The organism is Pseudomonas sp. HMSC066A08 (assembly GCF_001813025.1).
GTDB classification, from domain to species: Bacteria; Pseudomonadota; Gammaproteobacteria; order Pseudomonadales; family Pseudomonadaceae; genus Pseudomonas; species Pseudomonas aeruginosa.
In genome coordinates this window covers 57,869-107,133 of record NZ_KV811341.1, presented here as the reverse complement: position 1 = coordinate 107,133, position 49,265 = coordinate 57,869, and the positions used below count along the sequence as shown (strand labels likewise).

43 protein-coding genes, 1 other RNA gene and 1 pseudogene (1 of these 45 cut by a window edge) are annotated in these 49,265 nt (G+C 65.7%); 29 read left to right on the top strand and 16 right to left on the bottom strand.

Translation table 11 applies throughout. The annotated features are described in order from the left end of the window. The 7 genes from ccoP to hemN form a co-directional block, all read left to right on the top strand. Nucleotides 1-807: cytochrome-c oxidase, cbb3-type subunit III (gene ccoP / locus HMPREF2886_RS23705; RefSeq protein ID WP_049262964.1), on the top strand; the 807-nt coding region annotated here is incomplete at its 5' end. 218 nt (nucleotides 808-1,025) lie between these two features. Further along, nucleotides 1,026-2,441: a cytochrome c oxidase accessory protein CcoG gene (ccoG, locus tag HMPREF2886_RS23700; protein WP_003087288.1), complete on the top strand. Its 1,416-nt coding sequence runs from the start codon at nucleotides 1,026-1,028 to the stop codon at nucleotides 2,439-2,441. A gap of 11 nt (nucleotides 2,442-2,452) precedes the next feature. After that, nucleotides 2,453-2,992 carry a FixH family protein gene (locus HMPREF2886_RS23695; RefSeq protein ID WP_003103941.1) on the top strand — a complete coding sequence of 180 codons (540 nt, stop codon included), beginning with the start codon at nucleotides 2,453-2,455 and terminating at the stop codon, nucleotides 2,990-2,992. Next, complete coding sequence (locus HMPREF2886_RS23690; protein ID WP_070748494.1) at nucleotides 2,989-5,424, top strand: heavy metal translocating P-type ATPase; 2,436 nt, start codon at nucleotides 2,989-2,991, stop codon at nucleotides 5,422-5,424. The genes HMPREF2886_RS23695 and HMPREF2886_RS23690 overlap by 4 nt, the downstream gene beginning before the upstream one ends. Continuing rightward, complete coding sequence (gene ccoS / locus HMPREF2886_RS23685; RefSeq protein ID WP_003087273.1) at nucleotides 5,403-5,612, top strand: cbb3-type cytochrome oxidase assembly protein CcoS; 210 nt, start codon at nucleotides 5,403-5,405, stop codon at nucleotides 5,610-5,612. Before HMPREF2886_RS23690 ends, ccoS begins: the two co-directional genes overlap by 22 nt. Continuing rightward, a complete protein-coding gene (locus tag HMPREF2886_RS23680; RefSeq protein WP_003087270.1) occupies nucleotides 5,605-6,288 on the top strand; it encodes a sulfite exporter TauE/SafE family protein in 684 nt (227 codons plus the stop codon). The genes ccoS and HMPREF2886_RS23680 overlap by 8 nt, the downstream gene beginning before the upstream one ends. Nucleotides 6,289-6,415: 127 nt before the next feature. Next, complete coding sequence (gene hemN / locus HMPREF2886_RS23675) at nucleotides 6,416-7,798, top strand: oxygen-independent coproporphyrinogen III oxidase (RefSeq protein WP_023116535.1); 1,383 nt, start codon at nucleotides 6,416-6,418, stop codon at nucleotides 7,796-7,798. 48 nt (nucleotides 7,799-7,846) lie between these two features. Here hemN and HMPREF2886_RS23670 read toward each other — a convergent pair whose 3' ends face one another. Next, nucleotides 7,847-8,311 carry a hypothetical protein gene (locus HMPREF2886_RS23670; protein ID WP_177344463.1) on the bottom strand — a complete coding sequence of 155 codons (465 nt, stop codon included), beginning with the start codon at nucleotides 8,309-8,311 and terminating at the stop codon, nucleotides 7,847-7,849. 247 nt (nucleotides 8,312-8,558) lie between these two features. On the opposite strand from HMPREF2886_RS23670, the gene anr reads away from it, so the two are divergent. The 5 genes from anr to mdtI all read left to right on the top strand — a co-directional run bounded on the left by anr (nucleotide 8,559) and on the right by mdtI (nucleotide 12,104). Continuing rightward, the gene (gene anr, locus HMPREF2886_RS23665) at nucleotides 8,559-9,293 is read left to right on the top strand and encodes a transcriptional regulator Anr (RefSeq protein WP_003087262.1); all 735 of its coding nucleotides are present in this window, start codon (nucleotides 8,559-8,561) and stop codon (nucleotides 9,291-9,293) included. A gap of 85 nt (nucleotides 9,294-9,378) precedes the next feature. Next, nucleotides 9,379-9,927 (top strand): adenine phosphoribosyltransferase, encoded by a 549-nt coding sequence (locus tag HMPREF2886_RS23660; protein ID WP_070748490.1) that lies wholly within the window; start codon nucleotides 9,379-9,381, stop codon nucleotides 9,925-9,927. Between the two features lie 239 nt (nucleotides 9,928-10,166). After that, the gene (locus tag HMPREF2886_RS23655; RefSeq protein ID WP_003087258.1) at nucleotides 10,167-11,003 is read left to right on the top strand and encodes a metal-dependent hydrolase; all 837 of its coding nucleotides are present in this window, start codon (nucleotides 10,167-10,169) and stop codon (nucleotides 11,001-11,003) included. A gap of 409 nt (nucleotides 11,004-11,412) precedes the next feature. Then, the gene (locus HMPREF2886_RS23650; RefSeq protein WP_033976278.1) at nucleotides 11,413-11,781 is read left to right on the top strand and encodes a multidrug/spermidine efflux SMR transporter subunit MdtJ; all 369 of its coding nucleotides are present in this window, start codon (nucleotides 11,413-11,415) and stop codon (nucleotides 11,779-11,781) included. Further along, nucleotides 11,775-12,104, top strand: a complete 330-nt coding sequence (mdtI, locus tag HMPREF2886_RS33755) for a multidrug/spermidine efflux SMR transporter subunit MdtI (protein ID WP_003103934.1) — start codon at nucleotides 11,775-11,777, stop codon at nucleotides 12,102-12,104. The genes HMPREF2886_RS23650 and mdtI overlap by 7 nt, the downstream gene beginning before the upstream one ends. A gap of 525 nt (nucleotides 12,105-12,629) precedes the next feature. Here mdtI and HMPREF2886_RS35090 read toward each other — a convergent pair. Beyond that, nucleotides 12,630-12,797: pseudogene (locus HMPREF2886_RS35090) on the bottom strand (TetR family transcriptional regulator); the annotation flags it as partial. A 122-nt stretch (nucleotides 12,798-12,919) separates the two neighbouring features. Between HMPREF2886_RS35090 and HMPREF2886_RS23635 the strand changes: the two are divergent. The 3 genes from HMPREF2886_RS23635 (at nucleotide 12,920) to HMPREF2886_RS23625 (ending at nucleotide 16,000) form a co-directional block, all read left to right on the top strand. Then, the gene (locus HMPREF2886_RS23635) at nucleotides 12,920-14,503 is read left to right on the top strand and encodes a flavin-containing monooxygenase (RefSeq protein WP_073649339.1); all 1,584 of its coding nucleotides are present in this window, start codon (nucleotides 12,920-12,922) and stop codon (nucleotides 14,501-14,503) included. Then, nucleotides 14,500-15,387, top strand: coding sequence for an SDR family NAD(P)-dependent oxidoreductase (locus HMPREF2886_RS23630; protein WP_033972714.1), 888 nt, complete (start codon nucleotides 14,500-14,502; stop codon nucleotides 15,385-15,387). Before HMPREF2886_RS23635 ends, HMPREF2886_RS23630 begins: the two co-directional genes overlap by 4 nt. A 73-nt stretch (nucleotides 15,388-15,460) precedes the next feature. Beyond that, complete coding sequence (locus HMPREF2886_RS23625) at nucleotides 15,461-16,000, top strand: CbrC family protein (RefSeq protein WP_033972716.1); 540 nt, start codon at nucleotides 15,461-15,463, stop codon at nucleotides 15,998-16,000. 12 nt (nucleotides 16,001-16,012) lie between these two features. Here the strand turns inward: HMPREF2886_RS23625 and HMPREF2886_RS23620 are convergent, their stop codons facing one another. The 4 genes from HMPREF2886_RS23620 to dnaX form a co-directional block, all read right to left on the bottom strand. Beyond that, nucleotides 16,013-17,161: an acyl-CoA dehydrogenase family protein gene (locus HMPREF2886_RS23620; protein WP_033972718.1), complete on the bottom strand. Its 1,149-nt coding sequence runs from the start codon at nucleotides 17,159-17,161 to the stop codon at nucleotides 16,013-16,015. A 122-nt stretch (nucleotides 17,162-17,283) separates the two neighbouring features. Continuing rightward, complete coding sequence (gene recR / locus HMPREF2886_RS23615) at nucleotides 17,284-17,880, bottom strand: recombination mediator RecR (protein ID WP_033972719.1); 597 nt, start codon at nucleotides 17,878-17,880, stop codon at nucleotides 17,284-17,286. Between the two features lie 78 nt (nucleotides 17,881-17,958). Then, the gene (locus tag HMPREF2886_RS23610; RefSeq protein ID WP_070748498.1) at nucleotides 17,959-18,285 is read right to left on the bottom strand and encodes a YbaB/EbfC family nucleoid-associated protein; all 327 of its coding nucleotides are present in this window, start codon (nucleotides 18,283-18,285) and stop codon (nucleotides 17,959-17,961) included. 45 nt (nucleotides 18,286-18,330) lie between these two features. Further along, nucleotides 18,331-20,391 (bottom strand): DNA polymerase III subunit gamma/tau, encoded by a 2,061-nt coding sequence (dnaX, locus tag HMPREF2886_RS23605; protein ID WP_070748488.1) that lies wholly within the window; start codon nucleotides 20,389-20,391, stop codon nucleotides 18,331-18,333. 36 nt (nucleotides 20,392-20,427) lie between these two features. On the opposite strand from dnaX, the gene HMPREF2886_RS23600 reads away from it, so the two are divergent. Further along, the gene (locus tag HMPREF2886_RS23600) at nucleotides 20,428-21,294 is read left to right on the top strand and encodes a substrate-binding periplasmic protein (RefSeq protein WP_083318609.1); all 867 of its coding nucleotides are present in this window, start codon (nucleotides 20,428-20,430) and stop codon (nucleotides 21,292-21,294) included. A 46-nt stretch (nucleotides 21,295-21,340) separates the two neighbouring features. On the opposite strand, the gene ffs is transcribed toward HMPREF2886_RS23600, so the two are convergent. The 6 genes from ffs to HMPREF2886_RS23570 all read right to left on the bottom strand — a co-directional run bounded on the left by ffs (nucleotide 21,341) and on the right by HMPREF2886_RS23570 (nucleotide 29,658). Beyond that, an RNA gene (gene ffs / locus HMPREF2886_RS23595) (signal recognition particle sRNA small type) lies at nucleotides 21,341-21,437 on the bottom strand. Nucleotides 21,438-21,547: 110 nt separating this feature from the next. After that, entirely contained in the window at nucleotides 21,548-21,925 is a 378-nt protein-coding gene (locus tag HMPREF2886_RS23590; protein ID WP_003083354.1) for a hypothetical protein, read from the bottom strand. Between the two features lie 45 nt (nucleotides 21,926-21,970). Then, entirely contained in the window at nucleotides 21,971-24,355 is a 2,385-nt protein-coding gene (ligA, locus tag HMPREF2886_RS23585; protein ID WP_033972725.1) for an NAD-dependent DNA ligase LigA, read from the bottom strand. 94 nt (nucleotides 24,356-24,449) lie between these two features. Further along, on the bottom strand, nucleotides 24,450-25,319 hold the full coding sequence (gene zipA / locus HMPREF2886_RS23580) for a cell division protein ZipA (protein ID WP_003083352.1): 870 nt from the start codon (nucleotides 25,317-25,319) through the stop codon (nucleotides 24,450-24,452). A 165-nt stretch (nucleotides 25,320-25,484) separates the two neighbouring features. Then, nucleotides 25,485-28,973 (bottom strand): chromosome segregation protein SMC, encoded by a 3,489-nt coding sequence (gene smc / locus HMPREF2886_RS23575; RefSeq protein ID WP_033976272.1) that lies wholly within the window; start codon nucleotides 28,971-28,973, stop codon nucleotides 25,485-25,487. Nucleotides 28,974-28,998: 25 nt separating this feature from the next. Then, on the bottom strand, nucleotides 28,999-29,658 hold the full coding sequence (locus HMPREF2886_RS23570) for a GntR family transcriptional regulator (RefSeq protein WP_003087224.1): 660 nt from the start codon (nucleotides 29,656-29,658) through the stop codon (nucleotides 28,999-29,001). 180 nt (nucleotides 29,659-29,838) lie between these two features. On the opposite strand from HMPREF2886_RS23570, the gene alkB2 reads away from it, so the two are divergent. From alkB2 to guaD, 5 genes are all read left to right on the top strand, one after another. Next, complete coding sequence (gene alkB2, locus HMPREF2886_RS23565) at nucleotides 29,839-30,972, top strand: alkane 1-monooxygenase AlkB2 (RefSeq protein WP_003083349.1); 1,134 nt, start codon at nucleotides 29,839-29,841, stop codon at nucleotides 30,970-30,972. A gap of 220 nt (nucleotides 30,973-31,192) precedes the next feature. Then, nucleotides 31,193-32,647 (top strand): xanthine dehydrogenase small subunit, encoded by a 1,455-nt coding sequence (xdhA, locus tag HMPREF2886_RS23560; protein ID WP_070748487.1) that lies wholly within the window; start codon nucleotides 31,193-31,195, stop codon nucleotides 32,645-32,647. Further along, complete coding sequence (gene xdhB, locus HMPREF2886_RS23555; RefSeq protein ID WP_033976270.1) at nucleotides 32,640-35,039, top strand: xanthine dehydrogenase molybdopterin binding subunit; 2,400 nt, start codon at nucleotides 32,640-32,642, stop codon at nucleotides 35,037-35,039. The genes xdhA and xdhB overlap by 8 nt, the downstream gene beginning before the upstream one ends. A gap of 26 nt (nucleotides 35,040-35,065) precedes the next feature. After that, nucleotides 35,066-35,905, top strand: coding sequence for a xanthine dehydrogenase accessory protein XdhC (gene xdhC / locus HMPREF2886_RS23550; protein WP_033976269.1), 840 nt, complete (start codon nucleotides 35,066-35,068; stop codon nucleotides 35,903-35,905). A 68-nt stretch (nucleotides 35,906-35,973) separates the two neighbouring features. Further along, nucleotides 35,974-37,278 (top strand): guanine deaminase, encoded by a 1,305-nt coding sequence (guaD, locus tag HMPREF2886_RS23545; RefSeq protein ID WP_070748486.1) that lies wholly within the window; start codon nucleotides 35,974-35,976, stop codon nucleotides 37,276-37,278. 53 nt (nucleotides 37,279-37,331) lie between these two features. On the opposite strand, the gene HMPREF2886_RS23540 is transcribed toward guaD, so the two are convergent. Next, nucleotides 37,332-38,111, bottom strand: coding sequence for a GntR family transcriptional regulator (locus HMPREF2886_RS23540; protein WP_033972732.1), 780 nt, complete (start codon nucleotides 38,109-38,111; stop codon nucleotides 37,332-37,334). A 374-nt stretch (nucleotides 38,112-38,485) separates the two neighbouring features. On the opposite strand from HMPREF2886_RS23540, the gene HMPREF2886_RS23535 reads away from it, so the two are divergent. Continuing rightward, the gene (locus HMPREF2886_RS23535) at nucleotides 38,486-39,835 is read left to right on the top strand and encodes an NCS2 family permease (protein WP_003087209.1); all 1,350 of its coding nucleotides are present in this window, start codon (nucleotides 38,486-38,488) and stop codon (nucleotides 39,833-39,835) included. A gap of 240 nt (nucleotides 39,836-40,075) precedes the next feature. Here the strand turns inward: HMPREF2886_RS23535 and uraH are convergent, their stop codons facing one another. Beyond that, entirely contained in the window at nucleotides 40,076-40,456 is a 381-nt protein-coding gene (gene uraH / locus HMPREF2886_RS23530; RefSeq protein ID WP_003087207.1) for a hydroxyisourate hydrolase, read from the bottom strand. A 372-nt stretch (nucleotides 40,457-40,828) separates the two neighbouring features. Here uraH and puuE point away from each other — a divergent pair, with 372 nt between their 5' ends. The 6 genes from puuE to HMPREF2886_RS23500 all read left to right on the top strand — a co-directional run bounded on the left by puuE (nucleotide 40,829) and on the right by HMPREF2886_RS23500 (nucleotide 46,897). Further along, entirely contained in the window at nucleotides 40,829-41,755 is a 927-nt protein-coding gene (gene puuE / locus HMPREF2886_RS23525) for an allantoinase PuuE (protein WP_003083336.1), read from the top strand. Beyond that, nucleotides 41,752-42,267: a 2-oxo-4-hydroxy-4-carboxy-5-ureidoimidazoline decarboxylase gene (gene uraD, locus HMPREF2886_RS23520; protein WP_003087205.1), complete on the top strand. Its 516-nt coding sequence runs from the start codon at nucleotides 41,752-41,754 to the stop codon at nucleotides 42,265-42,267. The genes puuE and uraD overlap by 4 nt, the downstream gene beginning before the upstream one ends. 17 nt (nucleotides 42,268-42,284) lie before the next feature. Next, nucleotides 42,285-43,283 carry an allantoicase gene (gene alc / locus HMPREF2886_RS23515; protein ID WP_033976266.1) on the top strand — a complete coding sequence of 333 codons (999 nt, stop codon included), beginning with the start codon at nucleotides 42,285-42,287 and terminating at the stop codon, nucleotides 43,281-43,283. Between the two features lie 54 nt (nucleotides 43,284-43,337). Further along, complete coding sequence (locus tag HMPREF2886_RS23510) at nucleotides 43,338-43,847, top strand: ureidoglycolate lyase (RefSeq protein ID WP_024916031.1); 510 nt, start codon at nucleotides 43,338-43,340, stop codon at nucleotides 43,845-43,847. Between the two features lie 48 nt (nucleotides 43,848-43,895). Then, complete coding sequence (locus HMPREF2886_RS23505; protein WP_033972735.1) at nucleotides 43,896-45,173, top strand: urate hydroxylase PuuD; 1,278 nt, start codon at nucleotides 43,896-43,898, stop codon at nucleotides 45,171-45,173. Nucleotides 45,174-45,529: 356 nt separating this feature from the next. Next, the gene (locus HMPREF2886_RS23500) at nucleotides 45,530-46,897 is read left to right on the top strand and encodes a nucleobase:cation symporter-2 family protein (protein ID WP_003083208.1); all 1,368 of its coding nucleotides are present in this window, start codon (nucleotides 45,530-45,532) and stop codon (nucleotides 46,895-46,897) included. Nucleotides 46,898-46,988: 91 nt separating this feature from the next. On the opposite strand, the gene HMPREF2886_RS23495 is transcribed toward HMPREF2886_RS23500, so the two are convergent. Further along, entirely contained in the window at nucleotides 46,989-47,318 is a 330-nt protein-coding gene (locus HMPREF2886_RS23495; protein WP_003087185.1) for a low molecular weight protein tyrosine phosphatase family protein, read from the bottom strand. Between the two features lie 183 nt (nucleotides 47,319-47,501). Then, entirely contained in the window at nucleotides 47,502-48,497 is a 996-nt protein-coding gene (moaA, locus tag HMPREF2886_RS23490) for a GTP 3',8-cyclase MoaA (protein ID WP_003083204.1), read from the bottom strand. A gap of 235 nt (nucleotides 48,498-48,732) precedes the next feature. Between moaA and HMPREF2886_RS23485 the strand changes: the two genes are divergently transcribed. Beyond that, nucleotides 48,733-49,265 carry the 5' portion of a TetR/AcrR family transcriptional regulator gene (locus HMPREF2886_RS23485; RefSeq protein WP_003087183.1) on the top strand. It continues 118 nt past the right edge of the window, so 533 of the gene's 651 nt are visible here — the first part of the coding sequence; it begins with the start codon at nucleotides 48,733-48,735; the stop codon falls past the right edge of the window.

The window sequence follows — 49,265 nt, the reverse complement described above, 5'->3', positions numbered from 1 at the left end:
GACAACCCGCTGCCGAAGTGGTGGTTCATGCTGTTCGTCGGCACCCTGGTGTTCGCCGTGGGCTACCTGGCCCTGTACCCGGGCCTGGGCACCTGGAAAGGCCTGATGCCGGGCTACCAGTCCGCCGATGAATTCGCCGACAAGGAAAAAGGCTGGACCGGCGTCCACCAGTGGGAAAAGGAAATGGCCAAGGCCGACGAGAAGTACGGCCCGATCTTCGCCAAGTTCGCCGCGATGCCCATCGAGGAAGTCGCCAAGGATCCGCAGGCGGTGAAAATGGGCGGTCGCCTGTTCGCCTCCAACTGTTCGATCTGCCACGGCTCCGACGCCAAGGGCGCCTACGGCTTCCCCAACCTGACCGACGCCGACTGGCGCTGGGGCGGCGAGCCGGAAACCATCAAGACCACCATCATGGCTGGCCGCCACGCCGCCATGCCGGCCTGGGGTGAAGTGATCGGCGAGGAAGGCGTGAAGAACGTTGCCGCTTTCGTCCTCACCCAGATGGATGGCCGCAAGCTGCCGGAAGGCGCCAAGGCAGACATCGAGGCCGGCAAGCAGGTCTTCGCCACCACCTGCGTCGCCTGCCACGGTCCGGAAGGCAAGGGCACCCCGGCGATGGGCGCTCCCGATCTGACCCACCCCGGCGCGTTCATCTACGGCTCCAGCTTCGCGCAACTGCAGCAGACCATCCGCTACGGTCGCCAGGGCGTGATGCCGGCGCAACAGGAACACCTGGGCAACGACAAGGTGCACCTGCTGGCCGCCTACGTATACAGCCTGTCGCACGGCGAGAAGAGCGCCGAATAAGCGCTCCCCTCCCCCACGACCCAGACGGCGCCGGCAACCCCGGCGCCGTTTTATTTTGTGCAAAAGAAAAGCGCGAATGGGACAATACGCGACCAAAAGTCGCACAGTTACCGCAAAAAGCCTGATAGATCAGGCGTATAATCAGTAGGCGTGCAACTATTTTCTGACCCTGCCGGCATGTACCGGCCGGGCGCCCCCCACTGCCGTGGTACGCACTGATGAGCAAACAGATTCCCGTTCAAGACGTCACCCCGCCTGCCAAGGGCGACACCAATAACAACGATCTCTACGCCAAGCGCGAGAAGATCTACACCCGGGCCTTCACCGGTATCTTCCGCCGACTGCGCATGGTGGGCGGTGCGGCGCTCTTCCTCCTCTACTTCGGTACCGTCTGGCTCAACTGGAGCGGCCGCCAGGCCGTCTGGTGGGACCTGCCCGAGCGCAAGTTCTACATCTTCGGCGCCACCTTCTGGCCGCAGGACTTCATGCTGCTGTCCTGGCTGCTGATCGTCTGCGCCTTCGGCCTGTTCTTCATCACCGTGTTCGCCGGTCGCGTCTGGTGTGGCTATACCTGCCCGCAGAGCGTGTGGACCTGGATCTACATGTGGTGCGAGAAGGTCACCGAAGGCGACCGCAACCAGCGCATCAAGCTGGACAAGGCCCCGATGAGCGGCAACAAGCTGCTGCGCAAGACCGCCAAGCACAGCCTGTGGCTGCTGATCGGCCTGGTCACCGGCCTGACCTTCGTCGGCTACTTCTCGCCGATCCGCGAGCTGATTCCCGAACTGCTCACCGGCCAGGCCGACGGCTGGGCCTACTTCTGGGTCGGTTTCTTCACCCTGGCCACCTACGGCAACGCCGGCTGGCTGCGCGAGCAGGTGTGCATCTACATGTGCCCCTACGCACGCTTCCAGAGCGTGATGTTCGACAAGGACACCCTGATCGTCTCCTACGATCCGCGTCGCGGCGAGAAGCGCGGCCCGCGCAAGAAGTCCCTCGACTACAAGGCCCAGGGCCTGGGCGACTGCATCGACTGCACGATGTGCGTGCAGGTCTGCCCGACCGGCATCGACATCCGCGACGGCCTGCAGATCGAGTGCATCGGCTGCGCCGCGTGCATCGACGCCTGCGACAGCATCATGGAGAAGATGAACTACCCGAAAGGGCTGATCAGCTACACCACCGAGCACAACCTCAACGGCCAGAAGACCCACCTGGCCCGGCCGCGCCTGATCGGCTACGCCATCGCCCTGGTGCTGATGATCTCCGCCCTGATCACCGCGGTGGTCCTGCGCCCGCTGGTCGGCTTCGACGTCAGCAAGGACCGCGTGCTCTACCGCGAGAACGAACTCGGCCGCATCGAGAACGTGTACAGCCTGAAGATCATGAACAAGGATCAGCAGGACCACACCTATATCCTCGGTGCCAAGGGCCTCGAAGGCCTGACCCTGGAAGGCCGGCGCGAGCTGAAGGTGGCGGCGGGCGACATCCTCAACCTGCCGATGGAACTGTCCATCGAGCCGGAGAAGCTGCCTTCGACCACCAACGAGATCGTCTTCACCATCGAGTCGGCCGACGACCCGAGCATCCATAAAGAAGCGAAGAGTCGCTTCATTGGCCCACGCACCCGTTGAGTAACTTGAGCATGCAGTCCGAGACCCACCCTCAACCCTGGTACAAACACTTCTGGGCCTGGTTCATCGTGGCCCTCCTGGCGACCTCGGTGGTGCTCGGGCTGAGCCTGGTCACCATCGCGGTGCGCAACCAGGACACCCTGGTCACCGACAACTACTACGAGGCCGGCAAGGGCATCAACCGCTCCCTGGAACGCGAGAACCTGGCCGTACGCCTGCAGGTGCACGCCAAGGTCAAGGTCGACGACCTGACCGGCGAAGTCGAAGTGCGCCTGACCGGCAACAGCCGTCCGGAGCAGCTCACCCTCAACCTGATCTCGCCGACCCAGCCGGAGAAGGACCGCCGCGTGGAGCTGCTGCGCAGCAACTCCGACCGCGAGCGCTACGTCGGCCAGCTGACCGACGCCGTCGAGGGCCGTCGCTTCGTCGAACTGCTCGGCCAGGAAGGCAGCGGCCAGTGGCGCCTTTTCGAGGAAGAGGTGGTATCGCCGACCGTGGTCATGGAGCTGGGTGACGAACCGCTCCAGGGAGCAGAAGCGAAGCGCCCATGAGCGCCCCCCTGCCCTGCTACCACTGCGGCTTGCCGGTACCCGCCGGCAGCCGCTTCGAGGCCCGCGTGCTCGGCGAGACGCGGGCCATGTGCTGTCCGGGCTGCCAGGCGGTGGCCGAGGCCATCGTCGCCGGCGGCCTGGAAAGCTACTACCGGCACCGCAGCGAAAACGCCGCCAATCCCGAAGCATTGCCCAAGGCGCTCAGCGAAGAGTTGCAGCTCTACGACCGCCCGGACGTACAGGGCGGCTTCGTCCGCCATGAGGGCGAGCTGGCGGAAACCAGCCTGATGATCGAAGGCATCAGTTGCGCCGCCTGCGGCTGGCTGATCGAGAAGCACCTGCGCCAGTTGCCTGGCGTGGCCGAGGCGCGGCTCAACCTGTCCAACCATCGCCTGCACGTGCGCTGGCAGGACAGCCAGTTGCCGCTCAGCCAGTTGCTCGGCGAACTGCGCCAGATCGGCTATGCCGGCCATCCCTACCAACCCGACCGCGCCACCGAGCGCCTGGCCATGGAGAACCGTCGCGCCCTGCGCCAGCTCGGCGTCGCCGGGCTGCTGTGGATCCAGGTGATGATGGCGGTGATGGCGACCTGGCCGGAATTCAACCTCGACCTTTCCGCCGGCATGGACCGAATCCTGCGCTGGGTCAGCCTGATCCTCACCACGCCGATCGTCTTCTACTGCTGCGGCCAGTTCTTCCGTGGCGCCCTGCGCGACCTGCGCACCCGCCACCTGACCATGGACGTCTCGGTGTCGCTGGCGATCGGCGGCGCCTACGTCGCCGGCATCTGGTCGACGATCACCGGCCAGGGCGAGCTGTATTTCGACGCGGTCGGCATGTTCGCCCTGTTCCTCCTCGCCGGCCGCTACCTCGAACGCCGCGCGCGGGAGCGCACCGCCGCCTCCACCGCGCAACTGGTCAACCTGCTGCCGGCGTCCTGCCTGCGCCTGGACGCCGCCAACCAGGGCGAGCGCATCCTGCTCAGCGAACTGCGCGTCGGCGACCGCGTACTGGTACCGCCAGGCGCCGTGCTGCCGGCCGACGGAGTGATCCTCGACGGCCAGTCCAGCGTCGACGAGTCGCTGCTCACCGGCGAGTACCTGCCCCATCCGCGCCAGGCCGGCGACGCCGTCACCGGCGGCACCCTGAACGTCGAGGGGCCGCTGACCGTCGAGGTCGGCGCCCTTGGCGACGACAGCCGCCTGTCGGCCATCGTCCGCCTGCTGGAACGCGCCCAGGCGGACAAGCCGCGCCTGGCGGAACTGGCCGACAAGGTGGCGCAGTGGTTCCTGCTCATCGTCCTGCTGGTCGCCGCAGCGGTCGGCGCCCTGTGGTGGCAGGTCGACCACCAGCGCGCCTTCTGGGTGGTGCTTTCGCTGCTGGTCGCCACCTGTCCCTGCGCTCTGTCGCTGGCCACGCCCACCGCGCTCACCGCGTCCACCGGCAGCCTGCACAAGCTCGGCCTGCTGATCACGCGCGGGCACGTGCTGGAAGGGCTGAACCACATCGACACGGTAATCTTCGACAAGACCGGCACCCTCACCGAAGGCCGCCTGACGCTCAAGCAGGTGCTACCCCTGCGCGACCTCGACGCGGATCGCTGCCTGGCCCTCGCCGCCGCCCTCGAGAACCGTTCCGAACACCCCATCGCCCGCGCCTTCGGCCGTGCGCCGGAGGCCGCCGACAGCGTCGCAAGCCATCCGGGGCTGGGCCTCGAAGGCCTGGTGGAAGGCCGCCGCCTGCGCATCGGCCAGGCCGCCTTCGTCAGCAACCTGGGCGGCAGCGCCACGCCCGCGATGCCCGGCGACTCCGGACAGTGGCTGCTGCTCGGCGACGAACAGGGACCGCTGGCCTGGTTCGGTCTCGACGACCGCCTGCGCAGCGACGCTCCCGCCCTGCTCAGCGCCTGTAAGGCGCGCGGCTGGCGCACCCTCCTGCTATCCGGAGACGCCTCGCCGATGGTCGCCAGCGTCGCCGCCGAACTGGGCATCGACGAAGCCCGCGGCGGCCTGACCCCGGACGACAAGCTGGCCATGCTCGAACGCCTGCACGGCGAGGGCCGTCGGGTGCTGATGCTCGGCGACGGAGTCAACGACGTACCGGTGCTCGCCGGTGCCGACATCAGCGTCGCCATGGGCAGCGCCACCGACCTGGCCAAGACCAGCGCCGACGCGGTGCTCCTGTCCAACCGCCTGGACAGCCTGGTGCAGGCCTTCCGGCTGGCGCGCCGTACCCGCCATATCATCGTCGAGAACCTGGCCTGGGCCAGCCTGTACAATGGCCTGGTCCTGCCCTTCGCCGCGCTCGGCTGGATCACCCCGGGCTGGGCGGCGATCGGCATGTCGGTCAGTTCGCTGCTGGTGGTGGTCAACGCCCTGCGGCTGATCCGAATCCCTTCGCCGAGGTCCGTATGGCCGCGCTCTACATCCTGATCCCCGTCGCGATCGTCATCGTCGCCATCGCCATCTACGTGTTCTTCTGGGCGGTGGACAGCGGCCAGTACGACGATCTCGACGGCCCCGCCCACAGCATTCTCTTCGACGACGAAGACCCGAAGCACCAGGCCGGCGTCGACGAAGCGGAGAAGCCGTCGAAACCCGAGGACCGACCGCGTGGCTGAACTGGCACCGCTGCTGGTTTCCGCGCTGATCCTCGGCCTGCTCGGGGGAGGCCACTGCCTGGGCATGTGCGGCGGCCTGATGGGCGCCCTGACCCTGGCCATTCCCGCCGAACAGCGCGGCCGTCGCCTGCGCCTGCTGCTGGCCTACAACCTCGGCCGCATCCTCAGCTACGCCTGCGCCGGCCTGCTGCTCGGCCTGGCCGGCTGGGCGGTAGCGCGCACCCCGTTGGCCGGCGCGCTGCGGGTGGTCGCCGGGCTGCTGCTGATCGCCATGGGACTCTACCTGGCCGGCTGGTGGAGCGGCCTGACCCGCGTCGAGGCGCTCGGTCGCGGCCTCTGGCGCCACCTGGAACCCTTCGCCCGGCGCCTGCTGCCGGTCTCCAGCCTGCCACGGGCCCTGCTGCTCGGAGCGATCTGGGGCTGGCTGCCCTGCGGGCTGGTCTACAGCACCCTGCTCTGGGCCACCAGCCAGGGATCGGCACTGGACAGCGCGCTGCTGATGCTGGCGTTCGGCCTCGGCACCTGGCCGGTTCTGCTGGCCACCGGCATGGCCGCCGAACGGGTGACCGCCCTGCTGCGCCGTCGCGGCGTACGCATCGTGGGCGGCCTGATGGTCATCCTCTTCGGCCTCTGGACCCTCCCAGGACCGCACCAGGCCTGGCTGATGGGGCATTGACGGACGCCCGTCCCAACATCGGGCGACACATCCTGTATACATTCACCCGCTTGATACAAATCAACAGGCCTTCCCGGCGCAATCCCTAGACTTCCCGACTAAAGCTCGCCAACTGGGGATCTCTGGCATGCTCGACACCATTCGCTGGGACGCTGACCTGATTCGGCGCTACGACCTTTCCGGCCCGCGTTACACCTCCTATCCGACCGCCGTGCAGTTCCACGAAGGCATCGGCCCGTTCGACCAGTTGCACGCTCTGCGCGACAGCCGGAAGGCCGGACACCCCCTGTCGCTCTACGTGCACATCCCGTTCTGCGCCAACATCTGCTACTACTGCGCCTGCAACAAGGTGATCACCAAGGATCGCGGGCGCAGCGCGCCGTACCTCGCGCGCCTGGTCCGCGAGATCGAGATCGTCAGCCGCCACCTCTCCCGCGAGCAGGTGGTCGAGCAACTGCACTTCGGTGGCGGAACCCCGACCTTCCTCAGTCCCGGCCAGTTGCGCGAACTCATGTCGCAATTGCGCACCCACCTCAACCTGCTGGACGACGATTCGGGCGACTACGGCATCGAGATCGACCCGCGCGAGGCCGACTGGTCGACCATGGGCCTGCTCCGCGAACTCGGTTTCAACCGCGTCAGCCTTGGCGTACAGGACTTCGACATGGAGGTGCAGAAGGCGGTCAACCGCATGCAGACCCCGGAGGAGACCCGTACCATCGTCGAGGCCGCGCGCACCCTGCAGTACCGCTCGATCAACCTCGACCTGATCTACGGACTGCCGAAACAGACGCCGGACAGCTTCGCCCGCACCGTCGACGAAGTGATCGCGCTACAGCCGGATCGCCTCTCGGTGTTCAACTACGCCCACCTGCCCGAGCGTTTCATGCCGCAGCGGCGGATCAACGCCGACGACTTGCCTAGCCCGGGTCAGAAACTGGAAATGCTCCAGCGCACCACCGAGCAACTCGCCGCGGCGGGCTACCGCTATATCGGCATGGATCACTTCGCCCTGCCCGACGACGAGCTGGCCAGCGCTCAGGAAGACGGCACCCTGCAACGCAATTTCCAGGGCTACACCACGCACGGGCACTGTGACCTGGTAGGTCTCGGGGTCTCGGCGATCAGCCAGATCGGCGACCTCTACAGCCAGAACAGCAGCGACATCAACGACTACCAGACCAGCCTCGACAACGGCCAGTTGGCGATCCGTCGCGGCCTGCACTGCAACAGCGACGACCGGGTGCGGCGCGCGGTGATCCAGCAACTGATCTGCCATTTCGAACTGGCCTTCGAGGATATCGAGACGGAGTTCGGCATCGACTTCCGCAGCTACTTCGCCGAGCTGTGGCCCGACCTCGAGCGCTTCGCCACCGACGGCCTGATCCGCCTGGACGCCAAAGGCATCGACATCACCTCCTCCGGGCGTCTGCTGGTGCGTTCGATCTGCATGCTGTTCGACCGCTACCTGCCCAGCCTCAACCGGCAGCGCTTCTCCCGAGTGATCTGAAAGCGCACCGCCCTGCCCGCACGACAGGGCGGTGAATCCCCGTCCCTTCTACCGGCTGCCCATGACCTTCATGATCAGCGCCGGGTCGCTGATGCCCATCTTCTTGATGGCCGATGCCATCGCGGCCGTCGCCGTCTGCAGGGCGGAGTTGAGTTGTTGCAGCTCCTTCTGCAACGCAGGCACGCGAACCTCCTTCGTCCCCGGATCGGACGACCTCATGGCCTCCTGCAGCTCCCTGAGCTTCTCCTCGATCTTCTTCTTCAACTCGCGGATCATCTTCACCATCGGCCGCAATTCCTGCGGGATATCCTCGTCCTCCTCCTCCACCGACACCCCCATGGTGGCGGCCAGCTCGCGCCCTGCCTGGGAAAGCCGTACATGCTGATCGGCGGCCTCGGCGCCGGCGGCCGGGTTTCCCGCCTGCTCGGCGGCGCCGGTCCGCGCGGCCTTGGCATCCGCGGCGGCGCGCGACGAGGGCGGCACCTGGGTGGTGATCCAGCCACTGAGGGTCAACATTCCAGTCACTCCGGGAAAAATGGAATTCTTCCATTGGATCGGCCCACGCGTCGCGAACTTGAGCCCCTTTTCGTCGCCCCTTGACAGGATGCGACAGGTAGTCGCAGTTGTTTGACGCAAGTCACTGATTGGAAACGCTATAGGCCTGTCAGAAATGGTCGTTGCCAGACCTATGGCTGGCACCCGCATCGCGGCTGCGTTACCCTTACTCCTGTTGTGCCTTTAACCTAGCAAGGACCCCTCAATGGCCGAAACCATCAAGGTGCGCGCACTGCCCCAAGCACACTGCAAGGATTGCAGTCTGGCCCCGCTGTGCCTCCCCCTGTCGCTGACCGTGGAAGACATGGATTCGCTGGACGAGATCGTCAAGCGCGGTCGCCCCCTGAAGAAAGGCGAATTCCTGTTCCGCCAGGGCGATCCTTTCGGCTCGGTCTTTGCCGTGCGCTCCGGCGCCCTGAAAACCTTCAGCATCACCGATGCCGGCGAAGAACAGATCACCGGCTTCCACCTGCCCAGCGAGCTGGTCGGCCTGTCCGGGATGGATACCGAAACCTATCCGGTATCCGCCCAGGCCCTGGAAACCACCTCGGTCTGCGAGATTCCCTTCGAGCGCCTGGACGAACTGTCGGAGCAGCTGCCGCAACTGCGCCGCCAACTGATGCGCCTGATGAGCCGGGAAATCCGCGATGACCAGCAGATGATGCTGCTGCTGTCGAAGAAGACGGCCGACGAGCGCATCGCCACCTTCCTGGTCAATCTGTCGGCACGCTTCCGTGCCCGCGGCTTCTCCGCCCAGCAGTTCCGCCTGGCCATGTCGCGCAACGAGATCGGCAACTATCTCGGCCTGGCCGTGGAAACCGTGTCGCGGGTCTTCACCCGCTTCCAGCAGAACGGCCTGATCAGCGCGGAAGGCAAGGAAGTGCACATCCTCGACTCCATCGAGCTGTGCGCCCTCGCCGGCGGCCAGCTGGAAGGCTGAAGCGCCTGCGAACCGCCGACGGGCCCGCCTCAGCGCGGGCCCGTTGTATGATGGGCCACGAAAAACGCCCAGCCCAGGATCTTCCATGATTTTCGACGAGCTCACCCTCAAGTCGCAGATCCGCGCCGTGCCGGACTTTCCCAAGCCCGGCGTGGTGTTCCGCGACATCACCCCGCTGTTCCAGTCGCCGCGTGCGCTGCGCATGACCGTGGACAGCTTCGTCCAGCGCTACATCGAGGCCGATTTCAGCCACATCGGCGCCATGGATGCCCGCGGCTTCCTCATCGGCTCGGCGGTGGCCTATGCGCTGAACAAGCCCCTGGTCCTGTTCCGCAAGCAGGGCAAGCTACCCGCCGACGTACTCGCCGAGGGCTACCAGACCGAATACGGCGAGGCCTTCCTCGAAGTACATGCCGACAGCCTCTGCGAAGGCGACAGCGTACTGATCTTCGACGACCTCATCGCCACCGGCGGGACCCTGCTGGCGGCCGCGAGCCTGGTACGACGTCTCGGGGCCAGGGTCTTCGAGGCCGCGGCGATCATCGACCTGCCGGAACTCGGCGGCTCCACTCGCCTGCAGGACGCCGGCATCTCCACCTTCAGCCTCACCGCGTTCGCTCTCGACGAGCGTTGATACGCCGGGGCGCGCCCTGGCGCCCCGCGTTCGCTGCTGGCGCCCCATCTTCCGTCTGGTCGAGCCGACCTGGCCATTAATGACTTCGAAATGGCCAGGAATGACCTCCCACTGTTGGACAATCCTGCAATAATTACATCAGCTAATGACACATTCAGAGGTGTTATAGCGAACTCACCATAGGGAACCCGAGGAAACCTGCACGTTTCCCCTCCCCAGAACAACAAAAGGAGTTAGCCATGACTGCCACTGGCACCGCCTCCCCGGTTCGCGCCAATTTCCCCGTGCGGCGGATGGATTTCAGCTTCAGCGAAACCCCGAAGTACTGGTGGGACGGCCAACCCTTCATGACCCAGTTCATGAACAACCTGTCCTCGCTCTTCCCCTACGGCGAAAAATTCTTCGTCGATAGCGTGCGCGCGGTGCGCGACCGCCTGGAGGATCCGCAACTGAAGAAGGACGTCAGCGCCTTCATCGGCCAGGAGGCGATGCACTCCAAGGAACATGCCGCCTACAACGAATATGCCGAGGAGCACGGGGTCGACCTGGAGTGCCTCGAACTGCGGATCAAGGTCCTGCTGGAAAACGTCAGCAAGGTCACCACCAGGAAACACCAGTTGGCGATCACCTGCGCCCTCGAGCATTTCACCGCGACCATGGCCGCGCAGTTGCTCAAGCGCGAAGACCTGACCATCCAGATGCAGTCGCCGAAGATGTACAAGCTGTGGATGTGGCATGCCATCGAGGAGAACGAACACAAGAACGTCGCCTACGATGTGTACCAGAAAGTCTACGGCGGCTACTTCACCCGGGTTCTGGTGATGATGCTGACCACCCTGATGTTCTTCGGCGTCATCGGCTGGTTCCAGCTCGACCTGCTACGCAAGGACGGCCAATTGTTCAACTGGCGCTCCTGGAAGCATGGCCTGGGCACCTTGTTCGGCCTGCGCAAGGGCTTCTTCACCCGTCTGCTGCTGCCCTACCTGGACTACTACCGGCCAGGCTTCCACCCCAGCGACCACGACACCGCGAAACTGGAGAAATACTGGAAGGACAAACTGGCCTTCGCCGATTGAAGCCCGCCTCCGCCGGTGCCGCTCCGCCCCCCGACGCCAGGCCCCGCCTGGCGTTTCTTATTCGAGAGCAGAACAGGATATTGCACACGGAAAAGCCTCCGTTTCGACTACCGTTCCTGAATCCGCCATTTTACGGAGGAAATAATTAGTCAATTCCTATCGATTGGCTTTTTACGATGCCCTGAGGTAATATAATGTTCATTATGTTGAACACCAAGGCATTACCTCTCCCCACTTCCCGTCTGGTATCCCGCGAGCGTCACTGGACCGGCGACCTCTAGCTCCCTCCCTCGACACCTTCTGTCGGTGGCGACCGCCCCTGCGCTTCGCGGTCTTTCCCGCACCTCGCCACCGCTCTACGTCATCTTTGGCCGCGGCCTCCATTCCGCGGTGCCCATGGGAGGGCAACATGCGTTCCTGGATCTATCTGTTACTGGCTATCGGCGCCGAAGTGATCGGCACCACCTCGATGAAACTGGCCGCCACCCACGCCCCTATCGCAGGCATGCTGCTGATGTACGGGATGATCGGCCTGTCCTATTTCTTCCTCGCCCTGGCGGTCAAGCGTGTCCCCGTCGGAGTCGCCTACGCCCTTTGGGAAGGCATTGGCATCGTCCTGATCACGGCGGTCAGCGTCGCCTGGCTGGGCGAAAGCATCGGCCTGTACAAGGCCGTCGGTCTCGGCGTGATGATCGCCGGCATCCTGCTGATCAAGTCCGGCACCCGCAACGCCGGCGACACGCCGGCGCAGCCCCGTGGGGAGGCCGTCACATGCTGACCCTGAACTGGATTCCCTTCGCCTGGCTCGGCCTGGCGATCGCCCTAGAGGTCGTCGCCAACCTGCTGTTGAAATACTCCGACGGTTTCCGCAGGCGCGGCCTCGGGATCGCCTCGATCCTCTGCGTGATGGCCGCCTTCACCGCGCTGGCGCAGGCGGTGAAGGACATCGAGCTGTCACTGGCCTATGCGATCTGGGGCGGCTTCGGCATCCTCGCCACCGTCGCCATGGGCTGGGCGCTGTTCGGCCAGCGCCTGGCCTGGCGCGGCTGGCTCGGCCTGTTGCTGCTGCTGGCCGGCATGAGCCTGCTCAAGCTGGCCTGACGCCTCGGCGTCCAGCGAAACGCCCATCATCTGCAGGACCGCGGCGCCGGTGAACAACAGCAGTATCTGTTCCTCGCCCAGGGCGCAGATTTCCCGACGCCGCTCCGGCTGGCCGATATAGTCCAGCGACAACTGAAACAGCTGGCGGCCGATCAGGCTGGAGAGGCGGCGGATGGTCGCCTCGCTCACCGCCGGCAACAACCTGAATTCGATGATGTCCTCCGACATGTCCTCGGCGAACTCGTCCATGATCTGACGCAGGGCACCACGCAGCACCGGCGAAGCCCCATGCAGTTCGCGCACGCCGACGATGAACGCGGCGGGATTGCTCTCCACGAAGTCGAAGAACAGCCGCACCGTCTCCCGGCAGACCCGCCGCCCCCTTTCCAGGTCCAGGCCGAACGGCGTCGCCTGCGCTCGGGCACTGGGCGCCGCACGGGTCGCGGCCTCGCGGCGAAGCTGGCGCAGCGGCTGGCGCAGTTGGGTAGAGATGTCGCGGATCATGGTCAGGCCAAGATCGTCGATATCGCGGAAATGCCGATAGAAGGTGTTCGGATTCAGCCCCGCCTCGCGCGCCAGCTCGCGCAAGCCGATGGCCCCCAGGCTGCGGCTGCTGCTGCCCAGGCGCAAGGCCGCCTCCAGCAAGGCGCGTTTGCCGGGAGCGTCGGCAACCCTGTCCTTCGTTTCGTTCATGTCGCTCATGTTCCACCTGGTTGTTTCCATGCGCCACAGGTTCGGCCATTGCGCCGCCCCGACCCTACCTAAGGTTGGCTTGACCCTGAAGTATACAGATGTCTACATTCCGAGGTAGACGAGTGTATACGCCAGCAAACAATCATAACAGGAGCTTGGCCATGAGTACCCAACCCACCCCTGCCGCCGCCCGGCACTGCAAGGTCGCCATCATCGGCACCGGTTTCTCCGGGCTGGGGATGGCGATCCGTCTCCGCCAGGAAGGCGAGGACGACTTCCTGATCTTCGAAAAGGACGCCGGCGTCGGCGGCACCTGGAGAGTCAACAACTACCCTGGCTGCGCCTGCGACGTGCAATCCCACGTCTATTCCTTCTCGTTCGAAGCGAACCCGGAGTGGACGCGGATGTTCGCCCGCCAGCCGGAAATCCGCGCCTATCTGGAGAAGTGCTGGGAAAAATACCGCTTGCAGGAAAAGACCCTGCTGAACACCGAGATCGGCAAGCTGGCCTGGGACGAGCGGCAAAGCCTCTGGCACCTGCATGACGCCCAGGGCAACCATTACACCGCGAACGCCGTGGTTTCCGGCATGGGCGGCCTGTCCACCCCGGCCTATCCGCGCCTCGATGGCCTGGAGAACTTCCAGGGCAAGGTCTTCCATTCCCAGCAGTGGGACCATGACTACGACCTCAAGGGCAAGCGCGTGGCGGTGATCGGCACCGGCGCCTCGGCGATCCAGTTCGTCCCGGAGATCCAGCCGCTGGTGGCCGCGCTCGATCTCTACCAGCGCACTCCGCCATGGATCCTGCCCAAACCGGACCGGGCGATCAGCGAAACCGAGCGCCGGCGCTTCCGGCGCTTCCCGCTGGTGCAGAAGCTCTGGCGCGGCGGCCTCTACAGCCTGCTCGAAGGACGGGTGCTGGGCTTCACCTTCGCCCCGCAGGTGATGAAGCTGGTGCAGCGCCTGGCGATCCGCCACATCCACAAGCAGATCAAGGATCCGGAACTGCGCCGCAAGGTCACGCCGGACTACACCATCGGCTGCAAGCGCATCCTCATGTCGCACAACTACTACCCGGCCCTGGCTGCCGCCAACTCCACGGTGATCACCGAAGGCATCCGCGCCGTCACCGCCAACGGAATCGTCGACGGCAACGGCCGGGAGCGCGAGGTCGACGCGATCATCTTCGGTACCGGCTTCACCGCCAACGATCCGATCCCCCGCGGAGTGGTCTTCGGTCGCGACGGCCGCGACCTGCTGGACAGCTGGACCAAGGGCCCGGAAGCCTACAAGGGCACTACCACCGCCGGCTTCCCCAATCTGTTCTTCCTGATGGGACCGAACACCGGCCTCGGCCACAACTCGATGGTCTACATGATCGAGTCGCAGATCGCCTACGTCCTCGATGCGCTGAAGCTGATGGAGCGCCGCGAACTGCTCAGTCTCGAGGTCAAGGCTCCGGTGCAGGAACGCTACAATGAATACCTCCAGCGCAAGCTGGACCGCAGCGTCTGGAGCGTGGGCGGTTGCAAGAGCTGGTACCTGCATCCGGTCAGCGGCCGCAACTGCACCCTGTGGCCGGGTTTCACCTGGCGCTTCCGTGCCCTGACCCGGCAGTTCGACGCCTCCGCCTACCACCTCACCACGACACCGCTCGCCACCCTGAGCAACGAAGCCCGCCAACAGGCCGAAGGGGTACCCGCATGAAGTCGTTCGAAAACAAAGTCGCCGCCATCACCGGCGCAGGCTCGGGCATCGGTCGTGCCCTGGCCGTGGAACTCGGCAGGCAGGGTTGCCATCTGGCCCTGGCCGACGTCAATGCCGCAGCTCTCGAGGAAACCCGCCAATTGCTCGCCAGCAGCGGGGTACGCGTCTCCACGGCGGTCGTCGACGTGGCCGACCGCGAGCAGGTGCAGGCCTGGGCCGACAAGGCGGCCAGCGAACATGGCCGGGTGAACCTCATCTTCAACAACGCGGGCGTCGCCCACGCCGGTACCGTGGAAGGCAGCGACTACTCGGAGTATGAGTGGATCATGAACATCAACTTCTGGGGCGTGGTGAACGGCACCAAGGCGTTCCTTCCGCACCTGAAGGCCTCCGGCAACGGCCACGTGGTCAATGTCTCCAGCGTCTTCGGGCTGTTCGCCCAGCCCGGGATGAGCGCCTACAACGCCACCAAGTACGCGGTGCGCGGCTTCACCGAGTCGTTGCGCCAGGAACTGGACATGGAGGACTCCGGCGTCTCCGCCAGTTGCGTGCATCCCGGCGGGATCAAGACCAACATCGCCAAGACCGCGAGAATGAACGAGAGCATGGCCAAGGTCACCGGCCAGGCTCCCGACAAGGCTCGCCAGCAATTCAACGACCAGTTGCTGCGGACCACCCCGGAGAAGGCCGCCCAGGTCATCCTGCGCGGCGTGCAGCGCGACAGCCGGCGCATCCTGATCGGTGCCGACGCCCACGCGATCGACGTGATGCTGCGCCTGGCGCCAGTGCTCTACCAGCGCGTGGTCACCGCCAGCATGCGCCTGGCAGCGCGCTTCGCGCCGCGCCCGAAGAGCCCCCAGGGCGCCCGCGAAGCCAGCGAGTGAACAGGCCCGCCGGGTAGCCGCCAGGCTGCCCGGCACGTCATACTCGACGGCCAGTCTCCAGGGTACGGCCGTCATGAACCTTCCCCTTCCGCACTTCCGCTACCATCCCGAACCGCTCGCCAGCGGCAGCATCGAGGCTTCCGCCGCCGCCTGCCAGTGCTGTGGCAAGGCTCGTGGCTACGTCTACACCGGTTCGCCCTATTCCCGCCACGAGTTGCCGCCCGGCAGCCTTTGCCCCTGGTGCATAGCCGACGGCAGCGCGGCCGCGCGCTACGAAGCGAGCTTTTCCGACGACTATCCGCTGCTCGACGCCGGCGTCGCCGCGGATATCGTCACCGAAGTCTGCGAGCGCACGCCCGGCTACGCCTCCTGGCAGCAGGAGCGCTGGCTGGTTTGCTGCGAGGATGCCTGCGCCTTTCGCGGCGACGCGGGGCGCGAGGAAATCGGGCAACTGGGAGCCGAGGGCCTGGCGCAGCGCTTCGCCGATTTCGCCTGGCCGGCTATCACCTGGCAACGCCTCGTCGACGCCTATACGCCCGGCGGCAATCCGGCCATCTACCGCTTCGACTGCCTGCACTGTGGCCAGGCGCATTACGACCTGGACTTCACCTGATAGAACGTGCCCCTACAACCCCATCTGCTTGCCGATGATCTCGTTCATGATTTCCCGCGAACCGCCGCCGATGGAGAGAATCCGGTTGTCGCGGTACAGCCGCTCCACCAGGCTTTCGCGCATGTAGCCCATGCCGCCGAGCAACTGCACGGCATCATAGGTCAGGCGATCGGCGACATCGGTAGCGAAGTTCTTGGCCATCGATATCTCCTTGATCACGCTCTTGCCGGCGGCCATTTTCGCTGCCTGGCGATAGGTGAACTCCCGTGAAACCTCCAGTTGCGTGGCCATTTCCGCGAGACGATGGCGCAGCACCTGGAACTTGCCGATCGGCTTGCCGAACGCTTCCCGCTCGCGCGCCCAGCGCAGCGACTCCTCCAGAGCCAGTTGCGCGGTCATGTTGGCCATCACCGCCAAGGCCAGGCGCTCGCTCTGGAAATTGGCCATGATGCAGGCGAAGCCGGCGTTCTCCACGCCGATCAGGTTTTCCGCAGGCACCCGGCAGTCGTCGAAGAACAGTTCGGCGGTATCCGACGCCCACCAGCCCATCTTCTTCAGCTTGCGTCCGACACTGAACCCGGCAGTGCCCTTCTCCACCAGCAGCAGGCTGACGCCGGCGAAACCCTCGCCACCGGTACGCACCGCCACCGTGTAGTAGTCCGCGCGCACGCCGCTGGTGATGAAGGTCTTGCTGCCGCTGACGCGATAGTGATCGCCATCGCGCACCGCACGGGTCTTCAGGTTGGCCACGTCGGAGCCGCCGGAGGGCTCGGTGACCGCCAGGGCCATGATCTTCTCGCCGCGCAGCACCGCCGGCACCACCCGCTCACGCACCTCGGGACGGGCCCACTTGACCACCGGGGGCAAGCCGATATCCAACGACCCCAACCCGGCGACCAGGCCGCCGGAACCGCAGCGCATGAGCTCTTCGCTGGCCGCCACCTTGGCGAACAGATCGCCTTCGCAACTGCCGCCGTAGGCTTCCGGGTAGCCGATGCCGAGAATCCCGGCCGCGCCGGCCTTGAGATAGAGTTCGCGGGGAAATTCCTCGGCCTCCTCCCATTCATCGATGTGCGGCAACACCTCGCGCTCGACGAAACGGCGCACCGAATCCCTGATCAGTTGATGGGACTCGTCGAAGTACTGCTGGAAGTCAGTCATGGCCGGGCTCCTGATGGGAGCCTCAGAACTTACCTAGCGCTTGCTTGGTTTTCAATACGGGAAACTGGCCATCGGCGAGGGCGTATAGGCCGCCCTTCCTACGGACACGGGAGGCACAGAGCTCAGGAGATCGGCCGCCGTCCGGCCAGGGCGTGGGCCAAGGTGCCGCCATCGACCAGTTCCAGCTCGCCGCCCAGCGGCACGCCATGGGCGATACGCGACAAGGTCAGGCCGCGGCCGGCCAGTAGCTGGGCGATATAGTGGGCGGTGGCCTCGCCTTCGACGGTCGGGTTGGTGGCGAGGATCACCTCGCTGAAGACTCCGTCCCTGATCCGCGCTTCCAGTTCGGGAATGCCGATCGCCTCCGGCCCCAGGCCGTCGAGCGGCGACAGGTGTCCCTTGAGCACGAAATAGCGGCCGCGGTAGCCGGTCTGCTCCACCGCGAACACGTCCAGCGGACCTTCCACCACGCAGAGCAGCGAGTCGTCGCGTCGCGGGTCGGCGCACTGCGGGCACAGCTCCTCCTCGCTGAGGGTACGGCACTGCCGGCAATGACCGACCCCTTCCATCGCGGCGGTCAACGCCTGGGCCAGCTTCAGGCCGCCGCTGCGATCGCGCTCCAGCAGCATCAGCGCCATGCGCTGGGCCGACTTCTGCCCGACACCGGGAAGAATGCGCAGGGACTCGATCAGTTGGCGGATCAGCGGGCTGAAACTCATGCAGGACTCGTCGGATAGAGGGAGAGGAATGGCTGCCGGGCGCCGTCCGAAGAAGGCGGACCCGGCACGAACGCGGGATCAGAAGGGCATCTTGAAGCCGGGCGGCAGTTGCATGCCCGAGGTGAAGCCGGACATCTTTTCCTGGTTGTTCTGCTCGATCTTGCGCACCGCATCGTTGATCGCGGCAGCGATCAGGTCTTCGAGGATTTCCTTGTCTTCCTGCATCAGGCTGTCGTCCAGGCTGACGCGCTTGACGTCGTGGCGCCCGGTCATCACCACGCTGACCAGACCGGCGCCGGATTGCCCGGTCACTTCGGCGTCGGCCAGCTCTTCCTGCATCTTCTGCATCTTTTCCTGCATCTGCTGCGCCTGCTTCATCAGGCCGGCCATGCCACCTTTCATCATGTTCTTCACCTCGAATGTCGTCTTGTTGCGTGCGCCAAGCGCCGGTCAGGCCTTGGCTTCCAAAGGTTCGATGGTACCGTCACGGACCACCGCGGCGAACTGCTCGCGCAACTGCCGGACCAACGGGTCGGCATCGATCGATGCCTCGGCCGCCCGCTGGCGCTCGGCACGCCGGCGTGCCGCTGCCTGGGCCGGGGTCTCCTGCTCAGGCTTCTGCAGGGTCACCTCCAGTTTGAGGGTGCGCCCCAGGTGCTGGTTCAGCGCATCGTTCAGCCGCCGCTGCTGGGTGGCGTTGAACAGCGCGCTCTGGCCCGGATCGAGATGCAGGTGCCAGTGGTCGTCGTCGGCAGCTACCAGCGTACAGTTGGCACCGATGCTGGCGGTCAGGCCGCCGAGGCCGAGCCGCGGGAACAGCTCCAGCCACTCCGCGGCCAGGCCGGTGGCCGGCTTCGCCGCCGGCAGCGGCTCCTCCACCACGACCACGTCGGGCTCGGGCGCGGCATCCAGGTAGGCCAGGGTATCCATGTCGACTTCGTAGTAGTCGTCCGCGGGCGGTGGCTCGTCGTCCTGCTCGTCCTGCTCGTCCTGCTCGTCAGGTGCTACCGGCAACGCAGCCGGCAGGGCTTCCAGAACGGTTTCCACCACCGCCTCGACCGCCACTGCCGGAGGGGCCGAGGGAGCCTCCACGGCTAGCGGCTCGGGCTCGGGCTCGGGCTCGGGCTCGGGCTCGGCAGCGAGGCTAGGCGCCGGCTCTTCCCAGGGCAAGTCGACGACCTCTGCCGCGGCGGCGGGCTCTTCGACAACCGCTTCCGCGACGCGCGCCTCGACCGCCGCCGGCGGCGCGGATGGCGCTGCCGCCGGTGCAGCCGGGGGTTCGACGGGCGCAGCCACGGCAGACGCGGCAGCAACGGCAGCGACCGGCGCAGGCGAGGCCGCGCCGGCCACGGGGGAGTTGGCGGGATCAGTCGTGGCCTTGCTGATCCCCAGGTCCTTTAGCGGCGTCCTCGGCGCGCCGTCGGCGTCCGCCGGGCGGAACGCGAGCATCCGCAGCAACACCATCTCGAAGCCGCTACGCGGATCGGGCGCCAGCGGCAGGTCGCGACGGCCGATCAGGCCCATCTGGTAATAGAACTGTACGTCTTCCGCCGGCAACGCCTGGGCCAGGGCCAGCACCCGCTCGCGGTCACCCTGGCCGTTGTCGATCGCTTCCGGCAGGGCCTGGGCGATCGCGACGCGGTGCAGCACGTTGAGTATTTCGGCAAGCACGCCGCCCCAGTCCGGCCCCTGCTCGGCCAGGTGGCGCACCGCTTCGAGCAGGGCGCGCGCATCGCCCTCCAGCAAGGCCTGTAGCACGCCATAGACCTGGCCGTGATCGAGGGTACCGAGCATCGCCCGCACGTCTGCGGCCAGCACCTTGCCCTCGCCGAAGGCAATGGCCTGGTCGGTCAGGCTCATGGCGTCACGCATCGAGCCGTCGGCGGCGCGCCCGAGCAACCACAGGGCATCATCCTCGAAGGGCACGTTCTCGGCTCCGAGCACGTGGGTCAGGTGCTCGACCACCCGCTCCGGCGGCATGTTCTTCAGGGAGAACTGCAGGCAGCGCGAGAGGATGGTCACCGGCAACTTCTGCGGGTCGGTGGTGGCCAGCAGGAACTTGACGTGCGGCGGCGGCTCCTCGAGGGTCTTGAGCAGCGCATTGAAACTGTGCGACGAGAGCATGTGCACTTCGTCGATCAGGTAGACCTTGTAGCGCCCGCGGGTCGGCGAGTACTGCACGTTGTCGAGCAGCTCGCGGGTATCCTCGACCTTGGTCCGGCTCGCGGCGTCCACTTCGATCAGGTCGACGAAGCGGCCTTCGTCGATTTCGCGACAGACCGAGCATTCGCCGCACGGCGTGGAGCTGACCCCGGTCTCGCAGTTCAGGCACTTGGCCAGGATCCGCGCGATGGTGGTCTTGCCGACCCCGCGGGTACCGGTGAACAGGTAGGCATGGTGCAGCCGCTGGTTGTCCAGGGCGTTGATCAGAGCCTTGAGCACATGGGTCTGGCCGACCATTTCACGGAAGGAACGGGGACGCCATTTACGCGCAAGAACTTGATAACTCATCGAAAACCGTCACAGAAGGGAAGCACAAGTCGGCCAATGCTAGCGCAATTTACCCCTTCTGCGCTCGCCGACTTGGCAAACTGCGTGCTAAGAATTCCCCTGGCCCTTCCGCAGCCCTCGTCGGTGGCAATGACTCTACCTTCCCTGACTTCGTTCATGCCTCATTTCGGCGCACCTGCGCTGCTCCTGCTGCAGTTGCTCGCGGCCCTGCCAGCGGCCGCCGCGGAAGACGACGCGAGGCCATTGCGTTTCTCGGTGATGGAAAGCTGGAGCATGCCGCTGGTCCGCCTGGAACGGGGCCAGCCGATCGACGGCATCGTCTACGACATCACCCGCTCTCTGGCCCGGCAGGTCGGCCGCAAGGCACTCTACCACCCCTACCCGCGCGGGCGCATCGAGCAGGCGATGAACGCTGGCGAAATCGATGTCCGCTGCTACATCAGCCCCGCCTGGCTCAGCCACGACTTCCCCGGCTATCGCTGGAGCGTCGCGCTGCTGGTACAACGCGACATCCTGGTCGCCCGCGAAGGCTTCGCGCCGATTCCCGAGGCGCTGCCGGCCCAGCGTATCGGTACCGTCCTCGGCTACAGCTATCCCCGCTTGCAAGCGCTGTTCGACATCGGCCGACTGCGCCGCGACGATGCGCGCACCCAGGATCTGGTGCTGGAAAAACTGCGCGCCGGCCGCTACCGCTACGCGGTCAGCCATCAACTGTCGCTGCACTGGAGCAACCGCCAGGCGCCGGGGCAACCGCCACTCCAGGAAGCCGCGCAGCTCGAGGAGACGGCGGTGGGCTGCCTGGTGCGGGACTCCGCAGAGGTTCCGGTGGAAGCGATACTGAAGACGTTCGAGGAAATGAAACGCAGCGGAGAGATCGAGGAGATACTGCAGCGCTACCGATAAGAGCGGCGGCGGCGTGCGGAAAATAGCGGGCCTGAAATGGAGGCGGCCCCGCCAGCCACACCCCGGCACACGATGTTCCCGCTGTGGCTGCTTCCTTCCGGACCTGACCAGGTTGACGGGTAATCGTTGCGGGGGGACCGACAGGGCCACCATTGCAGCCTACCCTCGGGTAGGCCGCGCCATTCTACCGGCTTGCGCGTAAGTTACAACCACTTCAAGCACTTACGTTTGCAATCCATTTCGCGAAAGCGGTTCATTGCTGCTGGATCAGACCCTCCGGCGGCGGCTGGGTCGATACGCTCAGCTCGGTATCGACATACAGGTCCAGGGTGCCCCAGCCCGGCTTGGTGCTGAACGACGCATACTTCTCCTCACCGCGATGGAAGGAGAAGGCGATCCGGTAATCGCTGCCGCCGAACAGCTTCACCGGAAACTCGCGGACCTGGCCGGGCCGGATCTCCCCGGAGAAGGTTTCCACGCCCTGCTCCTTGTAGCTGTAGGCGATCGGTGCCGAAGCCTGGCCACTGTAATGCAGCAGGATGCGCGGCCGCTCGCTCCAACCCACGTAGGCGCCGAACAGCACCACCAATGCGAGCACGCCCAGCAACCGCTGCTTTCTTGCCTTGTCCATCGTTCACTCCAGTCTTCGGAAATCTTTCGCAGCAGCGCCGCCCCTTCAGCGGGCGACGCCGTACTCGTCGAACAGTTTCAGCAGGCCGTCTTCGTCGAGCACCTTCACGCCCAGCTCGTTGGCCTTGGCCAGCTTCGAGCCGGCGCCGGGCCCGGCGACCACGCAGTGGGTCTTGGCCGACACCGAGCCGGCCACCTTGGCGCCGAGCCCTTCCAGCTTGTCCTTGGCCACGTCCCGGCTCATCGCCTCCAAGGTGCCGGTCAGCACCCAGGTCTGCCCGGCCAGAGGCAGGCCTTCGACCGCCTTGCGCTCGCTCTGCCAATGCATGCCGAACTCACGTAACTGCGCCTCGATGGCCAGGGCACGCTGCACGTTGGCCGGCTCGTCGAAGAAATCGCGCAGGCTTTTCGCCGCTCGCTCGGGCAGACGCTCCACCTGGCGAAGATCGAGCCAGTCGGCGCGGATGATGCCGTCGAGCGAACCGAAGCGGCTGGCCAGCTTTTCCGCGCCGGTGGCGGCGATGAAGGGAATGTTCAGCTTGTCGATGAAACCGGCCAGCGAGGCACAGGCGGCGAACTCCGCGGCGACCTCGCCCTCTTCCTGCAACTGCACGCCATGTTCGGTATCGCGCAACTGGGCGATCACCTGGCGGTTGTGCTCGTCGGCGAAGAAGTTGTGGATCTCGTAGGCCACCTCGGCGCCGACGTCCGGCAGGTAGGTCAACACTTCCGGCAGCGCCTCGCCGATCCGCTCGAGCGAACCCAGCGAGCGCGCCAGCAGCTTGGCGGTTTCCTCGCCGACGTCGGGAATCCCCAGGGCGAAGATGAAGCGCGCCAGCGAAGGCTTGCGGCTGTCGGCGATGGCCGCCAGCAGGTTGTTGGTGGACAGCTCGGCGAACCCTTCCAGCTCGAACACCTGTTCATAGGTCAGGGTATAGAGATCCGCCGGCGAGGCGACCAGCCCGCGATCCACCAGTTGCTCGACGATCTTGTCGCCAAGACCGTCGATGTCCATTGCCCGGCGCGATACGAAATGGATGATCGCCTGCTTCAACTGCGCCTGACAGGAGAGGCGGCCGACGCAGCGATAGATGGCGCCCTCGCTGATCGACTCCTTGCCCTTGCTGCGCTTGACCAACTGGGTGCGCTCCACGGCCGAGCCGCAGACCGGGCAATGCTCGGGCACCTCGATCGCCTGCGCATCCGCCGGGCGGCGCTCGAGCACCACCTGCATGACCTGCGGAATCACATCGCCGGCGCGGCGGATCACCACCGTATCGCCGATGCGCAGGCCCAGGCGGGCGACTTCATCCATGTTGTGCAGGGTCGCATTGGACACCGTGACGCCGGCCACCTGCACCGGCTTGAGGCGTGCCACCGGGGTCACGGCGCCGGTGCGGCCGACCTGGAACTCGACGCCCAGCAGCTCGGTCAGCTCCTCGCGCGCGGGGAACTTGTGGGCGATCGCCCAGCGCGGCTCGCGCGCGCGGAAGCCCAGTTCGCGCTGGAAGGCGATGCGGTTGACCTTGAACACCACGCCGTCGATCTCGTAGGCCAGCGCATCGCGTCGGCGACCGATGTCGTCGTAGTAGTCGCGGCAGGCCTGGGCGCCCTTGACCAGGCGCAGCTCGCGACTGATGGGGATACCCCAGCCGCGGAACGCTTCGAGGATGCCCACCTGGGTGTCCGGCAACGTCCCGCTGACCTGGCCGAAGCCGTAGGCACAGAACTCCAGCGGGCGACTGGCGGTGATCTTCGAATCCAGCTGGCGCAGGCTGCCGGCCGCCGCGTTGCGCGGGTTGGCGAAGGTCTTGCCGCCGGTTTCCACGGCCTTGGCGTTGAGCGCCTCGAAACCGGCCTTGGACATGAACACCTCGCCGCGCACTTCGAGGATCTCCGGCCAGCCTTCGCCGTGCAGCTTCAGCGGTACGTTGCGAATGGTGCGTACGTTGCTGGTGATGTCCTCGCCGGTGCTGCCATCGCCGCGGGTGGCGCCGCGCACCAGTTGGCCGCGTTCGTAGAGCAGGCTGACGGCCAGACCGTCCAGCTTCGGCTCGCAACTGTACTCGACCTCCGCGCCACCGCCGAGCAGGTCGCCGCCAGGCAACAGGTCGGCCAGCCCTTCGCGTACGCGGCGGTCGAAGTCCAGCAGGTCCTGCTCCTCGAAGGCGTTGCCGAGGCTGAGCATGGGGATCTCATGGCGCACTTCGCCGAACGCCGAGGCCGGCGTGCCGCTGACCCGCTGGGTCGGCGAGTCGGGCGTCAGCAGTTGCGGGTACTCGGTCTCCAGCGCCTGCAACTCGCGGAACAGGCGATCGTATTCGGCGTCGGGAATGCTCGGTTCGTCGAGCACGTAGTAACGGTAGTTGTGGGTGTCCAGTTCGGTTCGCAGTTGCGCGATGCGTTCGGCGGCAGCCTGGGTGTCGGTCATGGTGGGAGTCCGTGAAACGAAAAGAGCAGCCTTGGCTGCTCTATAGAGTAAGTAGTTCGCCCCTCTCCCGTACGAGAAAGGGGCTGTGGCCGGATCAGCGCTTCTGCATCAGGCTGCGACGCTCATGGTCGATGATGCGCTGGCGGTAGTGCTCGATGGTCTGGGCGGTCAGCACGCTGCGCTGCTCGTCCTTCAGCTCGCCGTTCAGCTCGTGGGCCAGCTTGCGCGCGGCGGCGACCATCACGTCGAAAGCCTGCTTCGGATGGCGCGGCCCCGGCAGGCCGAGGAAGAAGCTCACGGCGCGGGTGCTGAAGTTGTCGATGTCGTCCAGGTCGAAAGTGCCCGGCTTCACCGCATTGGCCATGGAGAACAGGATCTCGCCATTGCCGGCCATGCTTTCGTGGCGATGGAAGATGTCCATGTCGCCGAAGCGCAAGCCGCTCTCGAGGATGTTCTGCAGCAATGCCGGCCCCTTGAAGCCGCTCTCGTCGCGGGCGATGACGTTGATGATCAGCACCTCGTCGACCGGGGCAGGTTCGGCGGCGACCGCTGGAGCTTTTTCCCGCTCTTTCTCCTTGCGTCCCTTCGACTTGCCCTTGCGCGGCTCCACCGTCTCGGCGGCATCGCTCGGGTCCGCCTCCAGGGCCAGCCCCTCGTCGAGGTCCAGATCGCCCTGGCGCGGCTCTTCCTGGCGCTTGCCGCCCTTGCGCTCCTTGGCTTCGCGGGCGCTGACACTGGGCAGGTCCTGTTCATCGAAGGACGGCTCGCGATGCTCGACCACGCGCGCCGGCCCCAGCAGTTCAGCCGAGTCGCCGTCGTCGTCCGGCAGATTGGCGAAACTGCGGTCGAGCTTGAACTTCAACTTGCCCTTGCCGCCCCGCATCCGCCGCCAACCGTCGAAGAGAATGCCGGCGATCACGATAAGCCCGATAACGATAAGCCATTCGCGCAGACCGATATCCATGTAATTCCGTAGCCCCTAGTGAAAATGGTGAATAAAAAAATGAAAAAAGGACGTCCTGTCCCTTGAAACGTGGAGCCAACCTTGTTCTGACAGAACTTTCCCACGCGATACAAAAAGTGGCCATTAAACTAACATGCCCATGCACAAGTTTACACTGCCTGACACTCAGGCTTCAGCCAATGCGACCGCCTCTTCCACGTCAACTGCAACAAGCCGTGAACAGCCCGGCTCATGCATGGTCACGCCCATCAACTGATCGGCCATTTCCATGGCGATCTTGTTGTGGGTGATATAGATGAACTGCACCTTTTCCGACATCTCCTTCACCAATCGCGCATAACGTCCGACGTTGGCATCGTCCAATGGCGCATCGACTTCGTCGAGCATGCAGAACGGCGCCGGGTTCAACTGGAAGATGGCGAATACCAGCGCCAGCGCGGTCAGCGCCTTTTCCCCGCCGGACAACAAGTGAATGGTGCTGTTCTTCTTGCCCGGCGGGCGCGCCATGATCGCCACACCGGTATCGAGTAGATCTTCGCCGGTAAGTTCCAGATATGCCGTACCGCCGCCGAATACCTTCGGGAACAATGCCTGAAGGCCAGCATTGATCTGGTCGAAGGTTTCCTTGAAACGATTGCGGGTTTCCCGGTCGATCTTGCGGATGACGTTTTCCAGCGTCTCCAGCGCTTCGGCCAGGTCGTCGTTCTGCGAGTCCAGGTAGCGCTTGCGCTCGGACTGCTGTTGGTACTCCTCGATCGCCGCCAGGTTGATCGGCCCCAGACGCTGGATGCGCGCCGCGAGACTTTCGAGACGCTCCTCCCATTCGCGTTCGCTGGCATCCAGGGGCAGGTTGGCCAGTACCGTGTGCAGGTCGTAGCCGTCTTCGGCGAGCTGCTCCTGCAAGGCCTTGCGCCGCACCACCAGCCCCTGCCACTCCAGGCGCTGCTGCTCCAGTTGGCCACGCAGCAGTTGCGATTGCTGCTCGGCCTGGCCACGGCGCTTCTCCACCTCGCGCAGTTCGCGATCGGCGTCTTCCAGGGCCAGCCGCGCCTGCTTGAGTTCGTCCTCGACGGCCATCCGTCGCTCCAGCAACTCCTCGAGCTTCATGCGCAGCTCTTCCAGCGGCGCCGCCCCCTCCTCCAGATTGAGGTTGAGCTGTTCGCAACGCTCGTTGAGGCGCGCCGACTGCTGGTCGAGGCGCTCCAGGGCCTGCTGGGTGGAATTGTGCTGCGCCTTCAGCGAGCCGACCCGCACCGCCAGTTGGTGCGCATGGTCCTTGTGGGTACGGGCATCCTGGCGAATCCGGTCGAGCCGTTCGCGCAGGGCGTCACGCTCCGCCAGCAGGGTTTCCCGGCGCTCGGTGTCCAGCGCCATGCTATCCAGCGCTTCCTGCAGGGTCAGGCGCGCCTCGCTCAGTTGCTCCTGTTCCAGCGCGCGCTGCTCGGCCAGTTCCGCCACTTCTTCGTCGAGACGGCGGCGACGCAGTACCAGTTGCTCGACCTTGGCCTGCTGCGCGGACAACTGCGCCTTCAGCTCGCCGTGCCGGCGGCCCTCCTCCTGGACCTGGCGCCGCACCTGCTCGCGCGCGCCTTCCAGCTCGCGTTGCTCGTCGCGGGCCGCCGCCAGACGCTCCTCGCCTTCGGCGACGCAGGTTTCCAGGGCCTCGCGCCGTTCCTGCAACGCCTCCAGTTCCTGGGCGCGGGCGAGCATGCCGCCCTGGGCCTCGTCGCTGCGCCGGACCCGCAGGAAGTGCCGGCCGACCCAGTAGCCATCGCGACTGATCAGGCTCTCGCCGTCGTCCAGGGCGCCGCGCTGGGCGAGCGCCTGCTCCAGGGTCTCCACCGGTTTCACCCGGGCCAGCCAGGGACTCAGGTCGGCGTCGGCGCGGACCTTGTCCAGCAGCGAACCGGCCGCCGTCGCGGCTCCGCGAGCGGGGCTGAGCAGACGCAGCTCGCCCTTGCCGAAGCCGGCCAGGGCGAGCCCGTCGAAGCCGTCCAGCAAGACCGCCTGCAGATCCGCGCCGAGCACGGTCTCCACCGCCAGTTCCCAACCCGGCTCGACGCGCAAGCCTTCGGCGAGGCGCGGACGTTGTTCCAGGCCCTGCTCGCGCAACCACTCCAAGGCGCCCTGTCCGGGGTCGAGAGCGGCCTGCTGCAGGGCCTCCAGCGAAGCGATGCGACCGTTCAGGCGCTGCAACTCGCCCTGCGCCTGGTGCTGTTCGGCGGCCAGTTGCTGCAATTCCTGGCGCAATTGTTCGAGTCGCTCGGCTTGGCCCTGCTCCTGCAATTGCAGTTCTTCCAGGGCCAGTTCGGCGATCGCCACCTGTTCGTTGAGTTCGAGGATCGCCGCGTCCTCGGGGTCGGCCGCCAACTGGCCACGCTCGTCCTGCAGGCGCCGCTCGCGATCCTGCAGGCGCTCCAGGCTCTGCTCCAGGTGCTGGATGCGCGACTGCTGCACCTCGGCCTGGCGGCGGGGTTCGGCGCTCTGCTGGTTGAAAGCGTCCCACTGCTGCTGCCAGGCCTGCATGCCCTGTTCGGCCTGTTCCAGGGCGATGCCCGCTTCTTCCGCGGCAGCCGCGCTGAGTTCCTGTTCCGGTGCGAGCATGGCCATTTCCTCGGCCAGGGTCGCCAGCAAGGTGCGGTCGTGCCCGAGGTGCGATTCGGTTTCCTGGCGGGTCCGTTCGGCTTCGCGCAAGTCGTCCTGCAACTGGCGCTGGCGCTGTTGGCCATGCTGGATGCTCTGCTCGACCCGGGCGATGTCGCCGCCGACCGAATAGAAGCGTGCCTGCACCTGGTTGAAGCGCTCGGACAACTCGTGATGGCCGTCGCGCAGCCGTTCGATGCCGGCATCGGCACCGCGCTGCTCGGCCACCAGGGCCTCGAAGGCGATCTCCTGGTCGCCGATGACCCGCTCGCGCTGACCGACCTGCTCGTTCAGGTCGCGCCAGCGCACGGCACCCAGTTGGGCCTTGAGCTGGCGCTCCTCGGCCTTGTGTTCCTGGTATTTTTCCGCCGACTGGGCCTGCCGGTGCAGGCGTTCCAGTTGCCGCCCCAGCTCTTCGCGCAGGTCGGTGAGGCGTGCCAGGTTTTCCTGGGTCCGACGGATGCGGCTTTCGGTTTCGCGGCGGCGCTCCTTGTACTTGGAAATGCCCGCGGCTTCCTCGATGAAGTTGCGCAGGTCTTCCGGACGCGCCTCGATCAGCTTGGAGATCATGCCCTGTTCGATGATCGAGTAGCTGCGCGGCCCCAGGCCGGTGCCGAGGAAGATGTCGGTGATGTCGCGCCGCCGGCACTTGGTGCCGTTGAGGAAATAGGTGTTCTGCCCGTCCCGCGAGACCCGCCGGCGAATGGAAATCTCGGCGTACTGGGCGTATTCGCCCACCAGTGTGGTCTCGGCGTTGTCGAAGATCAGCTCGATGCTCGCCTGGCTCACCGGCTTGCGGGTATTCGAACCGTTGAAGATGACATCGGTCATCGACTCGCCGCGCAGGTTCTTCGCCGAGCTTTCGCCCATCACCCAGCGCACCGCGTCGATGATGTTCGACTTGCCGCAGCCGTTCGGCCCTACCACTGCCGCCATGTTGCTGGGGAAGTTCACCGTGGTCGGATCGACGAAGGACTTGAACCCCGCCAGCTTGATGCTCTTCAGGCGCATGCGTGCGCTCCCGCCAGGGTCGCCATCAGCGTTCGGCGAGCGCGGCCAGCACCAGCTGGCAGTTGTGGCGGCCGTATTCCAGCAGGACCTCACGGATCCTCGCCTCGTCACGGGCGATCACCGCTTGCAGGAGCTGGGCGAAACTGCCGAGGAACTGGTTCATTTCCGCCTTGCGCCGCTCCAGCGCCAGGTGGTATGCGCGACTCACCGCCGGCAGCAGGTTTTCGACGGTCTCCTGCAGGTAGGGATTGTTCGCGAAAGGAAAGGCCGCGCGCATGATGTCGAAGCTGGCCTCGACGAAGCCGTCGATATCGCTTTGCGCCAGGTTGTTCAGCAGGCGCTGCTGGATAGCCAGGAACGGTGCCAGCTCGGCTTCGCTGCGCCAGCGCCGGGCGACGCTTTCCGCCAGCAGGATGTAGAGCTGCACGATCAGCGCGTAGAGGCTTTCCACATGTTGCGGGGACAGTTCGGACACCTGGGCGCCGCGGCGCGGCAGGATATTCACCAGGTGGCGGCGTTCGAGAATCAGCAGCGCCTCGCGGACCGAGCCGCGACTGACGTTGAGGGTCTGGGTGACCTTCTGCTCCTGGATACGTTCCCGTTCCTTGAGTTCTCCCCGGATGATGCGTTCCGCGAGGTGGTGGGCGATCTGCTCTGCCAGGCTGTCCGGGGCCTTGAACGTCATGGTGATCCTTTTATCCAGGGTCGCGTTTTCCGGGGGTATATGGATGGGAAGTGTAACACAGGGCGTTACCCCGCCGGCTTCCCGGCGAAGCGGCGGACAGAACGAAGGTTGGGATGGGGCAGGCCGGCCAAGGGAGGACAATTGTCAGACAATCTAACAAGATAAATACGAGGACTCCCCATGTTTGCCTCGCTTTCCTCTGCCTGGATGCTGCGTCTGAAAAAGTACGGCTACTGGATCTGGCTGATCGCGGTGCTCGGCATTCCGCTCAGTTACTGGTGGTCGCTCGGTAGCGACTATCCCAACGCCTGGCCCTGGCTGGTGATCAGCGTGGTGTTCGGGCTGATCCCGATCCTCGATGCCATCGTCGGCCGCGACCCGGCCAACCCCGAGGAAGCCAGCGAAGTGCCGGAGATGGAAGCGCAGGGCTACTACCGCGTGCTGTCCCTGGCCACCGTCCCGCTGTTGCTGGGCATGCTCGTCTGGTCCGGCTGGATCCTCGCCCACGAGACCCGCTGGGACTGGGTCGGCCAACTGGGCTGGATCCTGTCGGTGGGCACCGTGATGGGCGCCATCGGCATCACCGTCTCCCACGAACTGATCCACAAGGACCCGCAACTGGAACAGAACGCCGGTGGCCTGCTGCTGGCGGCGGTGTGCTATGCCGGCTTCAAGGTCGAACACGTGCGCGGCCACCATGTACACGTCTCGACCCCGGAAGATGCCTCGTCCTCACGCTACGGCCAGAGCCTCTACTCGTTCCTCCCGCACGCCTACAAGCACAACTTCCTCAACGCCTGGCGTCTGGAGGCCGAGCGTCTGAAGCGCAAGGGCCTGCCGGCCCTGCACTGGCGCAACGAGCTGATCTGGTGGTACGCCATCAGCGCCCTCTTCCTGCTCGGCTTCAGCCTGGCCTTCGGCTGGCTGGGAGCGATCTTCTTCCTCGGCCAGTCGGTGATGGCCTTCACCCTGCTGGAGATCGTCAACTACGTCGAGCACTACGGCCTGCATCGGCGGCGCCTGGACAACGGTCGCTACGAACGCACCACGCCGGAACACTCGTGGAACAGCAATTTCCTCCTGACCAACCTGTTCCTTTTCCACCTGCAGCGCCATTCCGACCACCATGCCTACGCCAAGCGCCGCTACCAGGTGCTGCGCCACTACGACAGCAGCCCGCAACTGCCCAACGGCTACGCCGGGATGATCGTCCTCGCCCTGTTCCCGCCGCTCTGGCGCGCGGTGATGGACCCGAAGGTGCGCGCCTACTATGCCGGCGAGGAATACCAGCTCACCGATACCCAGCGCATCTGAGCGTCCCGCCCCTGGGAAACGGCACCTTCGGGTGCCGTTTTCGTTTATGGGGAAACTGACTGACCTACAGGTCAAAAAATTATTTGACTCAAAAGTCAGTTTTTTCTAGATTCGCCTCCATAGCTCCTACCGTGGAGCCCTGTGCGGAAACCGCCCCACTCCGGCCGGTTCTCCTGCAAGGCCTAGAATTCAATAACAAGAACCCGCCTGGAGGCACGCCTTGATCAGGTTCCTGCTCAACCGGGAGATCCGCGTCGAAGAACGCCTGGACCCCAATCTCACCGTCCTCGACTACCTGCGCCGGCACCTCGGCAAGACCGGCACCAAGGAAGGCTGCGCTTCCGGCGATTGCGGCGCCTGCACCGTGGTGGTCGGCGAACTGGTCACCGGCGAGGATGGTGCCGAACGCATCCGCTATCGCAGCCTGAACGCCTGCCTGACCTTCGTTTCCGCCCTTCACGGCAAGCAATTGATCACCGTCGAGGATCTCAAGCACCAGGACCGCCTGCACGACGTGCAGCAGGCGATGGTCGACTGCCATGGCTCGCAGTGCGGGTTCTGCACGCCGGGCTTCGTCATGTCGCTGTTCGCCCTGCAGAAGAACAGCGCCGGCGCCGATCCGGCCAAGGCCCACGAGGCGCTCGCCGGCAACCTCTGCCGCTGCACCGGCTACCGGCCGATCCTCGACGCCGCCGAGCAGGCCTGCTGCCACAGGCGCGCAGACCAGTTCGACGCCCGGGAAGCCGCCACCATCGAGCAATTGCGCGCCATCGCTCCGCGCGAAACCGCCGAGCTGAACAGCGGTGACCGGCGCTGCCTGCTACCGCTCACCGTCGCCGACCTGGCCGACCTCTACGGCGCCAACCCGCAGGCACGCCTGCTGGCCGGCGGCACCGACCTGGCGCTGGAGGTCACCCAGTTCCATCGCGAACTGCCGGTGATGATCTATGTCGGCCACATCCGCGAAATGAAACGCATCGAAGTGGGCGCCAACTGCCTGGAAATCGGCGCCGCCACCCCGCTGACCGACTGTTACCAAGCGCTGGCCGCGGACTACCCGGACTTCGGCGAGTTGCTGCAACGTTTCGCGTCCCTGCAGATCCGCAATCAGGGCACCCTCGGCGGCAATATCGGCAACGCCTCGCCGATCGGCGACGCCCCGCCGCTGCTGATCGCCCTCGGCGCGAAGATCGTCCTGCGCCGCGGCGAACGGCGCCGCGAGCTGCCGCTGGAGGAGTACTTCCTCGACTACAAGGTCACCGCCCGCGAAGAAGGCGAGTTCATCGAGAAGATCCTCGTCCCGCGTGCCCGGCCCGGCCAGGCGTTCAAGGCCTACAAGGTCTCCAAGCGCATCGACGACGATATTTCCGCGGTCTGCGCCGCCGTCAGCCTCGACCTGGAAGACGGCCGGATCGCCCGCGCCAGGGTCGCCTTCGGCGGCATGGCGGCGACTCCCAAGCGCGCCGCCGCCTGCGAAGCGGCGCTGCAAGGCGCACGCCTGGAAGCCGCCAGCTTCGAACGCGCCGCCACCGCCCTGGCGAACGACTTCACCCCGCTCAGCGACTTCCGCGCGAGCAAGGAATATCGCCTGCTGACCGCGCAGAACCTGCTGCGCAAATGCTTCCTGGAGCTGCACGCTCCCGCCGTCGAAACCCGGGTGACCGCCTATGTCTAACCATCGCAAGCCGCACAAGAGCCAGGAAGAGTTGGCCGACCTGTTCCGCGCCGAACTGGCCACCGGAGTCGGCCGCAACGTCAAGCACGAAAGCGCCCCCAAGCACGTCAGCGGCGAGGCGATCTACATCGACGATCGCCTGGAGTTTCCCAACCAGTTGCACGTCTATGCGCGCCTGAGCGAGCGCGCCCACGCCCGCATCACCCGCCTCGACGTGACGCCCTGCTACCAGTTCCCCGGCGTCGCCATCGCCCTCACCGCCGCCGACGTTCCCGGCCAGCTCGACATCGGCCCGGTGGTGGCCGGCGACCCGCTGCTGGCCGATGGCAAGGTGGAGTATGTCGGACAGATGGTCCTGGCGGTCGCCGCCGACAGCCTGGAAACCGCGCGCAAGGCGGCCATGGCGGCGATCGTCGAGTACGAAGACCTGGAACCGGTGCTCGACGTGGTCGAGGCCCTGCGCAAGCGCCACTTCGTCCTCGACAGCCACCAGCACCGCATCGGCGATTCCGCCGCCGCGCTGGCCGGTGCGCCGCATCGTCTGCAAGGCACGCTGCACATCGGTGGCCAGGAGCATTTCTACCTGGAGACGCAGATTTCCTCGGTAATGCCCAGCGAAGACGGCGGCATGATCGTCTATTGCTCGACGCAGAACCCCACCGAAGTGCAGAAGCTGGTAGCCGAGGTCCTCGGGGTTTCCTTCAACCGTATCGTCATCGACATGCGCCGCATGGGCGGCGGCTTCGGCGGCAAGGAAACCCAGGCCGCGGCGCCGGCCTGCCTGTGCGCGGTGGTCGCCTACCACACCGGGCGTCCGGCGAAGATGCGCCTGCCGCGCATGGAGGACATGCAGATCACCGGCAAGCGTCACCCGTTCTACGTCGAATACGACGTCGGCTTCGACGACGATGGCCGCCTGCACGGCATCCAGATCGACCTGGCCGGCAATTGCGGCTATTCGCCGGACCTCTCCGGGTCGATCGTCGACCGCGCCATGTTCCACTCGGACAACGCCTACTTCCTCGGCAACGCCACCATCAACGGCCACCGTTGCAAGACCAACACCGCCTCGAACACCGCCTACCGCGGTTTCGGCGGCCCCCAGGGAATGCTCGCCATCGAGGAGATCATGGACGCCGTGGCCCGCAGTCTCGGCAAGGACCCGCTGGAGGTGCGCAAGCTCAACTACTACGGCAAGGACGAGCGCAACGTCACCCATTACCACCAGACCGTCGAGCACAACCTGTTGGCGGAGATGACCGCCGAGCTGGAAGCGAGCAGCGAGTACGCCCGCCGCCGCGAGGAAATCCGTGCCTTCAATGCCGCCAGCCCGGTCCTGAAGAAAGGCCTGGCGCTGACCCCGGTGAAGTTCGGCATTTCGTTCACCGCGACCTTCCTCAACCAGGCAGGTGCGCTGATCCACATCTATACCGACGGCAGCATCCACCTCAACCATGGCGGCACCGAGATGGGCCAGGGCCTCAATACCAAGGTCGCCCAGGTGGTCGCCGAGGTCTTCCAGGTCGACGTGGAGCGCATCCAGATCACCGCCACCAATACCGACAAGGTACCCAACACCTCGCCCACCGCCGCCTCCTCGGGCACCGACCTGAACGGCAAGGCCGCGCAGAATGCCGCCGAAACCATCAAGCGGCGCCTGGTGGAGTTCGCCGCGCGGCACTGGAAGGTCAGCGAGGAAGACGTCGAGTTCCGCAACAACCAGGTGCGTATCCGCGAGCTGATCCTGCCGTTCGAGGAACTGGTCCAGCAGGCCTACTTCGGCCAGGTCTCGTTGTCCAGCACCGGCTTCTACCGCACGCCGAAGATCTTCTACGACCGCGAGCAGGCCCGTGGCCGGCCCTTCTATTATTTTGCCTACGGCGCCGCCTGCTCGGAGGTGATAGTCGATACCCTCACCGGCGAATACCGCATGCTGCGCACCGACATCCTGCACGACGTCGGCGATTCGCTGAACCCTGCCATCGACATCGGCCAGGTCGAAGGCGGCTTCGTCCAGGGCATGGGCTGGCTGACCATGGAGGAACTGGTCTGGAACGCCAAGGGCAAGCTGGTGACCAGCGGCCCGGCCAGCTACAAGATTCCCGCCGTCGCCGACATGCCGCTGGACCTGCGGGTGAAACTGCTGGAGAACCGCAAGAATCCGGAGCAGACCGTGTTCCATTCCAAGGCCGTGGGCGAGCCGCCGTTCATGCTCGGCATCTCGGTCTGGTGTGCGATCAAGGACGCCGTGGCCAGCCTTGCCGACTACCGCGCGCAACCCGCCATCGACGCGCCGGCGACACCCGAGCGGGTGCTCTGGGGCGTGGAACAGATGCGCCGGTTGAAGACCGCCCAGGCGCAAGCGGCGGACGCCGCGGTCGAGCCGGCCTGAACCGCCGCGATCGGGAGGATGACGAGATGAACTGGATCAGCGCCCTGGCCGAGTTGCAGCGTAGCGGCGAACCTTGCGTCCTGGTGACCATCATCGAGGAGCGCGGCTCGACCCCGCGCAACGCCGGCTCGAAGATGGTGGTCAGCGCCGAGCGGCTCTACGACACCATCGGCGGCGGCCACCTGGAATACAGGGCCCAGGCCATTGCCCGGGAAATGCTCGCCGCGCGGACCCAGGACACCCGCCTGGAGCGCTTCAGCCTGGGCGCCAGTCTCGGCCAGTGCTGCGGCGGCGCCACGGTGCTGCTGTTCGAGCCGATGGGCCAGCCGCAGGCACACATCGCCGTGTTCGGCGCGGGCCACGTCGGTCGCGCCCTGGTACCCTTGCTCGCCAGCCTGCCCTGCCGGGTGCGCTGGATCGATTCGCGGGAACACGAATTTCCCGCGCTCCTGCCCGACGGCGTGGAGAAAGTGGTGAACGACGAAGTGCTCGACGAGGTCGAGCGGATGCCGCCCGGCAGCCACTTCATCGTCATGACCCACAATCACCCGCTGGACCTGGAGCTTACCGCGGCGATCCTGGCGCGCAACGACTTCGCCTACTTCGGCCTGATCGGCTCGAAGACCAAGCGCGTCAAGTTCGAGCACCGCCTGCGCGAACGTGGCGTCGACGCCGAACGCCTGCAACGGATGCGCTGCCCGATGGGCCTGGATCAGGTGAAAGGCAAGCTGCCGGCGGAGATCGCCATCTCCATCGCCGGCGAGGTGATCGCCACCTACAACGCCGCCTTCGGCCTGGAACGCAAGCAGGGGCCGTCGAGCGTCACCCGGCTGACCCCGGAGTCGCGCCGCGCCCAGGAATCCTGAGCGGCCCCGCTCCCCCGCGTCCGCCGCCCGGCGGCGGACCTCCCACGAACCCTTTTTTCGAGACTGCCATGACCCGCAACGCCAAAGCCTACCGCGCCGCCATCCTGCACAGCATCGCCGACCCCGCGGAGGTCGGCGTCGAACGTTCCTACGAATACTTCGAGGACGGCCTGTTGCTGGTGGAGGACGGCAAGGTCGCTCGCCTCGGTGACGCCGAAGCCCTGCTCGGCGAGATCGGCGACGTCGAGGTCTTCGAGTACCGCGACGCGCTGATCACCCCCGGCTTCATCGATACCCACATCCATTTCCCGCAGACCGGGATGATCGCCTCCTACGGCGAACAACTGCTGGACTGGCTGAACACCTATACCTTCCCCACCGAGCGCCAATTCGGTGACCAGGCCCATGCCGACCAGGTCGCCGAGATCTTCCTGCAGGAACTGCTGCGCAACGGCACCACCACCGCGCTGGTCTTCGGCAGCGTGCACCGGCAGTCGGTGGAATCGCTGTTCGAGGCTGCCCGGCGCCTGGACCTGCGCCTGATCGCCGGCAAGGTGATGATGGACCGCAACGCGCCGGATTACCTGACCGACACCGCCGAGAGCAGCTACCGCGACAGCAAGGCGCTGATCGAGCGCTGGCATGGCCAGGGCCGCCTGCTCTACGCGGTGACCCCGCGCTTCGCCCCGACCAGCACCGCGGAACAGCTGGACATGGCCGCGCGGCTGCTACGCGAGCATCCCGGCGTATACCTGCACACCCACCTGTCGGAGAACCTCAAGGAAATCGAGTGGGTAAAGGAGCTGTTCCCCGAGCGCAGCGGCTACCTGGACGTCTACGACCACCACGGCCTGCTCGGGCCGCGCTCGGTGTTCGCCCATGGCGTACACCTGTGCGACGGCGAATGCCAGCGCCTGGCGGAGACTGGCTCGGCGGTGGCGTTCTGCCCGACCTCCAACCTGTTCCTCGGCAGCGGTCTGTTCGACCTGCCGAAGCTGGAGCGCTACAAGGTCAAGGTCGGCCTCGGCACCGATGTCGGCGCCGGCACCAGTTTCTCCCAGTTGCAGTCCCTGAACGAGGCGTACAAGGTCATGCAGTTGCAGGGCGCCCGCCTCGATCCGTTCAAGTCGCTCTACCTCGCCACCCTCGGCGGCGCCCACGCGCTGGAGCTGGACGACCGGATCGGCAGCTTCGCCGCCGGCAACGAGGCGGACTTCGTGGTCCTCGACTACCACGCCACCCCGCTGCTCTCCTACCGCCTGAGCCAGGCCGGCAGCCTGGCCGAACGGCTGTTCGCGCTGACCATCCTCGGCGACGACCGCACGGTGAAGGAAACCTTCGCCGCCGGTCGCTCGGTGCATCGCCGCGACTGACTCCCGGCGGAAACGAAAAAGCCCCGCATCGCGGGGCTTTTCCATGCTTCGGATCAGGCCGCCGAGTCGCTGTCGGCCTTGGCCCGGCGTGGCTTCTTCTTGCCACCGAGGAGGTGCGAGAACACCGCGTGCAGGTCGCCGGAAGCGTTGTCGCTCTCCAGGTTGAGCTTGCTGTCGATGTGCTCCATGTGGTGCATCATCAGGGTCACCGCGCGCTCCTTGTCGCCCTTCTCGATGGCGTCGAGGATCTCGTTGTGCTCGTCGAACGAGCAGTGCGAGCGACCGCCGCTTTCGTACTGGGCGATGATCAGCGAGGTCTGCGACACCAGGCTGCGCTGAAAACTCACCAGGGGAGCGTTGCGCGCCATCTCGGCGAGCTTCAGGTGGAACTCGCCGGACAGGCGGATGCCGGCGCCCCGGTCGCCACGGGCGAAGCTGGATTGTTCCTGCACCACCATCTCGCGCAACTCGGCCAGGCGCTCGGCGGTGGCGTTGTCGGTGGCCAGTTCGGTGATGGCGCGCTCGACGGTGCGGCGGGCGAAAAGGATCTGCCGGGCCTCGTCGATGCTCGGGCTGGCGACCACCGCGCCGCGGTTCGGCCGTAACAGCACCACCTGCTCGTGGGCCAGGCGCGAGAGGGCGCGGCGAATGATGGTGCGGCTGACACCGAATATCTCGCCGAGCGCTTCCTCGCTCAGCTTGGTGCCGGGGGCCAGGCGTTGTTCGAGGATGGCGTCGAAGATGTGGGCGTAGACGATCTCGTCCTGGGTACCGCTGCGGGCAGCCTTGCCGCTGCGCGGCGGCTTCCTGATGTGTTGCAACTGATCGGTCATCGGTCTCGAACCTTGTGCGTCCGGCGTGTGGCCTGGGCTGATCCTCGCTCACGGGCGTGGGTGAGGCACGCCGGCGGCTGATAGCGAAATAGTGTACACAAGCAGCGGCATCCGGCGCACCACCCCTTTCCGCCCCTCGTGCCGAACGCGCGGCAGCGCCCGGAAGAGCGCGTGACGGAAAGCTGATAAAAATGTGGCGAAACACCCTCAAACATTCTTTGACCTTTTTGTATACAAAGGCATAATCGCTCGCACGAGTTCTTGACCCCAAGGTCAGAAAATCGTGCCCTCACATCACCTTCGAGCCGCGTCAGGGACCTGGTAACCAACCGGCCCGCAGGACCTAACAACAAGAGCGATGAGGAGTACCTGCTGTGGAAAGCACCAAACAAGAAGAACAAGGGATCTACGCTGCGACACCGCCCGCCACCGGCCTGCTCGAACGCCTGTTCAAGCTCCGCCAGCATGGTACGACGGTCCGGACCGAGCTGGCGGCCGGGCTGACCACCTTCATCACCATGGCCTACATCATCTTCGTCAATCCCAACATCATGGCCGACGCCGGCATCGACCACGGCGCGGCGTTCGTCGCCACGTGCCTGGCGGCCGCCCTCGGCTGCTTCCTGATGGGCCTGTACGCCAACTGGCCGGTGGGCCTGGCGCCGGGAATGGGACTGAACGCCTTCTTCACCTACACCGTGGTCGGCACCATGGGTTACAGCTGGCAGATCGCCCTCGGCGCGGTGTTCATCTCCGGGGTGATGTTCATGCTGCTGACCTTCTCCCGGGTCCGCGAATGGCTGCTCAACAGCATCCCCCGCAGCCTCAGGTTCGCCATGGGTGCGGGTGTCGGCCTGTTCCTCGGCCTGATCGGCCTGAAGACCGCCGGCATCGTGGTGGCCAGCCCGGCGACCCTGATCAAGCTCGGCCACCTCACCTCGCCCGGCCCGCTGCTGGCGGCACTGTGCTTCCTGATGATCGCCGTGCTCGAGTACCGCCGGGTGTTCGGCGGCATCCTCATCAGCATCCTCAGCGTCACCCTGGTCGGCTGGGCCCTCGGCCTGGTGCAGTACGGCGGGGTGTTCTCGGCGCCGCCGAGCCTGGCGCCGACCTTCCTGGCGATGGACATCGCCGGCGCGTTCAACGTCACCATGATCAGCGTGATCCTGGCCTTCCTCTTCGTGCACATGTTCGATACCGCCGGCACTCTCATGGGCGTCGCCCAGCGCGCGCACCTGGTGAAGGAGGACGGGCGCATCGAGAACCTGTCGAAGGCGATGAAGGCCGACAGCGCCTCCAGCGTGTTCGGCGGCATGCTCGGCGTCCCGCCGGTGACCAGTTACGTGGAAAGCGCCGCGGGCGTGGCCGCCGGCGGACGTACCGGACTTACCGCGGTGGTGGTCGGCGTGCTGTTCGTCGCCGCGATGTTCTTCGCCCCGCTGGCCGGGATGATCCCCGCCTTCGCCACCGCCGGCGCGTTGATCTACGTGGCCATGCTGATGATGGGCGGGATGGCGCATATCGACTGGGACGAGCACACCGAGACCATCCCGGCGATCGTCACGGTGATCATGATGCCGCTGACCTTCTCGGTGGCCGACGGTATCGCCCTGGGCTTCATCACCTACGTCGCGATGAAGGTCCTCACCGGCAAGCACCGCGAAGTCTCGGCCAGCCTCTATGCCTTGTTCGTGATCTTCGTCGCCAAGTTCATCTTCCTCTGACCCGCCCGGATGGCGGATGGCTGCACGCGGCTATCCGCCTCGAACCTGTCGTTGCCCCGCGGGGCTCGCGACGCGCAGCTTCATCCCCCGCCCATTCGTACCCTGCGCCGCATTTCCCTTCCTGCCCACGGGTGGCGGATAACCGGCAACCCTCGGCGCACTCCCCGCGAACGAAAAAAAGCCCGCTCGATGGCGGGCCAGGGAAAAGGACTCAGGGAGTCAGTGTTTCGTGGCACGCACCTAGCTGCCGCGATAGGTCGAATAGCTGTAGGGCGAGATCAGCAGCGGCACGTGGTAGTGATCGTCGGCGGAGGCGATGCCGAAACGCAGCACCACCTGGTCGAGGAAGGCCGGCTCCGGCAATTGCACGCCGCGGGCGCGATAGTAGTCGCCGGCGTTGAACACCAGTTGATAGACCCCGGGACGGAAGTCCTCGCCTTGCAGCACCGGCTGGTCGCAGCGGCCGTCATGGTTGGTCAGGGTGGTGGCGATCAGTTCCAGTTGCTGGCCTTCTACCCGGTACAGCTCGATCTTGATGCCATGGCCGGGGCAGCCGTGTGCGGAATCCAGTACATGCGTGGTCAAACGTCCCATGGGTTGCGGGCGCCCGCTGGCGGACACCACTCCTCCTCTTGCCTTCGTTCGATGGGGATCGCTCCGGGACCTGCCCGGCGCCGCTCGCTTGCAGCCCGCCAGGGAGCCGCTTGCGAAGCAATATAAGTTATCTTTCGATGAATTGTATACAAAAAACACCGCCACAACCGAAAATGCGGCAGCCGCCCCGAAATCGGGCATTCCTTCCACAAGCCCCACCCCGCAGGGCCTCATTCTTCGCTAACTGACCAGTCGGGCAGGTTTTTTGCTGGATGAATGGCAGGGATCGGCAAGCAGGATTGTATTTACAGACCGCAGGCAAACTTGTATACAATAAATCCATCACGGCATCCCCGGCCCGTCCGGCCCGCCGCCCCATCCACAATAAGGAACACTGCTGTGAGCGCTGACTACCCACGCGACCTGATCGGATACGGCAACAACCCTCCCCACCCTCACTGGCCCGGCGATGCGCGCATCGCCCTGTCCTTCGTGCTCAATTACGAAGAAGGTGGCGAGCGCTGCGTCCTGCATGGCGACAAGGAGTCCGAGGCGTTCCTTTCCGAGATGGTGGCCGCCCAGCCCTTGCAGGGCGTGCGCCACATGAGCATGGAATCGCTCTACGAATACGGCAGCCGCGCCGGGGTCTGGCGCCTGCTCAAGCTGTTCAAGCGACGCAACGTGCCGCTCACCGTGTTCGCCGTGGCCATGGCGGCGCAGCGCAACCCTGAGGTGATCAGGGCGATGGTCGCCGACGGCCACGAAATCTGCAGCCACGGCTATCGCTGGATCGACTACCAGTACATGGACGAGGCCCAGGAGCGCGAGCACATGCTCGAAGCCATCCGCATCCTCACCGAACTCACCGGCCAGCGCCCGGTGGGCTGGTACACCGGACGCACCGGCCCGAACACCCGGCGCCTGGTGATGGAGGAAGGCGGCTTCCTCTACGACTCCGACACCTACGACGACGACCTGCCCTACTGGGACCCGGCCAGCACCGCGGAGAAACCGCATCTGGTGATTCCCTATACCCTGGACACCAACGACATGCGCTTCACCCAGGTGCAGGGCTTCAACAATGGCGAGCAGTTCTTCCAGTACCTGAAGGACGCCTTCGACGTGCTCTACGAAGAAGGCGCGACGGCGCCGAAGATGCTCTCCATCGGCCTGCATTGCCGGTTGATCGGTCGCCCGGCGCGGATGGCCGCCCTGGAGCGCTTCATCCAGTACGCGCAGAGCCACGACAAGGTCTGGTTCGCCCGCCGCGAAGACATCGCCCGCCATTGGCACCGTGAGCATCCTTTCCAGGAGACCGAGGCATGAGCCGTTTCCAGACCCTGACCCCCGCCTCGCTGTCCCGCGAGGCCTTCGTCGAAGCCTTCGCCGACATCTACGAACACTCCCCCTGGGTCGCCGAGAAGGCCTATGACCTGGGTATCGACGACAGCCTCAACGATATCGAGGGCCTGCACCAGCGCATGGCCGACATTCTCCTGTCGGCAAGCCGCGAGGCCCAGCTGGCGCTGATCAACGCCCACCCGGACCTCGCCGGCAAGGCGGCGATCCGTGGCGAACTGACCGCCTCCAGCACCTCCGAACAGGCCGGCGCCGGGATTCACGAATGCAGCGCCGAGGAGTTCGCCCGCTTCACCGAACTCAACGACGCCTACAAGGCCAGGTTCGGCTTCCCCTTCATCAAGGCGGTGAAGGGTAGCAACCGCCATCAGATCCTGGCGGCCTTCGAGGAACGCATCCAGCACTCCGCCGACGAGGAATTCGCTACCGCGCTGGCCGAGATCAACAAGATCGCCCTGTTCCGCCTGCAGCAGCTCTGAGGCCTGCGGAGACGAGCATGAACGCCGAACACGCGCCCTTCCGCCACTACCTCGACCTCGCCGACGCGCGCCTGGGCAGCCAGGTGGTCGCCGTCAGCGACGAATGGTTCGCCCCGGCCAGCCGCATGCTGCAGGCCGGCGAACCGGTGTGGAAGGAAGGCGTGTTCGACGACAGCGGCAAGTGGATGGACGGCTGGGAAACCCGCCGCAAGCGCTTCGAGGGCCATGACCAGGCGGTGATCCGCCTGGGTGTGCCGGGCGTGCTGAAGGGCGTCGACATCGACACCCGCTTCTTCACCGGCAACCATCCGCCGGCGGCTTCCCTGGATGGCTGTTTCTGCGCCGAAGGCGACCCGGACGACAGCACGTCCTGGAGCGAAGTGCTGCCGGCGGTGGAGCTGCAGGGCGACAGCCATCACTACCACCCGATAGACGACGAACGTCCCTGGACCCACCTGCGCCTGAACATCTACCCGGACGGCGGTATCGCCCGCCTGCGCCTCTATGGCGTGCCCTACCGCGACTGGAGCAGCCAGCCGCCGGGAACGGCGCTCGACCTGGCCGCAGCGGTCAACGGCGGCCGGGCGCTGGCCTGCTCCGACCAGCATTTCGGACGCATGGGCAACCTGCTCAACCCCGGACGTGCCATCAACATGGGCGACGGCTGGGAAACCGGCCGCCGCCGCACGCCGGGCCACGACTGGGTGATCGTCGCCCTCGGCCATCCCGGCAGCATCGAGGCGGCGGTCGTCGATACCCTGCACTTCAAGGGCAACTATCCGGAAAGCTGCAGCATCCAGGCCGCCTTCGTGGAAGGCGGAAACGAGGCCCGGATCGAGGCGCAGAGCCTCTTCTGGCGCGAGCTGCTGCCAGCGCAGAAGCTGGAAATGCACCAGGAACACCGGTTCGAGCGGCACCTCAACGCCCTCGGCCCGATCACCCATGTACGCCTGAACATCTTTCCCGACGGCGGCGTCAGCCGCCTGCGCCTGTTCGGCAGGCCACAATTACCGTGAGACCCGGACCCCGCGTGCGTCCGGAATACAACAAACAGAATCGACAGGATCAGTATGCGCACTCTCAAGATCGAGCCGTTGACCAAGGAAGCCTTCGCCCCGTTCGGTGATGTGATCGAAACCGACGGCAGCGACTATTTCATGATCAACAACGGCTCCACCCGCCGTTATCACAAGCTGGCCACGGTCGAGACCGCGCAGCCGGAAGATAACGCGATCATCAGCATCTTCAGCGCCGAGAAGCTGGAAATGCCGTTGCGCATCCGCATGCTGGAACGCCATCCGCTGGGCAGCCAGGCCTTCATCCCGCTGCTCGGCAACCCCTTTCTGGTCGTGGTCGCGCCACTTGGCGATGTACCTGTACCGGGCCTCGTCCGCGCCTTCCTGACCAACGGAAGGCAGGGCGTCAATTACCACCGCGGCGTCTGGCACCATCCGGTGCTGACGATCGAAAAGCGGGATGACTTCCTGGTGGTCGATCGCAGCGGTTCCGGGAACAACTGCGACGAGCATTTCTTCACCGAGGACGAACAGTTGCTCCTCGACCCCCAATCAAACCAATAAGAGAGGTCCTGCCGCCGGTCCGCCGGCCAGGGCAAGAGGTACAAGACTGTGGAAGCACATCTCATCGAATGGCTGAACCTGCTGGTGCGTTGGATTCACATGATCGTCGGGATCGCGTGGATCGGCGCTTCGTTCTATTTCGTCTGGCTGGAGAACAACCTCAACCGCAGCAACCCGCGTGAAGGTCTGTCCGGAGACCTCTGGGCAATCCACGGTGGCGGTATCTATCACCTGGAGAAATACAAGCTGGCTCCGCCGAAAATGCCGGAGAACCTGCACTGGTTCAAATGGGAGGCCTACTCCACCTGGATGTCCGGGGTGGTGTTGCTGACCATCGTGTTCTACCTGAACCCGACCCTCTACCTGATCGCCCCCGGCAGCGACCTGGCGCCGGCGGCGGCCATCGCCATCGGCATCGGTTCGCTGGTCTGCGGCTGGTTCGTCTACACCGTCCTCTGCGATTCGGCGCTGGGCAAGACCCCCGCCCTGCTCGGCCTGGTCCTGTTCGTCCTGCTGGTCGCCGCCGCCTACGGCCTGACCCAGGTGTTCAGCGGCCGCGGCGCCTACCTGCACGTCGGCGCGATCATCGGCACCATCATGGTCGGCAACGTGTTCAGGGTGATCATGCCGGCCCAGCGCGCGCTGGTGAAAGCCATCGAGGAAAACCGCGAGCCCGATCCGGTGCTGCCGGCCAAGGGCCTGCTGCGCTCCCGGCACAACAACTACTTCACCCTGCCGGTGCTGTTCATCATGATCAGCAACCACTTCCCGAGCACCTACGGCAGCCAGTACAACTGGCTGATCCTGGCCGCCATCGCGGTGCTCGCGGTACTGGTACGCCACTACTTCAACACCCGCCACGAAAGCAACCGCTTCGCCTGGGCCCTGCCCGCCGGCGCGCTGGGCATGATCGCCCTGGCCTTCGTCACCACGCCGAACTACCAGCAGGCTTCCGCGCCGCTGGCCAGCGCCCCGGCGGCGGCACCGGCACAACCGGCGACCGGCGACGACGCACCAGCCGCGCCCGCCGCGACCCAGGCCTCCAATGCCGGCGCCGCGAGCGGAGCCGACTTCGACAAGGTCCATCACGTGATCCAGGAGCGCTGCACCGTCTGCCACTCGGCGAAACCGACCAGCCAGCTGTTCAGCACCGCGCCAGGCGGGATCATGCTCGACACCCCGCAGCAGATCCAGCAACTGGCACCGAAGATCCAGGCCCAGGCCGTGGCCTCGCAGATCATGCCGCTGGGCAACATCACGCAGATGACCCAGGAAGAACGCAACCTGATCGGCAGCTGGATCGCCAAGGGCGCACAGATCAACTGAGCCCTGGCCGAAAGGCGAAGGACCGCACCTTCGGGTGCGGTTTTTTTTCGTCCGGGCGTCGGCTATCCGACCAATGTCGTACACCGCCGGGCGATCCGGCGATAACCGGCGTCAACTCTATGGATACAGTGGAAGCAGCCCTGGAAAGCCTGTAGTAGACCGATTGGTCAACTACAAAAAATTACTTTGTATACAAAAAATCGATTGAATCGAGCACACAACGGGGATATAAAACACCCCACCGCATCGCCCTGAAGCCTGGGGTGGATGTTCGGCCAGAAATACCCGGCCGCCGGAACCTGCCTTTTCCGGTGTCCGCCTGCGACTGACAACAATAAAAACGCCTGAGGTGTTGCATGTCCGTGGTAACTGATCGCCGCATCCCCGACTCGCCCGTAGACCAGCGCCTGCCGCTGACGCAGTTGCTGCTGGTGGGCTTCCAGCATGTGCTGCTGATGTACGGTGGCGCCGTCGCCGTGCCCCTGATCGTCGGCCAGGCGGCCGGCCTCTCGCGCGAGGAAATCGCCTTCCTGATCAACGCCGACCTGCTGGTCGCCGGCATCGCCACCCTGGTCCAGTCGCTGGGCATCGGCCCGATGGGCATCCGCATGCCGGTGATGATGGGCGCCAGCTTCGCCGCCGTCGGCAGCATGGTGGCGATGGCCGGGATGCCCGGCGTGGGCATCACCGGGATCTTCGGCGCGACCATCGCCGCCGGTTTCTTCGGCATGCTCATCGCCCCCTTCATGTCGCGCATCGTGCGTTTCTTCCCGCCGCTGGTGACCGGCACGGTGATCACCTCGATCGGCATGTGCCTGTTCCCGGTGGCGATCAACTGGGCCGGCGGCGGCAAGGGCGCGGAAGACTTCGGCTCCCTGCACTTCCTGTTCCTCTCCAGCCTGGTGCTCTGCACCATCCTCCTGATCAACCGCTTCATGCGCGGTTTCTGGGTCAACATCTCGGTGCTGATGGGCATGGGCCTGGGCTACGCGATCGCCGGCGGCATGGGCATGGTAGACCTCGGCGGTCTGGCCGAGCGCCCCTGGTTCGACATCGTCACCCCGCTGCACTTCGGCGCGCCGACCTTCGACCTGGCGCCGATCCTGTCGATGTGCCTGGTGGTGGTGATCATCTTCGTCGAGTCCACCGGCATGTTCCTCGCCCTGGGCAAGATCACCGGCCGCGAGATCACCCCGACCGAACTGCGCCGCGGCCTGCTCTGCGACGCCGGCGCCTCGTTCTTCGCCGGCTTCCTGAACACCTTCACCCATTCCTCGTTCGCCCAGAACATCGGCCTGGTGCAGATGACCGGGGTGCGCAGCCGCTACGTCACGGTGGCCGCCGCCGGTTTCCTGATCCTCCTCAGCATGCTGCCCAAGGCCGCCTTCCTGGTCGCCTCGATCCCGCCGGCGGTACTCGGCGGTGCCGGCATCGCCATGTTCGGCATGGTCGCCGCCAGCGGCATCCAGATCCTCCATGAGGCCAACATCACCGACCGCCGCAACCAGTTGCTGGTGGCGGTAAGCATCGGCATGGGCATGGTGCCGGTGGTGCGCCCGGACTTCTTCGCCCGCCTGCCGGTGTGGATGGAGCCGATCACCCACAGCGGCATCGCCATGACCGCGATCTGGGCGGTAGTGCTGAACCTGCTGTTCAACATCCTCAGCCGCAACGACCGCAGCCACTTGTGCGGCAGCCACGCGCCGGCGCCCAAGCACTCCTGACTCCCTGGCGGACCGGCGACACTCCCGGTCCGCCCTTCCCTCGGGCCGGACTTCGTCCGGCTTCTTTTTTTCCGCTCGCGGTCCGCACCACTCAGTCCCGCCGAAGGAAAGGCCCCGCCTTGCGCTCCAGCAGATGCAGCAGTTCCGCCTGCATGTAGGCGTAGTCGTCCGGGATATCCAGGCAGACCAGGCGCTTGCCTTTCATCGCCGCGGCGTGCCGACGCAGCAGAGCCTGCCGGTGGCGGCGCTCCATGACGACGACCAGCGTCGCCCACTCCAGTTGCTCCCGTTCCAGGGGCGTCTCGGCGTCCGCCGCCAGCCCGGCGGAATCGGTCTCGACGCCCGGCCAGTCGGCGAACAGCCGTTCGGCGCTGGGACTACGCAGGCGGTTGCGGCTGCAGATGAACAGGACCCGGTGCATGGGAGGCTTTCCTTTGCTGGCGAGGCAGGCAGCATGGCTTCTTCGCCACGTTTCGGCGTTGCGCCGCGTCGCTTTTCCCGGGACGGGCAGCGAGCGGTGCGCGGCGGAACACGGTCGCCCGGTTAGCATGGGGGAGGAAGCGGCGGATGGCGCCGTTGGCGCCATCGCCCCAGGAGGATACCGTCAGCCGCCGGTCATGCTCATGAAACGCAGCACCTGGACCTGCTCCTGGGCGTCGAAGTGATGCCGCTCCGGCTTCAGGTTCAGCGCCGCCACCAGTGCCGCGCTCAGGCGCTCGCGGTCGCCGGGATGGCTGCGCAGCAGTTCGCGCAGGTCGAGCGCCCCCTCGTGACCGAGGCAGAGCACCAGCTTGCCCTCGGCGGTGACGCGCACGCGGTTGCAGTCGCCGCAGAAATTATTGCTATGAGGTGAAATGAAGCCGATCCGGCTGGGCTCGTCACCGATCTGGTAATACCGCGACGGCCCGCCGCTGCGCGCCAGGCTCGGGGTCAGCGGCCAGCGGCGCTCGATGATCGCACGCACTTCGTCGCTGGTGCAGAGGGTCAGCTCGCGACGGTGGCTGGTGATGCTGCCCAGCGGCATTTCCTCGATGAAACTGATGTCCAACTGGTTGGCCAGGGCGTACTCGACCAGGTCGAGGATCTCGTCGTCGTTGCGGCCCTTCTGTACCACGCAGTTCAGCTTGATCCGCTCGAAACCGGCTTCGCGCGCCGCCTGGATGCCGTCCAGCACCTGCTCCAGGCGATCGCTGCGGGTGAAGGCGGCGAAGCGTTCGCGCTGCAGCGAATCGAGGCTGACATTGAGGCGGCGGACGCCGGCGGCCTTCAGCTCGGCGGCGCGCTCGCGCAGTTGCGAACCGTTGGTGGTGATCGCCAGGTCTTCCAGTTCCGCACGCTGCCCCAGGCGGGCCAGCAGGCCGGTGATGCCCTTGCGCACCAGCGGCTCGCCGCCGGTGATACGAATGCGCCGCACGCCGAGGCCGATGAAGGCGTCGGCCACCGCGTACAGTTCTTCCAGGCTGAGGACCTGGTCGCGGGGAAGGAACTGCATGTCTTCGCTCATGCAGTAGGTGCAACGGAAGTCGCAGCGATCCGTCACCGACAGGCGCAGGTAGGTGATGCGACGGCCGAAGGGATCGACCAGGCGGGAATCGGACATAGTGACTCGTTCTGTTCCGGGGGGCTCGCCCGGCGCTCGGTGGGTGAGTGCGAGCGGGCGACTCGATACCCCTAACGAATACTCCAAATACCGGGAAATGTATAGGGCGAATGAACCGGCGGGTCAGGATTTCCCGGGCCTCCGCCTCGCTCGCACCTTGCTTGAGGGGCGCTCCGGGCGGGTGCTACCATCCTCGGCTTCCTGCCGCCGTTGCAGCAATGAAGAACAAGGACTGATGACCAGCATCCGCGAGCGCAACAAGCGCCTGATCCTCCGCGCCGCCAGCGAGGAATTCGCCGACAAGGGCTTCGCGGCGACCAAGACCAGCGACATCGCCGCCCGCGCCGGCCTGCCCAAGCCCAACGTCTACTACTACTTCCAGTCCAAGGAAAACCTCTATCGCTGCGTGCTGGAGAGCATCGTCGAGCCGCTGCTGCAAGCGTCGGCGCCGTTCCGCGTGGAAGACGACCCGCTGCTCGCCCTGCCCGCCTACATCCGCTCGAAGATCCGCATCTCCCGCGAGCTGCCGCATGCCTCCAAGGTCTTCGCCAGCGAGATCATGCACGGCGCGCCGCACCTGCCGAAGGAATACCTCGACGAACTGAACGCCCAGGCCCAGCGCAACGTCACCTGCCTGCAGACCTGGATCGACCGTGGCCAGCTCGCCCCGGTGGACCCGCATCACCTGCTCTTCGCCATCTGGGCGGCGACCCAGACCTATGCCGACTTCGATTGGCAGATTTCCATCGTCACCGGCAAGGAACAGCT

Coding starts and splice junctions, on each gene's coding strand:
- ccoG (WP_003087288.1), top strand. CDS start 1,026: ATGAGCAAACAGATTCCCGTTCAAGACGTCACCCCGCCTGCCAAGGGC.
- HMPREF2886_RS23695 (WP_003103941.1), top strand. CDS start 2,453: ATGCAGTCCGAGACCCACCCTCAACCCTGGTACAAACACTTCTGGGCC.
- HMPREF2886_RS23690 (WP_070748494.1), top strand. CDS start 2,989: ATGAGCGCCCCCCTGCCCTGCTACCACTGCGGCTTGCCGGTACCCGCC.
- ccoS (WP_003087273.1), top strand. CDS start 5,403: ATGGCCGCGCTCTACATCCTGATCCCCGTCGCGATCGTCATCGTCGCC.
- hemN (WP_023116535.1), top strand. CDS start 6,416: ATGCTCGACACCATTCGCTGGGACGCTGACCTGATTCGGCGCTACGAC.
- anr (WP_003087262.1), top strand. CDS start 8,559: ATGGCCGAAACCATCAAGGTGCGCGCACTGCCCCAAGCACACTGCAAG.
- HMPREF2886_RS23660 (WP_070748490.1), top strand. CDS start 9,379: ATGATTTTCGACGAGCTCACCCTCAAGTCGCAGATCCGCGCCGTGCCG.
- HMPREF2886_RS23655 (WP_003087258.1), top strand. CDS start 10,167: ATGACTGCCACTGGCACCGCCTCCCCGGTTCGCGCCAATTTCCCCGTG.
- HMPREF2886_RS23650 (WP_033976278.1), top strand. CDS start 11,413: ATGCGTTCCTGGATCTATCTGTTACTGGCTATCGGCGCCGAAGTGATC.
- mdtI (WP_003103934.1), top strand. CDS start 11,775: ATGCTGACCCTGAACTGGATTCCCTTCGCCTGGCTCGGCCTGGCGATC.
- HMPREF2886_RS23630 (WP_033972714.1), top strand. CDS start 14,500: ATGAAGTCGTTCGAAAACAAAGTCGCCGCCATCACCGGCGCAGGCTCG.
- HMPREF2886_RS23625 (WP_033972716.1), top strand. CDS start 15,461: ATGAACCTTCCCCTTCCGCACTTCCGCTACCATCCCGAACCGCTCGCC.
- HMPREF2886_RS23620 (WP_033972718.1), bottom strand. CDS start 17,161: ATGACTGACTTCCAGCAGTACTTCGACGAGTCCCATCAACTGATCAGG.
- recR (WP_033972719.1), bottom strand. CDS start 17,880: ATGAGTTTCAGCCCGCTGATCCGCCAACTGATCGAGTCCCTGCGCATT.
- HMPREF2886_RS23610 (WP_070748498.1), bottom strand. CDS start 18,285: ATGATGAAAGGTGGCATGGCCGGCCTGATGAAGCAGGCGCAGCAGATG.
- dnaX (WP_070748488.1), bottom strand. CDS start 20,391: ATGAGTTATCAAGTTCTTGCGCGTAAATGGCGTCCCCGTTCCTTCCGT.
- HMPREF2886_RS23600 (WP_083318609.1), top strand. CDS start 20,428: ATGCTAGCGCAATTTACCCCTTCTGCGCTCGCCGACTTGGCAAACTGC.
- HMPREF2886_RS23590 (WP_003083354.1), bottom strand. CDS start 21,925: ATGGACAAGGCAAGAAAGCAGCGGTTGCTGGGCGTGCTCGCATTGGTG.
- ligA (WP_033972725.1), bottom strand. CDS start 24,355: ATGACCGACACCCAGGCTGCCGCCGAACGCATCGCGCAACTGCGAACC.
- zipA (WP_003083352.1), bottom strand. CDS start 25,319: ATGGATATCGGTCTGCGCGAATGGCTTATCGTTATCGGGCTTATCGTG.
- smc (WP_033976272.1), bottom strand. CDS start 28,973: ATGCGCCTGAAGAGCATCAAGCTGGCGGGGTTCAAGTCCTTCGTCGAT.
- HMPREF2886_RS23570 (WP_003087224.1), bottom strand. CDS start 29,658: ATGACGTTCAAGGCCCCGGACAGCCTGGCAGAGCAGATCGCCCACCAC.
- alkB2 (WP_003083349.1), top strand. CDS start 29,839: ATGTTTGCCTCGCTTTCCTCTGCCTGGATGCTGCGTCTGAAAAAGTAC.
- xdhB (WP_033976270.1), top strand. CDS start 32,640: ATGTCTAACCATCGCAAGCCGCACAAGAGCCAGGAAGAGTTGGCCGAC.
- xdhC (WP_033976269.1), top strand. CDS start 35,066: ATGAACTGGATCAGCGCCCTGGCCGAGTTGCAGCGTAGCGGCGAACCT.
- guaD (WP_070748486.1), top strand. CDS start 35,974: ATGACCCGCAACGCCAAAGCCTACCGCGCCGCCATCCTGCACAGCATC.
- HMPREF2886_RS23540 (WP_033972732.1), bottom strand. CDS start 38,111: ATGACCGATCAGTTGCAACACATCAGGAAGCCGCCGCGCAGCGGCAAG.
- uraD (WP_003087205.1), top strand. CDS start 41,752: ATGAGCCGTTTCCAGACCCTGACCCCCGCCTCGCTGTCCCGCGAGGCC.
- alc (WP_033976266.1), top strand. CDS start 42,285: ATGAACGCCGAACACGCGCCCTTCCGCCACTACCTCGACCTCGCCGAC.
- HMPREF2886_RS23510 (WP_024916031.1), top strand. CDS start 43,338: ATGCGCACTCTCAAGATCGAGCCGTTGACCAAGGAAGCCTTCGCCCCG.
- HMPREF2886_RS23500 (WP_003083208.1), top strand. CDS start 45,530: ATGTCCGTGGTAACTGATCGCCGCATCCCCGACTCGCCCGTAGACCAG.
- HMPREF2886_RS23495 (WP_003087185.1), bottom strand. CDS start 47,318: ATGCACCGGGTCCTGTTCATCTGCAGCCGCAACCGCCTGCGTAGTCCC.
- moaA (WP_003083204.1), bottom strand. CDS start 48,497: ATGTCCGATTCCCGCCTGGTCGATCCCTTCGGCCGTCGCATCACCTAC.